The organism is Acidovorax sp. CCYZU-2555 (assembly GCF_018413525.1).
In the GTDB taxonomy this organism is placed as follows: domain Bacteria; phylum Pseudomonadota; class Gammaproteobacteria; order Burkholderiales; family Burkholderiaceae_C; genus Comamonas.
Genome location: NZ_JAHCDD010000022.1, coordinates 1 through 57,671, shown reverse-complemented (window position 1 = coordinate 57,671; position 57,671 = coordinate 1). Strand labels below are relative to the sequence as shown.

General features: G+C 65.9%; 44 protein-coding genes and 1 tRNA gene (1 of these 45 running past the window's edge). 14 read left to right on the top strand and 31 right to left on the bottom strand.

Annotated features, from left to right (window positions below):
* Nucleotides 1-581, bottom strand: partial view of a mandelate racemase/muconate lactonizing enzyme family protein gene (locus KHY18_RS10155; protein WP_213298870.1) — the 5' portion only. The gene continues 517 nt to the left of window position 1, outside the view; 581 of the gene's 1,098 nt are visible here — the first part of the coding sequence; it begins with the start codon at nucleotides 579-581; its stop codon lies beyond the left edge, outside the window.
* A gap of 91 nt (nucleotides 582-672) precedes the next feature.
* On the opposite strand from KHY18_RS10155, the gene KHY18_RS10150 reads away from it, so the two are divergent.
* On the top strand, nucleotides 673-1,575 hold the full coding sequence (locus KHY18_RS10150) for a LysR family transcriptional regulator (RefSeq protein WP_213298867.1): 903 nt from the start codon (nucleotides 673-675) through the stop codon (nucleotides 1,573-1,575).
* Here the strand turns inward: KHY18_RS10150 and phaR are convergent.
* From phaR to KHY18_RS10110, 8 genes are all read right to left on the bottom strand, one after another.
* Nucleotides 1,572-2,105: a polyhydroxyalkanoate synthesis repressor PhaR gene (gene phaR, locus KHY18_RS10145; RefSeq protein ID WP_349630269.1), complete on the bottom strand. Its 534-nt coding sequence runs from the start codon at nucleotides 2,103-2,105 to the stop codon at nucleotides 1,572-1,574. The two genes, KHY18_RS10150 and phaR, sit on opposite strands and share 4 nt — an antisense overlap.
* 146 nt (nucleotides 2,106-2,251) lie before the next feature.
* On the bottom strand, nucleotides 2,252-3,880 hold the full coding sequence (locus tag KHY18_RS10140) for a SpoVR family protein (RefSeq protein WP_213298862.1): 1,629 nt from the start codon (nucleotides 3,878-3,880) through the stop codon (nucleotides 2,252-2,254).
* A complete protein-coding gene (locus tag KHY18_RS10135) occupies nucleotides 3,877-5,148 on the bottom strand; it encodes a YeaH/YhbH family protein (protein ID WP_213298859.1) in 1,272 nt (423 codons plus the stop codon). Before KHY18_RS10135 ends, KHY18_RS10140 begins: the two co-directional genes overlap by 4 nt.
* 45 nt (nucleotides 5,149-5,193) lie before the next feature.
* Nucleotides 5,194-7,116 carry a PrkA family serine protein kinase gene (locus tag KHY18_RS10130; protein ID WP_213298856.1) on the bottom strand — a complete coding sequence of 641 codons (1,923 nt, stop codon included), beginning with the start codon at nucleotides 7,114-7,116 and terminating at the stop codon, nucleotides 5,194-5,196.
* A gap of 200 nt (nucleotides 7,117-7,316) precedes the next feature.
* Entirely contained in the window at nucleotides 7,317-8,597 is a 1,281-nt protein-coding gene (locus KHY18_RS10125; protein WP_213298853.1) for a TRAP transporter large permease, read from the bottom strand.
* Nucleotides 8,594-9,169 (bottom strand): TRAP transporter small permease, encoded by a 576-nt coding sequence (locus tag KHY18_RS10120; RefSeq protein ID WP_213298849.1) that lies wholly within the window; start codon nucleotides 9,167-9,169, stop codon nucleotides 8,594-8,596. Before KHY18_RS10120 ends, KHY18_RS10125 begins: the two co-directional genes overlap by 4 nt.
* Nucleotides 9,170-9,235: 66 nt before the next feature.
* A complete protein-coding gene (locus KHY18_RS10115; RefSeq protein WP_213298846.1) occupies nucleotides 9,236-9,679 on the bottom strand; it encodes a type II 3-dehydroquinate dehydratase in 444 nt (147 codons plus the stop codon).
* Between the two features lie 7 nt (nucleotides 9,680-9,686).
* Nucleotides 9,687-10,688 (bottom strand): TRAP transporter substrate-binding protein, encoded by a 1,002-nt coding sequence (locus tag KHY18_RS10110; protein ID WP_213298843.1) that lies wholly within the window; start codon nucleotides 10,686-10,688, stop codon nucleotides 9,687-9,689.
* A gap of 177 nt (nucleotides 10,689-10,865) precedes the next feature.
* On the opposite strand from KHY18_RS10110, the gene KHY18_RS10105 reads away from it, so the two are divergent.
* The gene (locus tag KHY18_RS10105) at nucleotides 10,866-11,648 is read left to right on the top strand and encodes an IclR family transcriptional regulator (RefSeq protein ID WP_213298840.1); all 783 of its coding nucleotides are present in this window, start codon (nucleotides 10,866-10,868) and stop codon (nucleotides 11,646-11,648) included.
* Between the two features lie 337 nt (nucleotides 11,649-11,985).
* On the opposite strand, the gene KHY18_RS10100 is transcribed toward KHY18_RS10105, so the two are convergent.
* A complete protein-coding gene (locus KHY18_RS10100; RefSeq protein WP_213298837.1) occupies nucleotides 11,986-13,494 on the bottom strand; it encodes an aminotransferase-like domain-containing protein in 1,509 nt (502 codons plus the stop codon).
* Nucleotides 13,495-13,699: 205 nt separating this feature from the next.
* Here KHY18_RS10100 and KHY18_RS10095 point away from each other — a divergent pair, with 205 nt between their 5' ends.
* Nucleotides 13,700-14,044, top strand: a complete 345-nt coding sequence (locus KHY18_RS10095) for a hypothetical protein (RefSeq protein WP_213298834.1) — start codon at nucleotides 13,700-13,702, stop codon at nucleotides 14,042-14,044.
* 3 nt (nucleotides 14,045-14,047) lie between these two features.
* Here the strand turns inward: KHY18_RS10095 and KHY18_RS10090 are convergent, their stop codons facing one another.
* Genes KHY18_RS10090 through KHY18_RS10070 form a run of 5 tightly spaced genes read right to left on the bottom strand, consistent with a single transcriptional unit; the run spans nucleotide 14,048 to nucleotide 21,712 of the window.
* On the bottom strand, nucleotides 14,048-15,436 hold the full coding sequence (locus KHY18_RS10090) for a sensor histidine kinase (RefSeq protein WP_213298831.1): 1,389 nt from the start codon (nucleotides 15,434-15,436) through the stop codon (nucleotides 14,048-14,050).
* Nucleotides 15,433-16,125 carry a response regulator transcription factor gene (locus KHY18_RS10085; RefSeq protein WP_213298828.1) on the bottom strand — a complete coding sequence of 231 codons (693 nt, stop codon included), beginning with the start codon at nucleotides 16,123-16,125 and terminating at the stop codon, nucleotides 15,433-15,435. The genes KHY18_RS10090 and KHY18_RS10085 overlap by 4 nt, the downstream gene beginning before the upstream one ends.
* A gap of 33 nt (nucleotides 16,126-16,158) precedes the next feature.
* Nucleotides 16,159-17,478, bottom strand: a complete 1,320-nt coding sequence (locus tag KHY18_RS10080) for a TolC family protein (RefSeq protein ID WP_213298825.1) — start codon at nucleotides 17,476-17,478, stop codon at nucleotides 16,159-16,161.
* Complete coding sequence (locus tag KHY18_RS10075) at nucleotides 17,465-20,569, bottom strand: efflux RND transporter permease subunit (protein ID WP_213298822.1); 3,105 nt, start codon at nucleotides 20,567-20,569, stop codon at nucleotides 17,465-17,467. Before KHY18_RS10075 ends, KHY18_RS10080 begins: the two co-directional genes overlap by 14 nt.
* A gap of 15 nt (nucleotides 20,570-20,584) precedes the next feature.
* Complete coding sequence (locus KHY18_RS10070; protein ID WP_213298819.1) at nucleotides 20,585-21,712, bottom strand: efflux RND transporter periplasmic adaptor subunit; 1,128 nt, start codon at nucleotides 21,710-21,712, stop codon at nucleotides 20,585-20,587.
* Nucleotides 21,713-21,941: 229 nt separating this feature from the next.
* Here KHY18_RS10070 and KHY18_RS10065 point away from each other — a divergent pair, with 229 nt between their 5' ends.
* Genes KHY18_RS10065 through KHY18_RS10055 form a run of 3 tightly spaced genes read left to right on the top strand, consistent with a single transcriptional unit; the run spans nucleotide 21,942 to nucleotide 25,938 of the window.
* A complete protein-coding gene (locus tag KHY18_RS10065) occupies nucleotides 21,942-22,454 on the top strand; it encodes a sigma-70 family RNA polymerase sigma factor (protein ID WP_213298816.1) in 513 nt (170 codons plus the stop codon).
* Nucleotides 22,451-23,431, top strand: coding sequence for a FecR domain-containing protein (locus KHY18_RS10060; protein WP_213298814.1), 981 nt, complete (start codon nucleotides 22,451-22,453; stop codon nucleotides 23,429-23,431). The genes KHY18_RS10065 and KHY18_RS10060 overlap by 4 nt, the downstream gene beginning before the upstream one ends.
* Nucleotides 23,432-23,484: 53 nt before the next feature.
* A complete protein-coding gene (locus KHY18_RS10055; protein ID WP_213298811.1) occupies nucleotides 23,485-25,938 on the top strand; it encodes a TonB-dependent siderophore receptor in 2,454 nt (817 codons plus the stop codon).
* A gap of 30 nt (nucleotides 25,939-25,968) precedes the next feature.
* Here KHY18_RS10055 and KHY18_RS10050 read toward each other — a convergent pair whose 3' ends face one another.
* The 4 genes from KHY18_RS10050 to KHY18_RS10035 form a co-directional block, all read right to left on the bottom strand.
* On the bottom strand, nucleotides 25,969-28,356 hold the full coding sequence (locus KHY18_RS10050; protein WP_213298808.1) for a TonB-dependent siderophore receptor: 2,388 nt from the start codon (nucleotides 28,354-28,356) through the stop codon (nucleotides 25,969-25,971).
* Nucleotides 28,357-28,466: 110 nt separating this feature from the next.
* A complete protein-coding gene (locus tag KHY18_RS10045; protein ID WP_249729027.1) occupies nucleotides 28,467-29,483 on the bottom strand; it encodes a FecR family protein in 1,017 nt (338 codons plus the stop codon).
* A gap of 108 nt (nucleotides 29,484-29,591) precedes the next feature.
* Nucleotides 29,592-30,137: an RNA polymerase sigma factor gene (locus KHY18_RS10040; protein WP_213298803.1), complete on the bottom strand. Its 546-nt coding sequence runs from the start codon at nucleotides 30,135-30,137 to the stop codon at nucleotides 29,592-29,594.
* 125 nt (nucleotides 30,138-30,262) lie between these two features.
* A complete protein-coding gene (locus tag KHY18_RS10035) occupies nucleotides 30,263-30,556 on the bottom strand; it encodes a YciI family protein (RefSeq protein WP_213298801.1) in 294 nt (97 codons plus the stop codon).
* Between the two features lie 157 nt (nucleotides 30,557-30,713).
* Between KHY18_RS10035 and KHY18_RS10030 the strand changes: the two genes are divergently transcribed.
* The 3 genes from KHY18_RS10030 to KHY18_RS10020 all read left to right on the top strand — a co-directional run bounded on the left by KHY18_RS10030 (nucleotide 30,714) and on the right by KHY18_RS10020 (nucleotide 34,792).
* Entirely contained in the window at nucleotides 30,714-31,226 is a 513-nt protein-coding gene (locus KHY18_RS10030) for a sigma-70 family RNA polymerase sigma factor (protein ID WP_213298799.1), read from the top strand.
* The gene (locus KHY18_RS10025) at nucleotides 31,223-32,170 is read left to right on the top strand and encodes a FecR domain-containing protein (protein ID WP_213298798.1); all 948 of its coding nucleotides are present in this window, start codon (nucleotides 31,223-31,225) and stop codon (nucleotides 32,168-32,170) included. Before KHY18_RS10030 ends, KHY18_RS10025 begins: the two co-directional genes overlap by 4 nt.
* A gap of 114 nt (nucleotides 32,171-32,284) precedes the next feature.
* Nucleotides 32,285-34,792, top strand: coding sequence for a TonB-dependent siderophore receptor (locus KHY18_RS10020; protein ID WP_213298796.1), 2,508 nt, complete (start codon nucleotides 32,285-32,287; stop codon nucleotides 34,790-34,792).
* A 15-nt stretch (nucleotides 34,793-34,807) separates the two neighbouring features.
* Here the strand turns inward: KHY18_RS10020 and KHY18_RS10015 are convergent, their stop codons facing one another.
* Nucleotides 34,808-35,995 (bottom strand): NnrS family protein, encoded by a 1,188-nt coding sequence (locus tag KHY18_RS10015; RefSeq protein WP_213298794.1) that lies wholly within the window; start codon nucleotides 35,993-35,995, stop codon nucleotides 34,808-34,810.
* 194 nt (nucleotides 35,996-36,189) lie between these two features.
* On the opposite strand from KHY18_RS10015, the gene KHY18_RS10010 reads away from it, so the two are divergent.
* The 3 genes from KHY18_RS10010 to KHY18_RS10000 all read left to right on the top strand — a co-directional run bounded on the left by KHY18_RS10010 (nucleotide 36,190) and on the right by KHY18_RS10000 (nucleotide 40,158).
* A complete protein-coding gene (locus KHY18_RS10010) occupies nucleotides 36,190-36,723 on the top strand; it encodes an RNA polymerase sigma factor (protein WP_213298791.1) in 534 nt (177 codons plus the stop codon).
* Nucleotides 36,724-36,725: 2 nt separating this feature from the next.
* A complete protein-coding gene (locus KHY18_RS10005; protein WP_213298788.1) occupies nucleotides 36,726-37,700 on the top strand; it encodes a FecR family protein in 975 nt (324 codons plus the stop codon).
* 103 nt (nucleotides 37,701-37,803) lie between these two features.
* Nucleotides 37,804-40,158, top strand: a complete 2,355-nt coding sequence (locus tag KHY18_RS10000; RefSeq protein WP_213298785.1) for a TonB-dependent siderophore receptor — start codon at nucleotides 37,804-37,806, stop codon at nucleotides 40,156-40,158.
* 344 nt (nucleotides 40,159-40,502) lie between these two features.
* On the opposite strand, the gene KHY18_RS09995 is transcribed toward KHY18_RS10000, so the two are convergent.
* The 6 genes from KHY18_RS09995 to KHY18_RS09970 all read right to left on the bottom strand — a co-directional run bounded on the left by KHY18_RS09995 (nucleotide 40,503) and on the right by KHY18_RS09970 (nucleotide 49,207).
* Nucleotides 40,503-42,677 carry a TonB-dependent receptor gene (locus KHY18_RS09995; protein WP_213298782.1) on the bottom strand — a complete coding sequence of 725 codons (2,175 nt, stop codon included), beginning with the start codon at nucleotides 42,675-42,677 and terminating at the stop codon, nucleotides 40,503-40,505.
* 123 nt (nucleotides 42,678-42,800) lie between these two features.
* Nucleotides 42,801-43,748, bottom strand: coding sequence for a siderophore ABC transporter substrate-binding protein (locus KHY18_RS09990; RefSeq protein ID WP_213298778.1), 948 nt, complete (start codon nucleotides 43,746-43,748; stop codon nucleotides 42,801-42,803).
* Nucleotides 43,749-43,789: 41 nt separating this feature from the next.
* Entirely contained in the window at nucleotides 43,790-44,734 is a 945-nt protein-coding gene (locus tag KHY18_RS09985; protein WP_213298776.1) for an iron chelate uptake ABC transporter family permease subunit, read from the bottom strand.
* Nucleotides 44,731-45,672, bottom strand: a complete 942-nt coding sequence (locus KHY18_RS09980) for an ABC transporter permease (protein ID WP_213298915.1) — start codon at nucleotides 45,670-45,672, stop codon at nucleotides 44,731-44,733. The genes KHY18_RS09985 and KHY18_RS09980 overlap by 4 nt, the downstream gene beginning before the upstream one ends.
* Nucleotides 45,673-45,698: 26 nt before the next feature.
* Complete coding sequence (locus KHY18_RS09975) at nucleotides 45,699-47,441, bottom strand: ABC transporter ATP-binding protein (RefSeq protein ID WP_213298773.1); 1,743 nt, start codon at nucleotides 47,439-47,441, stop codon at nucleotides 45,699-45,701.
* Nucleotides 47,435-49,207: an ABC transporter ATP-binding protein gene (locus tag KHY18_RS09970; RefSeq protein ID WP_213298768.1), complete on the bottom strand. Its 1,773-nt coding sequence runs from the start codon at nucleotides 49,205-49,207 to the stop codon at nucleotides 47,435-47,437. Before KHY18_RS09970 ends, KHY18_RS09975 begins: the two co-directional genes overlap by 7 nt.
* A 175-nt stretch (nucleotides 49,208-49,382) precedes the next feature.
* On the opposite strand from KHY18_RS09970, the gene KHY18_RS09965 reads away from it, so the two are divergent.
* Together KHY18_RS09965 and KHY18_RS09960 are read left to right on the top strand one after the other, a co-directional pair.
* A complete protein-coding gene (locus KHY18_RS09965) occupies nucleotides 49,383-50,009 on the top strand; it encodes a TetR/AcrR family transcriptional regulator (RefSeq protein ID WP_213298765.1) in 627 nt (208 codons plus the stop codon).
* 186 nt (nucleotides 50,010-50,195) lie between these two features.
* Nucleotides 50,196-50,798, top strand: a complete 603-nt coding sequence (locus KHY18_RS09960; protein ID WP_213298762.1) for a thioredoxin domain-containing protein — start codon at nucleotides 50,196-50,198, stop codon at nucleotides 50,796-50,798.
* Between the two features lie 136 nt (nucleotides 50,799-50,934).
* On the opposite strand, the gene msrB is transcribed toward KHY18_RS09960, so the two are convergent.
* The 5 genes from msrB to KHY18_RS09935 all read right to left on the bottom strand — a co-directional run.
* Nucleotides 50,935-51,429 carry a peptide-methionine (R)-S-oxide reductase MsrB gene (gene msrB / locus KHY18_RS09955; RefSeq protein ID WP_213298759.1) on the bottom strand — a complete coding sequence of 165 codons (495 nt, stop codon included), beginning with the start codon at nucleotides 51,427-51,429 and terminating at the stop codon, nucleotides 50,935-50,937.
* A gap of 165 nt (nucleotides 51,430-51,594) precedes the next feature.
* Nucleotides 51,595-51,671, bottom strand: a tRNA-Val gene (locus tag KHY18_RS09950).
* 72 nt (nucleotides 51,672-51,743) lie between these two features.
* Nucleotides 51,744-53,714, bottom strand: a complete 1,971-nt coding sequence (locus tag KHY18_RS09945) for a bifunctional diguanylate cyclase/phosphodiesterase (protein ID WP_213298756.1) — start codon at nucleotides 53,712-53,714, stop codon at nucleotides 51,744-51,746.
* Between the two features lie 55 nt (nucleotides 53,715-53,769).
* On the bottom strand, nucleotides 53,770-54,363 hold the full coding sequence (locus KHY18_RS09940) for a transglutaminase-like cysteine peptidase (protein ID WP_249729026.1): 594 nt from the start codon (nucleotides 54,361-54,363) through the stop codon (nucleotides 53,770-53,772).
* Between the two features lie 304 nt (nucleotides 54,364-54,667).
* On the bottom strand, nucleotides 54,668-57,671 hold a 3,004-nt coding region (locus KHY18_RS09935), incomplete at its 5' end, for a VCBS domain-containing protein (protein ID WP_213298754.1).

Below are 57,671 nucleotides of genomic sequence, written 5' to 3'. Positions count from 1 at the left end.
GTGTCGACCATCACCGGCACATCGGGGCCCACGGCCCGGCGCACCGCGGCCAGCGCGGGCGCGGTGCGCTCGTGCAGCTTGATCTCGGTATAGCCTTCGGCGAGCGCGCGCTGGGTCACCTGCGCGAGCAGGGCGCCGTCGGCGTAGTACTGCAGCAGCGAGGCATAGACGCGCACGCGGTCGCGGCGCTTGCCGCCCAACAGTTCATACAACGGCACCCCTGCCCTTTTGGCGCGCAGATCCCACAGCGCGATGTCCAGCCCGGCAAGCGCATGCACCACGGGGCCCGAGCGCCCCAGGTTGTGCAGCGTACGTTGCATCGACGGCAGCAGCGCCGGATCGTCGGCTTGCTTTCCGCAGGCCAGCGGCGCGATCAGGGTCTCGAAGATCGCCTGCAGCGCGCGCGGCTCGACGCAGTACGACTCGCCCCAGGCGACCGTGCCGTCGCTGGTCTCGACGCGCACCAGAGCGCTGTCGAGCTTGTCGCGCGGCCGGCCCGCGAACAGCGGCGGCTCGCTCCAATGATGGAAAGGCAGGCGCATGGGAATGCAGGTGATCGAGGCGATGGCGTTGGCGCTCATGGAGGGGACCGAAGATGACAGATCGCCCATTCTTGGCGCAGCGCAGCCTATGGTCAAATAGCTAAATACACTGTTTTCATACGAATTTCATATGCTGAGTCGACGAGAGCTTTTGCTGCTGCGCGCCATGTACCAACAGGGCACGGTGACCGCCGCCGCGCATTCCATCCACATGACGCAGCCCGCGGCCAGCGCGCTGCTCAAGGACATGGAGACGCGGCTGGGCTTTGCGCTGTTCAGCCGCGAGAACCGGCGCCTGCATCTGACCAGCCAGGGCCGCTCGCTGATTCCCGAAGTGCTCAATGCGCTGTCGGGCATGGAGTCCGTGGACCGCCTGGCCAGCGATATCCGCAAGGGAGCGTCGGACCGGCTCAGCGTGGGTGCGGTCGCCGTGGCCTCGTCGATGCTGCTGCCCCAGGCCCTGGTCGCGGTGCGCCGCGCCTACCCGGGCATCACGTTCACGGTGCGCGCGGGCTCGGGCCTCGAAATCATGGAAATGGCCGTGGACCACCGCATCGACCTGGGCATCGTGATCGGCTCGTCGGCGCCCAATGAACGGGTGCACAAGGAGCCGCTGGCCGCGGTGAGCCTGTTCGCCGTCTTGCACCCCGACCACCCGCAGGCCCGGGCCGAAACGCTGACGCTGGCCCAGGTCGCGGCGCTGGGCCTGATCGCGCTGTCGCCCGCGCTGCCTGCAGGGCTGGCGACGCAGCAGGCCTTCCAGGACAACGGCCTCGACTACCGCCCGCTGATGGAAGTCGCGCAGTCGTTCACGGCCTGCGAACTCGCGGGCGAACAACTGGGCGTGGCCGTGGTGGAATCTTTGGGCGCGCGCTATGCGCAGCGCATGGGCCTGGTCGCCAGGCATTTGCGCACCATGGACGATTCGGCGCTGTCGCTGGTGAGCCCCAAGGACCGACCGCTCGAAGGGCCGGGGCAATGCCTGCGCGAGGCATTGCGGGTGGCGGTGAGGGGGTTGGTGCCCGGCGCCTAGCGCTTCAACCCCATGGCCTCGAGCATCTGCTCGGTCTGCTTTTGCATCTGCTCCTGCATCTGCGTGAGCATGGTCTGCGACTGGCCCAGGTAGTTGCCGACCATGCCTTGCATCAGCCCGGGCTGCATGCGCACGAACTGGTTCCACATTTCGGGCGTCGCGCCCTGCTCCACCATGCGGGCCTGGAAGTCGCTGAACATCTGCACGTTCTTCTCGAGGCTCGCGCCCATGCTGCCTTGCATCGCATGGCCGTAGAAACGGATGATGTTGGCAAGCACGGCTTCGGTGAACATCGGCGCGCCGCCGGCTTCTTCCTCGAGAATGATCTGCAGCAGGATGCTGCGCGTGAGGTCGTCGCCGGTCTTGGCGTCGCGCACCACGAGCTGCTCGTTGGACATGACCAGCGCCTTGACTTCCGACAGCGTGATGTAGGTGGAGGTGTCCGTGTCGTAGAGCCTGCGATTCGGGTACTTCTTGATGACGCGCGGCCGGGGCTTGGCGGGGGCGTTCGGTGTCTGGTTCTCTTGCACGGCTGACTCCTCTGGGGCATGGCGCCCCGGCTTGCACTGCAGCAGCGATTTTAGACATACCCCACGCCAGGCTTGCGCAGAACTTACCCTGAGCATGCAAAAGCCCGCAGAGCCCGACGCGGCCCATGAACGCGCTCCCGCAAGGCTCAGCTGGACGGCGGCGGCACCGAATGCACCAGCACGGGCGACTCGCCGTCGCCGTTGACGCTTTCGAGCTGCACGCCAAAGCCCCACAGCCGCGCCGCGTGCTTGAGCACCTCCTGCACATCGTCGGTCAGCGGCCGGCCCTGGTGGCGCGTATGGCGCAGCGTGAGGCCGCGGTCGCCGCGCAGGTTCACGTTCCAGACCTGGATATTGGGCTCGCGCGCGCCCAGGTCGTACTGCTGCGACAGCGTCTGGCGCAGCGTGCGGTAGCCGTCGTCATTGTGGATGGCGCTGACGACCAGCTCGCGCTGGCTGGAATCGTCGTGGATGGAGAACAGCCGCATGTCGCGCATCAGCTGCGGGCTCAGGTACTGGCCCACAAAGCTTTCGTCCTTGAAGTTCTGCATCGCGTGGTGCAGCGCGGGCAGCCAGGGCGTGCCGGCCATGTCGGGGAACCAGCGCCGGTCTTCGTCGGTCGGCTCCTGGCAGATGCGGCGGATGTCGCGGTACATCGCAAAGCCCAGCGCATAGGGGTTGATGCCGTTGTAGGCGCGGTGGCCGGCCGGCGGCTGGTAGATGACGTTGGTGTGCGACGCCAGCCACTCGATCATCACGCCGTCGGTGAGCCAGCCTTCGTCGTACATGGTGTTGAGCAGCGTGTAGTGCCAGAACGTGGCCCAGCCTTCGTTCATCACCTGGGTCTGGCGCTGCGGGTAGAAGTACTGGGCGATCTTGCGCACGATGCGCACGATTTCACGCTGCCAGGGCTCCATCAGCGGCGCGTTCTTCTCGACGAAGTACAGCAGGTTCTCTTCGGGCTCCTTGGGAAAGCGCTCGTTTTCCTGGGCCGCATTGTCCTTGCCGGGGCGCGTGGGCAGCGTGCGCCACAGCACGTTGACCTGCTGCTGGGCATAGGCCTCGCGCTGCTCGCGCTCGGTGCGTTCGCGCGCCAGGCTCTTCTTGCTCGGGCGACGGTAGCGGTCCACACCCAGATTGGACAGCGCATGGCAGGAATCGAGCCACTGCTCCACGGTCTCCACGCCATGGCGCTCCTCGCACTGGGCGACGAAATCGCGCGCATAGACCAGGTAGTCGATGATGCCGCCCGCATCCGTCCACATGCCGAACAGGTAGTTGTTCTTGAAGAAGCTGTTGTGGCCGTAGGCCGCGTGGGCGATCACCAGCGCCTGCATGGCCGTGGTGTTTTCCTCCATCAAGTAGCTGATGCAGGGGTTGGAGTTGATCACGATCTCGTAGGCCAGGCCCATGTGGCCGCGGCGGTAGCGCCGCTCGGTGGCGAGGAAGTCCTTGCCGTAGCTCCAGTGGCGGTAGCCCACGGGCATGCCCGCGCTGGAGTACGCGTCCATCATCTGCTCGGCCGAGATCACTTCGAGCTGGTTCGGGTAGGTGTCGAGGCCGAAGCGCCCCGCGGTGTCGGCGATCGCCGCGTGGTAGCGCTCGATCAGCTCGAACGTCCAGTCGCTGGGATCGGGCAGCGGCTGCGCCGGGCGCTTGCCCGCGGGCAGCGGCGTGGTGGGCACGCCGCGCTGAAGGCGGTCGGCCGTGCCCGACGGGCGCCAGATTTGCGGGCCTGCGCGCGGCGCGAGCACCGGGTATTGAGAAAGGTTCATACAGCAACCCCCTCTTTCTTGAACAGATCGCGAAACACCGGGTAGATATCGCCGGGCACCGACACCTTGCGCAGCGCAAAGTGCGAGAACTGGCGCGCAATCTGACTGTACTCCTGCCACAGGCTCTGCTCTTCCTGCACCACTTGCACATAGGCGTAATAACGCACCAGCGGCAGGATCTTCTCGACCAGCAGATTGCGGCAGTTGCCCACGTCGTCGTTGAAGTTGTCGCCGTCGCTGGCCTGGGCCACGTAGATGTTCCAGTCGCCCGCGGGGTAGCGCGCACGGATGATCTGGTCGAGCAGCACCAGCGCGCTGCTCACTATCGTGCCGCCGGTTTCCTGCGAGTGAAAGAACTCGTCCTCGCTCACTTCCGCCGCCTGGGTGTGGTGGCGTATGAAGACGATTTCTATCTTCTCGTAGTGGCGCGTGAGAAACAGGTACAGCAGGATGAAGAAGCGCTTGGCCAGCTCCTTGCGCGCCTGGTCCATGGAGCCCGACACGTCCATCAGGCAGAACATCACGGCCTGGCTGCTGGGTACGGGCACGCGCGTGCGGCTGCGAAAGCGCAGGTCTATGGGATCGAGAAACGCGACCTTGCCTATGCGCGCCTGCAGCGCGGTGATGCGCTGCTGCAGTTCGGCCAGCACTTCGCTGGTGCCGTCGTCCTGCGCCAGCAGCGCTTCGAGCTGGGCCTGCAAGGTCTTGAGCTCGCGCTGTGGCGCCTTGGTCAGCGCGATGCGCCGGCCCAGTGCGCCGCCCATGGTGCGCAGCAACGCCAGGTTCTGCGGCGTGCCGTCGTGGCTGTAGCCCGCGCGGCGCAGGCGGAACTGCTGGGTGCTGGCGATATGGGTGCGCAGCAGCCGCGGCAGCGCCAGGTCTTCAAAGAACAGTTCCATGAACTCTTCCTTGGACAGCGTGAACGTGAAGTCGTCCTCACCCTCGCCGCTGTCGCTGGCCTGCGAGCCCGAGCCGCTGCCCGCGCCGCCCTGCGGCCTGGCGATGCGGTCGCCGCGCACATGGTCGCTGTTGCCCGGGTGCACGGTGTCGGAGATGCCGCCCTGGCCGTGGCGGAATAGGGGCTCGCGGATGTCCTTGCGCGGAATGGTGATGCTCTCGGCCTGCTCGATATGGCGGATGTCGCGCTTGCCCACGGCACGCTGCACCGCCTCGGCGATCTGCTGCTTGTAGCGGCGCACGAAGCGCTCGCGGTTGCCCACCGACTTGTTCTTGCCGGAGAGCCTGCGGTCAATGATATGCAATGCCATCTTAGCTCCCTCCATGGACGGACGCGCGCTGCGCGCGCGCCCCGCTCAGCTGCTTTTGCGCACGCGCAGGTACCACTCGCACAGCAGGCGCACCTGCTTGGGCGTGTATCCCTTGGCTTCCATGCGCATGACGAAATCTTCGTGCTTGCGCGCGTCCTCGGCGTTGGCCTTGGCGTTGAAGCTGATCACGGGCAGCAGCTCCTCGGTGTTGGAGAACATCTTCTTCTCTATCACCAGACGCAGCTTCTCATAGCTGGTCCACGCCGGGTTCTTGCCTTGGTTGTTGGCGCGCGCGCGCAACACGAAGTTGACGATCTCGTTGCGGAAGTCCTTGGGATTGGCCACGCCCGCGGGCTTCTCGATCTTCTCGAGCTCGGCATTGAGCGCGGCGCGATCGAAAGCCTCGCCGGTGTCGTTGTCGCGGTACTCGTTGTCCTGTATCCAGTAGTCGGCGTAGGTGACGTAGCGGTCGAAGATGTTCTGGCCGTACTCGCTGTAGCTTTCGAGGTAGGCCGTCTGGATCTCCTTGCCGATGAACTCGGCGTAGTGCGGCGACAGGTACTCCTTGATGAAGCCGGTGTACTTGGTCTCGAGCTCGGCGGAGAACTGCTCGCGCTCGATCTGCTGCTCCAGCACGTACATCAGGTGCACGGGATTGGCCGCGACTTCGGTGCTGTCGTAGTTGAACACCCGCGACAGGATCTTGAACGCAAAGCGCGTGGAGATGCCCGACATGCCTTCGTCGACGCCCGCGAAATCGCGGTACTCCTGGTAGCTCTTGGCGCGCGGGTCGGTGTCCTTGAGGCTTTCGCCGTCATAGACCTGCATCTTGCTGAAGATGCTCGAGTTCTCGGGCTCCACCAGGCGCGTGAGCACCGCGAACTGGGCCATCATCTTGAGCGTGCCGGGCGCGCAGACGGCGTTGGCCAGCGACGACTCGCGAATCAGCTTCTCATAGATCTTCACTTCCTCGGATACGCGCAGGCAGTACGGCACCTTGACGATGTAGATGCGATCGAGAAACGCCTCGTTGTTGCGGTTGTTGCGAAACGCCTTCCACTCGCTCTCGTTGCTGTGCGCCAGCACCATGCCGTCGAAGGGAATCGCGCCAAAGCCTTCCGTGCCCTTGTAGTTGCCTTCCTGCGTCGCGGTGAGCAGCGGGTGCAGCACCTTGATGGGCGCCTTGAACATTTCGACGAATTCGAGCAGGCCCTGGTTGGCCAGGCACAGGCCGCCCGAGTAGCTGTAGGCGTCGGTATCGTCCTGGGCGAAGTTCTCGAGCTTGCGGATATCGACCTTGCCCACCAGGCTGGAAATGTCCTGATTGTTCTCGTCGCCGGGCTCGGTCTTGGCGATGCCGACCTGCTTGAGAATGCTGGGGTAGCGCTTGACGACGCGGAACTGGCGGATATCGCCGCCCAGCTCCTCGAGCCGCTTGACGGCCCAGGGCGACAAAACATGCGACAGCGCGCGCCGCGGAATGCCGAACTGTTCTTCGAGCACCGGCCCGTCTTCTATGGGGTCGAACAGGCCCAGCGGCGACTCGTTCACCGGCGAACCCTTGAGCGCGTAGAACGGCACCTTCTGCATCAGGTACTTGAGGCGTTCCGCAATGGAGCTCTTGCCGCCGCCCACCGGGCCCAGCAGATAGAGAATCTGCTTGCGCTCTTCGAGCCCCTGGCCCGCATGGCGGAAGAAGCTCACCACCTGCTCTATCGAGTCTTCCATGCCGTAGAACTCGGCAAAGGCGGGATAGCGGCGGATCAGTTTGTTGGCGAACAGGCGCGACAGCCGCGGGTCGCTGCGCGTGTCGACCATGACGGGCTCGCCCATGGCCAGCAGCATGCGCTGGGCGGCACTTTCATACGCGGTCGGATCACGCAGGCAAAGCGCCAGGTATTCGTCGACCGACATCTCCTCTTCGCGCAGACGAACGTACCGCGCAGCCGAATTGCTGATGACATCCATACGACCTCCCGTGGCAACACCCAAAGGCGAAAAGTGCCGCTAAGTTGCAAGGCATTCGCTTGCCGTATGTTGCTGTTGTAGCACCTGGACGCCGGTTTGAATAGACCATTTATTGCATAACGCTGCAACCTGTGGGTTGGAGGACAAAGCCTTGCAATGAATGCGTGCCGCGCCGGGCCCCGGACCGGCGCGGCAGACGATCAGCGATAGAAGAATTTCGCCGGGCCCGTGACCAGCCACGGGAACAGCACCATCGCAAACATCATCGCGAACTGCGCGAGCATGAAAGGCACGACGCCGCGCGTGACATCGTCCATCGACATCTTGCCCACGCCCGCGACCACATTGAGCACCGTTCCCACGGGCGGCGTCACCAGGCCTATCGAGTTGTTGATGATGAACATCACGCCGAAGTAGACAGGGTCGATTCCGGCCGCGTTCACCACGGGCATCAGCACCGGCGTCAGGATCAGAATGGTCGGCGTCATGTCCATCGCCGTGCCCACCAGCATCACCAGCACCATGATCGCCATCATCAGCAGCACCTTGTTGTCCATGAACGGCTGCAGCAGCGCCACGACTTTCGAAGGCAGATCGGCGACGGTGATCAGCCAGGCGCTGACCATGGCCGCGGCGATCAGGAACATCACGATGGCGCTGGTCTTGGCCGCGGCAACGAAGATGCCGTAGAGCTTGGCCCAGGTGATCTCGCGGTAGATCACCGCCGAGACGAACAGCGCATAGACCGCGGCCACCACGGCGGCTTCGGTGGGCGTGAACACGCCCATGCGCAGACCCACCAGAATGATCACCGGCAGCAGCAGGGCCCAGAACGCCTTGCGCGCGGCGAGCAGGATTTCTGCGCTCGACTTGCGCGGCGGCGGCACGATCTTTTCCTTGCGCACCAGGTAGGCCCAGGTGACCCACAGCGCGCCGCCGATCAGCAGCCCGGGCACGATGGCCGCGAGAAACAGCTTGGAGATCGACACGTTGGCGGCGACACCGAAGATCACCAGGCCGATGCTGGGCGGAATCACGGGGCCGATCACGCCGGTCGCGGCGATCAGGCCGCCGGCGCGCGCCTTGTCGTGGCCGGCCTTGGTCATCATCGGCAGCAGCAGCGCGGTGAGTGCCGCGGCATCGGCCACGGCCGAACCCGACAGCGCCGACAGCAGGCAGCCGGCCATGATGGTCACGTAGCCCAGGCCGCCCTTCACATGGCCGACCAGCGCCAGCGCGAAGTCGACGATGCGCCGCGACAGGCCGCCGACGTTCATGATTTCGCCGGCCAGCATGAAGAACGGCACGGCCAGCAGCGGGAAGCTGTCGGCGCCGCCGATCAGGTTCTGCGCCAGAATCTGCGGATCGAACAGATCGAGATGCCACATCAGCGCCACGCCGCTGGCCAGCAGCGAGAACGCAATCGGAATGCCCATGGCCATGGCCAGCAGCAGTGCGCCCACAAATACGAAGATCGTCATTTTTCGCCTTTCCCGGGCGCGGGCGCATCGCCGCCCTGCGCCGCCAAAATCTGCTGCAACTGCACCGCTTCTTCCGATTCCTGCACCATCACCAGTTCCTCTTCGCTCATCTTTCCCGTGACCAGCCGCAGCAGATCGAGCAGCATCAGAAAGCCCGCGCAGACCGCGAACACCACGCAGGAGAGATAGACGATGGCCATGGACGCGCCTGTCGTGGGCGCCGTGACGTCCCAGTTGATGCGCGCCTGGGCGATGCTGCCCTGCAGCAGCAGCCACAGGATGTAGAGCATCAGCAGGTGGCCCAGCCCCAGGCAGATCTTCTTGCCCAGGGGCGGCAGGCGCTGCACCACCATGTCGACGCCCAGATGGCCGTGCTCGCGCAGCGCGACGATGGCGCCGAGAAACGTCATCCAGATGAAGAGCCAGCGCGACACTTCCTCGGAGACGGTGATGCCCGAATTGAACAGATAGCGCAACACCACGTTGCCGAACACCAGCACCACCATCACGGCGAGCATGGCGGCTATCACCCCTTCGAGACCGCGGCAGGCGCGATCGATCCAACGATTCATGTCATTCCCCTTGCGTGATGGGGCCGCGGCCCCGCAGCCCTTCTCGGGGCGGCGGGGGCCGCGGCGTCAGGCCTTGGCTTCGCGCAGGCTGTCGACCAGCGCGCGCAGGCCGGCGAAGTAGGAATGCGGGCCAAAGCCCTGCACCGTGGCCTTGACCGCGGGCGAGATGATCGAATGCACGCGCCAGGCTTCACGCGCGGCGATGTTCGACATGTGCACTTCGATCACCGGGAAAGGCATGGCCTTGATCGCATCGTGCAGCGGCACGCCATGCTGCGTGAGGCCGGCCGGGTTCACCAGCGCGCCCTGGGCGCTGTCGATGTTGGCGTGCAGGAAATCGATCAGCGCGCCTTCGTGGTTCGACTGCATGATGTCGAGCGTCACGCCCAGCTCCTGGGCGAGCTTTTCGAGGCGCTCGTTGATCTGCACCAGCGTGGTCGTGCCGTAGATATGCGGTTCACGCCGTCCGAACAGGTTCAGATTGGGACCGTTGAGAACAAGAATTTTCATGCGATGCTCACTTGCGGATGCGGGCCAGTTCGTCGTTGTAGAGCTTGACGATGGCGGGGTCGTAGGTCGCGGCGAAACGGTCGATCACGGGCTTGGCGATCTGCTGCATGCGCGCCTGTTCGGCGGCCGACAGCTCGTTGTATTGCAGGCCCTTGGCCTGCAGTTCGCCCACGGCCTTTTGCGCGGCCGCGCGGCTGACCTGGCGCTGGTAGCCGCGCGACTCGTTCGCGGCCTCGTTCATCATCTTCTGCTCGGCCGGCGTCAGCTGGTCCCAGAACTTCTTGCTGACCAGCACGATGTTGGCCGCGTAGACATGGTTGGTCGCGCTGACGAACTTCTGCACTTCGTAGAACTTGTTCGACAGGATCACGGCGAACGGGTTTTCCTGGCCGTCGACGGCCTTGGCTTCGAGCGCGCCATAGAGTTCGGCGAACGGCATGGGCACGGGGTTGGCCTTGAACGCCTTGAAGGTATCGAGGAACACCGGGTTGGGAATCACGCGCAGCTTGAGGCCGTCGAAGTCTTCGGGCTTGGTGATCGCGCGCTTGCTGTTGGTGACGTTGCGAAAGCCCAGGTCCCAGTAGCCGAGAGCGACCAGGCCTTTTTCGGGCAGCTTGGCGATCAGCGCCTGGCCCAGCGGACCGTCGAGCAGCGCATCGGCCTGGGCGTAGTTGGCGACCGAGAACGGGAAATCGACCAGGCCGAATTCCTTGATGATGCCGGCCAGCGACGTGGTGGCCGGCGCCGACATCTGCTGCACGCCGCCTTGCAGCGCCGATTGCTGCTGCATCTCGTTGCCCAGCTGCGAGGCCGGGAACTCCATGACCTTCATCTTGCCGCCGCTCTTGGTGGCGAGGATTTCACCAAAGCGCTTGACGCCGAAACTCACCGGATGGTCGGCATTGTTCAAGTGACCAAAGCGGATCACGCGCTCTTGCTGCGCGCTCGCAGGCAAGGCAAAAAGCAGGGACAGGCCGGCGGCCAGAGCGATACGGGCAGGAATGCGCATAAAACACCTCCAAGGAAAAATCAACGGACAGGACCGGGCAGGCCCAGCGATTGATACCGATGGTAATTAAAAAGTGGAAACTGATTCCACAGTAGAAACCCTTTATCATTTATCAAAAATTTCTCGTACAAATCAGCAGATGGCACCCGTCTGCCCCCCGCTTGAAAGTCGCACCGCATGAGCAATATCCTTGAACGCAGTTTCAAAGTCCTGGAACATCTGGCCGTTCATCCCGAAGGCAAAGCCATTTCCAGTCTGTCCACCGAACTGGACATGCCGCTGAGCGCCACGCACCGGCTGCTCGCCGAGCTCAGCCGCTGCGGCTATGTGCGCCAGGAGCACAGCCAGGGCAACTACATGCTGACCATCAAGCTGGTCTCGCTGGGCCTGGGTTTTCTGAGCGCCAGCGGCATCGTCGACATCGCCCAGCCGCTGCTCGACCGCCTGGCCGGCGAATCCGGCGAGCTGGTGCGCCTGGGTGTGGTCGACGGCGATGAGCTGACGTTCGTCGCCAAGGCCCAGGGCGCGCTGCGCGGCCTGCGCTATGACCCGGACATGGGGCTGTCGGTCAATCTGTCATGCAGCGCTGCCGGCCATGCCTGGCTCGCGACCATGAGCGACGAACAGGCGCTGGCCCTGGTGTCGCGCCAGGGCTTCGGCCAGCCGCAGGACTTCGGCCCGAATGCGCCGACCACGGTCAAGGCCTTGCTGGCCCACCTCGAAGCCACGCGCCTGCACGGCTTCAGCCGCATCGTCGAAGTCTTCGCCCCCGGCATGAGCGCCATGGCCGCGCCGATTCGCCGCGGCAACGGCCCGGTCATCGGCGTAGTGACCATCGCCGGCCCGCTGATGCGCCTGACCGAGGAGCGCATGGCGGCGCTGGGCCCGGCGCTGCTGCAGACCACGCAGGAGTTGGCGATGACCAGCAGCGGGTCGGCGCTGCTCAAGAATCGGGGGTGAGTGGAGCGGCCTGTGACTCTTTTTTGAGTACAGGCCGCTCACCCTTCGACGCGGCCGGCGAGGCAGGCTCTCAAGAAACAGCTTTCCTTCAACTAAATCAATGACTTAGAAGGTGGTCGGCTTGGGCAAACGGCGGCAAAACTGTGACCCGTTCGTGGTGAGCCTGTCGAACCATGAACGGCCTGTCCTCATGCCTCGAGCGCAGGCCGTTCACCCTTCGACAGGCTCAGGGCGAACGGAAAAAATCAGCGCACGATATTCCGAACCCGTTCATGGTGAGCGCCCCTGGCCGGGCGCGTCGAACCGTGAGCGTCCTGCCCTCAAGCAAGAATGACACTCACCCGCGCGCGCCCTGCCCCAGCTGCGCGCAGGCCATCGCCCCCAGCGTTCGGCACACCTGCTCCATCGCGGGCGTGACGGGATGCGTGCAGGCCAGACGCAGGCAGTGTTCGTAGCGGCCCGAGTTGGAGAACATGCTGCCCGGCGCAATGCGTATGCCCTGGGCCAGGGCCTCGGTGAACAGCGCGGCGCTCGAAAAACCTTCGGGCAGTTCCAGCCACAGGCACAGGCCGCCGGGCGGCAGGCTCAGGCGCGTGCCCAGCGGAAAGTAGCGCGCCACCAGCCGCGCCATGCCTTCGCGCTGGGTGCGCAGCTGCTGTTTGAGCTTGACCAGGCTGCGCTGGTGCGTGGGCGAGCCCAGCACTTCGGCGACCACCAGCTGGCCCAACGTCTGCGTGTTGCGGCTCTGGGCGAACTTGAGCATCTGCACGCGGCCATGCCAGCGCCCGCCGTTCATCCAGCCCTGGCGCAGGCCCGGAGCCAGGCTCTTGTTGAACGCCTGGCAATAGATCACATGGCCCGACGTGTTGTCCCAGGCCTTGAGCGGCTTGACCACCTGATCGGTTTCGACGAACAGGCCATACGAATCGTCTTCGATCAAGGCCGCGCCATGGGCCGCGCACAGCGCCACCATGCGCGCCTTGTGCGCGTCGGGCATGCGCGCGCCCAGCGGCATCTGCAACTCGGGCACGACCACCACGGCCTTCAGGCGCGGCTGGGTCTGGAACGCGAGTTCGAGCGCTTCGATCGACATGCCCGTGCGCGGGCTGCAGGGAATTTCCAGCGTCTGCAGCTGCAGCGACTCGACGACTTGCAGCAGGCCGTAGTAGGTGGGCGACTCGACGGCCACCATGTCGCCGGGCGCGCACACCGCGGCCAGGGCCAGCGCCACGGCTTCCGAATTGCCGGTGGTGGCCAGCACATCGACGGGCGCCACGCGAATGCCCGAGGCCAGCGCGCGCCGCGCCATGGCCTGCTGGAAATCGGGGTGGTTGCCCTGATTCGCCAGCAGTGAACGGCCCTGCACCAGCAGCGTGGGGTCGTCGCGCAGCAGCTTGGCGACGATGCGGTTGAGGTAGTGGTGATCGAACAGTCCCGGCGGCGGCGTGCAGCCGCCGATGTCGGTATGCACCTGCGCCTGGCGGCCCTGCTCCAGCAGCAACGAGATATGCGCGTTGATGCCTATGAAATGCGCCTGATCGATGCCTTCGACGGGCTGGCTCAGATCGGGTTCGCTGTTGGGCGCGAGCGCGCCGCCATGGGCGCTGCGCACGAAATAGCCCACGCGCTCGCGCGCCTCCAGATGGCCCGCGGCTTCGAGGTGGCGCAGCATCTGCAGGGCCGTCGACAGGCTCACGGTGTGGCGGCGCATCACTTCGCGCACCGAAGGCATGCGCTCGCCGACTTGCAGCGCGCCCATGGCCATTGCATGCGCGTAATCGGCCGCAATGCGCTGGTACAGCGGCAGCGAGGCGTCGGAAGTCGGTTCGGCGAGGGGCAGCAGCATGGGGCATGGAACAAGAGAGCTCAGGCATTGCATCATGCCTGTTCCGGCTGTTCTGGAACAGATACAGATTCAGTCTTGACCGACCAGAACAGACGAGCACAAGCTGCGCTGCTGCGGTCGACAAGGCCGGCTGCTGTGTCTGTTATGCAAACAGCGACGGACTTACGCTTGCAGCACCGAAACAGCACACCGAACGAGTCCTCGCATGCAACACTCCGCCCCCGCTCCTGCCCTTGCGCCACTGGCCTGCGGCCAGACCCTGACCCGCGCTTTTGCCGCGGGTGATGAACTGTTCTGTGCCAGCGGCACGCTGCAGCTGAACACGTCGGCGCTGGCCGGCATCGAGGCCATGGCCGGGCTGCAACTGCGGCTGCAGGCCGGCCAGAGCTGGCGCGCCCCCGCGCCGCTGCGGCTGCAAATCATGGCGCTGGGCGGCCCGGCCCAGCTGCGCTGCAGCCCGGCGCCCGCGCCCCTGGCCGAGCCGGCGAGCCCGGACTGGCGCGCGCGCGTGGCCGCCTTTTTCAGCACGCGGCGCACGCTGCGGACCTGAGTCCTAGGCGCGCTCCACGCCGGGCACGGCCGGCAGGCGCAGCTGCACTTCAAAACCCGGTGTGAGATTGGTGAAGTGCAAGCTGCCGTTGTGCAATTGCACGATCGCCTGCACGCTCGACAGTCCCAGGCCGTGGCCGGGCTGGCGCTCGTGGGCGCGGTAGAAGCGGTCGGTGATGTGCGGCAGCCGCTCCGCGGGCACGCCCGGGCCGTTGTCCTGCAGGCGCAGATCAATCATGTCGCCGTCCTGCCGGGCCGTGATGCGCAAGTGGCCGCCGTCCTGCTGGCACGCGTACTTGAGCGCGTTCTCGACCAGGTTGGCGAGCGCATTGGCCAGCAGATCGGCATCGGCCAGCGCGCACGGATGGCCCTCGACCACGACTTCGAGATGGGAGCCCGTTTCCTCGGCAACCGGCGCGTAGAGATCGGCAATGTCGGCCAGCAGGCCCTGCATGTCGACCACGCCGAACTCCTGGCGGCGCATGCCCGATTCGAGTTCGGCAATCTGCAGCAGCTTGTCGAACACCGTGCCCAGGGCCTGCACTTCCTGCTCCAGGTGTTCGAGCAGGCGCTGCTGTTCATTGCCGTCCAGATGGCGCGCGCTGCGCAGCTGCAGCAGCACTCTGGTGAGCGGCGTGCGCAGGTTGTGGGCAATGGTGTTGGAGACATGGCGCACGCCGTCCATCAGCAGCTCGATCTGGTCGAGCATCTTGTTGATGTCGCGGCCCAGGCGGGTGAACTCGTCTTCGTCGTCGGACAATGGAATGCGCTGGCCCAGATCGCCGTTCGCGACCTGCAGCATGGTGTGACGTATGCTGGCCGCGCGGTCATCGACCAGCCGCCCGAAACCTATGCTGCCCCAGATCGCCAGGATCACGACGATCACCGCCGCGGTCAGGCTGGCGTTCATGAAACGTTGCTCTATGTCCTGCAGCGCATCCATGTCGCTGCCGACCACCAGCAGATTGCCGCTGGGCAATTGCGACACCGCCACGCGCCCCGTCATTCTGCGGCCATAGCGTTCTAGCGGCAGCTCGCGCAGGCCGAAAGTGCTCATGCGGCGATCGCGCAGCACGCGCGCATTGCCTATGAGTACGTTTCCGTCGCGATCGGTGAGGATGGCGATTTCCGTCTGGCTGTCGACGCCGTCGCTGAGCAGGCGGCTGATTTCGTTGGACAGCGACTCTTCGCCGTAATGCAGCGCATGCTGCTCCAGGCGCTGCAAATCCATCTTGGCTTCACGGTCCATGCGCTGGCTGAACACGCTGACCATCTGCACATAGAAGATGGTCAGCACCACCACCAGCGTCAGCAGCAGCAGGCCGCCGTAGCTCAGCGCCAGACGAAAGGCAATGGAACTCCAGGGACGCCTGGCCGCGTTCATCAGGCTCATAGCCCGGGTGTCTGGGTCGAGAGGCAATAGCCCACGCCGCGCACGGTGTGGATCAGCGGCTGCTCGAAGCCTTTGTCGACCTTGTTGCGCAGCCGGCTGATGTGCACGTCGATCACATTGGTCTGCGGATCGAAGCGGTAATCCCAGACCGACTCCAGCAGCATGGTGCGCGTGACGGTGTGGTCGACATGGCGCGCCAGGAAAGCCAGCAGGCGAAACTCGCGCGGCTGCAGTTGCAGCGTGCGCCCGCCGCGTTCGGCATGGCGGCTCAGCAGATCGAGCCGCAGATCGCCTACTTCGAGCACGGGCACGGGCGCGGTCGATTGCACGCGGCGCAGCAGCGCTTCGATCCGCGCCTGGAGTTCGGAGAACGCGAACGGCTTGGTCAGGTAGTCGTCGCAGCCGGCCTTGAGGCAGCGCACGCGCTCGTCGGTCGCCGACAGCGCGCTGAGCACCAGCACGGGCGTGGTGTTGCCCATGCCGCGCAGCGCCTGCAGGATCTTGATGCCGTCGAAACCGTCGGGCAGCATGCGATCGAGCACGATCGCATCCCAGTGGCCCGTCACGGCCTGGGTCAGCCCCTGCACCCCGTCGGGGCAGACGCAGACTTCGGCTTGCAGTTCACGCATGCCTTCGGCCAGAAAGCGGGCGTTCTGGGTGTCGTCTTCGATGATGAGAAAGCGCGGCATGGGCTGGGGTGCGGTCAGGAGCAAATCCCCGAACTATAAACAGCCGGGCGCAACGCAGCCATTGCCCACGACCCCATCAGCCAGTGGCAACTGGCCGCGCGCGGCATTGAGCGCCCATTCGGCCTGCCATGCCTGCAGCGTCAGATCGAGGTATTCCTGCTGGTGCGTGGAGACCGAATCCATCGCGTCCAGCCATTCCAGAATGGAGCTTTGGCCCAGGCGGTAGGCGTCCTGCGCCATCTGGCGCAGCGGTGCGAGCTGCGTCAGACCGCGCGACTCGAAGCTCGTGAGCGACTTGCGCAGCAGATTGCGCTGGCGCAGCGCCTGCTGCAGCTGCTGGCGGGCCAGCTGCTGCGCGGCGTCTTCCTCAAGCAGCGCCTGCGCGTGCTCCAGCCGGGCGCGCTCGATCGGGCCCTGCTTGCGATCGAACAGCGGCAGCTCGATCGAGATGCCGACTTGGTTATAGCCATACGTCTCCTGGCGGCCGCGCACCCGCGTCACGCCCACGGTAGGCGTGGGCAGGGCTTCGCGCGCCTGCTGGCGCGTGAACTGCTCGGCCTGCACCACCTTGGCATGCGCGGCCTGCAGCGGCGCGAGCCGCTCCTGCGCCTGCAGCCACATGGCGTCGAATGTCGGCTCCTGCGCAGCGACCTTGGCGGGCAGCAGGCTGCCCACGGCCTCGGGCGTCCAGTTCGGCAGCGCCAGCAGTTCTGCCAGCGCGGCGCGCGCGGCCAGCGTCTGGGCTTCCTGCTGCTCGAGCTGCACCTGCATCTGGGCGCGCTGCAGTTCGACGCGCGCGCCGTCGTAGCGGCTGCGCCCGCCGAGCTGGATCTGGCCCTGCACCACCTTGGCGGCCTGCTCCAGCTGGGCCATGGCCTGCTGCTTGGCGTTGAGCTTTTCCTGGTCCAGCAGCAGCTGCGCGAAACGCTGGGCCGCCTGGCTCATGATCTCTTGCACCTGCGCCGCGCGCTCGGCTTCGGCGGTCGCGGCCGCGAGCTTGGCGGCTTCGGTGCGCATGCCGATCTGGCCGAAGATGGGCAGGGATTGCTCCACGCCCCATTCTTTCTCTTCAGGCTTGCGACCGTAGTGCGCCGTGGGATTGGCCCAGGTGCCCGCGGTCTGCACGTCGGCCTGCTCCATGCGCTGGCGCAAGGGCATGGCGCGCAGCGTCGGGTGCAGGCTGCGCACCAGCGCCAGGTACTCGACCAGGCCCAGCGACGCCGGCAGTTGGGAAGCGCTGACCGCGGCGGGCGCGGCAGCAACGGATGCGGAGGTCTGCGCCGGCGACGCGGCCAGGCAGGCGCCCGCGCTCACGAGGGCCACGGCGGCCGCTATAGATTTAATGGCTTTCATCCAACTCATCCGGTTTCTTCAAGGTCTTGGGGCCGAGCCAGGCATAAAGCACGGGCAACAGTACGAGCGCAACCACGGGCAGCACCAGCATGCCGCCGACGATCACCGAAGCAAAGGGACGCTGGGTTTCACTGCCCACGCCAGTCGACAAGGCCATGGGCAGCAGGCCCAGCAGCGCGAGCGTGGCGACCAGCAGCACGGAGCGCATGCGTTCGGCCGTGCCCTGTATGAGCGCCTCGCGCAACGGCATGCCTTCGCGGCGCAGCGTCTCGACCGCCGACACCACCAGCAAGCCGACCAGGGCGACCTGGCCCAGCAAGGCGATGAAGCCGATGGCGGCGCTGATCGACAGCTCGATGCCCGTGAGGTGCAGCGCGGCAATGCCGCCGACCATCGCGAACGGAGCGCACAGCAAAATCACCGCCGAGCTGCGCGCCTGGCCCAGCGCGCCGAACAACAGACCGAAGACGATCAGCAGCGACAGCGGCACGACCACCTGCAGGCGACGCGAGGCGCGCTGCTGGTTTTCCCACTCGCCGCCCCAGACGGCCTGGTAGCCCGCGGGCACCTGGACGTTGGCCTTGAACGCGGCCAGCGTGTCCTTGACCACCGAGCCGATGTCACGGCCTTCGACGTTGAACTTCAGTGCCATGTAGCGGCTGTTGTTCTCACGGAAGATGGACGCATTGCCGATCTTCACGCTGATCTTGCCGACCGAATGCAGCGGCACCGAACCGCCCTGGGCCGTGGGAATAGCGATATCGCGCATCGTGGCTTCGTCCATGCGGTTCACGTACGGCAGGCGCACGCGCACCGGCACCGGGTGCTCGCCTTCCCACAGCGTGGTCGCGAGTTCACCGGCCAGCGCCATTTCGAGCGTCTTCTGCGCGGTTTCCATCGCAATGCCCTGGCGGGCCAGCGCGTTGCGGTCGAACTCGACGTGCAGCTGCGGTGCGGGCGCATCGCGGTACAGGTCCAGATCCACCACGCCTTCGATGGGGCGCACCTGCTCCATGGTCTGCATCAGGATGGCGCGCAGCTGATCGATCTCGGGACCGAACACCTTGAGCACCACCTGGCCGCGCGCGCCCGAAGTCGATTCCTCGACGCTGTCGCGAATGGGCTGCGAGAAGTTGAACGCCACGCCGGGAATCACGCCCAGCTCGTTGCGCATCTGCTCGATCAGGTCGGGCTTGGTCAGGTCCTTGCGCCAATCTTTCAGCGGCTTGAGGCGGATCAGCGCCTTGGCCATGTTCAAGGTTTCGTTGTCGGTGCCCGACTCCGGACGGCCCTGCTCCGTGCTGACCGAAGTCACTTCGGGGAACTGGCGCAGGATATGGCGCACTTCGGCCAGCACTTCCTGGCCCTTCTCGAGCGAGATCGACGGCGGCATCTGCACCAGCACGTAGGCATCGCCTTCATCGAGCTGCGGCAGGAACTCGGTTCCCAGCTTGGTCGCCGACAGGCCCGCGACCACCAGGATCACGATGGCACCGCAGACCACCATGCGCTGACGCGCGATGCGGTCCAGCGTGCGGCCGATCCAGTGCTGGTAGCCATGGTCCATGCGCTCGAACACTTCAGGCTCGGGCTTCATCACATGCTTGGGCTTGAGCAGCAGCGCGCACAGCGCTGGCACCAGGCCCAGGGCGAACACCAGCGCGCCGAGCAGCGCAAAGCTGTAGGTCATGGCCAGCGGACGGAAGATCCGGCCTTCGATGCTCTGCAGCGAGAACACGGGAATCAACGCCGCGATCACGATGGCCATCGCGAACAGCGTGGGCTTGGCGACGGCAATCGTCGACTCGATGATCACCGCGCGCATCTCGCGCTGGTTCTCGGGCTTGCGCAGCCGCGCGTTGCGAATGATGTTCTCCGCCAGCACCACCGCCCCGTCGACCATGATGCCGAAGTCGATGGCCCCCATGGAAATCAGGTTGGCGGGCATGCCCAGCCAGTGCAGGCCGATGAAGGCCACGAGCAGCGACAGAGGAATCACCGTGGCGACGATCAGCGAGCCGCGCAGGCTGCGCAGCACCAGCCACAGCACGCCGACGATCAGGCTCGCGCCGAACAGCAGGTTGTGCTGCACCGTGGCCAGCGTATGGCCCACGAGGTCGGAACGGTCGTAGGTGACTTCCATCTGCATGCCTTCGGGCAGCAGGCCGCCGTTGAGCAGCTTCACTTTTTCATGCAGACCGTCGAGCACCAGCGAAGGGTTCTCGCCGCGCTTGAGCAGCACCACGCCCTGCACCACGTCGTTTTCGTCGTCCATGCCCACCGAGCCCTGGCGCGGCGTATGCGACTGGATCACGCTGGCGACATCGCCGATGGTGATGGGCGCGCCGCCGCGCAGCTGCACCACCACTTCCTTGATTTCCTGCGGCGAGCGCAGCAGACCGATGCCGCGGATGATGAACGACTGTTCACCACGGCGCAGCAGGCCGCCACCGACGTTGCGGTTCGACTTCTCTATGGCTTCGGTCACGTCGGCCAGCGACAGTCCCAGGCGATACAGCTTGTCCGGGTCCACTTCGATGTGGTACTCCTTGACGAAGCCGCCGATGCTCACCACATCGGCCACGCCCTGCACCTGCTTGAGCGTGCGCACGATATTCCATTCCTGCTCGGTGCGCAGTTGGTCCAGCGTGTGGCGGTCGCTCTTGAGGCGGTAGTAATAGATCTTGCCCAGCGGCGTGTAGTCGGGCGCCATTTCGGGCGTCACGCCCGCGGGCAGATCGGCCTGGGGCAGGCGCTGCGCGACTTCGGCGCGCGCGGTGAAGCTGTTCGCATGGTCGTCGAAGACCATGTTGACCATCGACAGGCCGAAATAGCTTTCCGAACGCAGCGACACCAGACCCGGCGTGCCGTTGAGCTGGCGCTCCAGCGGCTGGGTGATCTGGCGTTCGACTTCCTCGGGTGCCAGGCCTGGCGCCTGCGCAATGATGCCCACCTGGACGTTGGTCACGTCGGGATAGGCTTCAATGGCGGTGTGCAGGTACGAATAGACGCCGTAGATGGCGATAAAAATGGTGGCGCACAGCACCACCAGCCGCCGATGGACGGCGAAATTAATCAATGCGCGCAACATGCTCGGGTCCGGTCCTTAAAGCATCTGGCTCGCGGCGCCATCGAGCAGCAACGCACCGCGCACCACGATGCGCTCGCCGCTCTTGAGACCAGAGATCACGGGCACCCAGCCGCGTACCGGCGAGCCCAACTTCACGACGCGCGGCTCGAAGGTCTGCTCGGCGGTCTGCACGAACACCACACTGCGGTTTTCGCCCTGGATCAGCACCGCGCCGATGGGCACGCGCATTTCGGGCGAGCGCTCCATGGAAATGCCCACGCGCGCCTGCATGCCGGCGCGCAGGCCCTGGGGCAGATCCTTGTCGGTCAGCGCGAGCTGCACAGGCGCACGGCGCGATTCGGCATTCACCACGGCCCCCACCTGCAGCACGCGCGCGGCGACCGGCGCCGACTGCGTCGACAGTTCGACCTGGGCGACGACGCCCGCCTTGAGCTGCGGCAGATCGGCTTCGAACACCTCGGCCACCACGCCCAGCGATTGCGGGTTGCCGATGGCAAACAGCACGGCGCCGGCTTCGGCCTGCTGGCCCATGGTCGCCTGGTGCTGGGCAACGACGCCCGCATGCGGAGCGCGCAGCACGATGCGATCGCCACCGTCCGAGCCCAGCAGGGCCGCGGTGCCGCGCGCACGCGCCAGTTCCTGGGCGGTTTCCTTGCTGCGGGCCTGGGCCACGCGCAGTTCGGTCTCGGTGCCCACGCCGCGCGCGACCATGTCCTGCTGGCGCTGCAATTCAGCGCGGCTGGTTTCGGCGGCGAGTTGGGCCGCGCTGACTTCATGGCGCATGCGCAGCGCATCGGCGCTCACCAGGGTGGCGAGCGGCGCGCCGGCCTTGACGGCCTGGCCGGGCTGCACATGGATGGCGGTAATGCGCGCCGCGGCGGGCGAAGCCACGCTGTCGAGCTGACCCGAAGGATATTCAAGGCGCGCGGGCGACCACAGCCATTGATTGGATTGAGGCGCCTGCACGGGCGCGATCTCCAGCAGGCGCAAGGCTGCCGGAGCGACCTTGACGGATGCAACCTTGACGGCCGCGATCTGTTGACTGAACGCGGGCGCGGCGAACAGCGCGCTGACGAGCAGCGCGGCCACGCCGGGGCGCAACAGCTTGGCGGAAGACATCGCGGGGATGGAAGAGGGAACCATTTTTCGGCTTTCTCAAAACAGTGCAGGCATGTCGCACCAGGGTGATTTGAGCCGATGATAGGAAGCGGTCCTCGCGCGTGGGATGAACTCCACATGACGGTTTGGTAAGAATTGGCCTACAGAGAAGGCCAGGCCGCAACCGTTGGGCGCAGCCAACGCCCGCACAGCTTTTGCCACCAATTTCGGCGGCTCCATTAGAATGAGAATCTTTCTCATTTGTGCAATCTCTATGTCTGACGCCGGCGCGGCCCTGCGACTAAATGTCCAAACCCTGTACAGCGACCACCACGGCTGGTTGCGTGCCTGGCTGCGCCGCCGTCTGGGCTGCGGCGAGCGCGCTGCAGATCTGGCGCAGGACACTTTCCTGCGCGTACTCAGCAGCCGCCAGGCCGCGGATACGGCCGCCTGGCGCGAACCGCGCGCCTATCTCACGACCATTGCGCGCAATCTGGTGGCCGACCACTGGCGTCGCCAGGAACTCGAACGCGCCTATCTGGAGGCGCTGGCCGCCCAGCCCGAACCACTGGCGCCGTCGCCCGAAGCACAGTTGCTGATCGTCGAAACCCTGCTGCGCATAGACGCCTGCCTGGCCGCCCTGCCTGCGCTCACGCGCCGCATCTTCCTGAGCTCGCAACTCGACGGACTGGTCTACGCCGACATTGCCGAGCAGATGGGCGTGTCGCTGCCTACAGTCAAGCGCCATATGAGCCAGGCCTTTCTCGCCTGCCTGAGCGCGGCATGAGCAGCGCGCACTCGGCAGGCGCCGACACGCCCATAGACCCGATCATCCTGCGCGAGGCCGCCGAATGGCTGACCCATCTGCACGGCGGCGATGCCGGCCCCAAGGAATGGGAAGCCATCGAATGCTGGCGCGCGTCCAGCCCCGCGCATGGCCGGGCCTGGCAACGCGCCGAAGCCTTGATGGGCGACTTGCGCGACCTGCCCGGCGGGCCGCTGCGCGCCACGCTCGAAAAGCCCGCAGCGCGGCGGCGCCATCTGCTGCGCCTGATGTGGCTGCCGCTGCTGCCCACCGCGGGCTGGCTCGGCTGGCAACAGATGCGCGTCGACGGCGAGCGCTGGCGCAGCGCGACCGGCGAGCAGCTGCCGCTGACGCTGGCCGACGGCACGCGGCTGCTGCTCAATACATCCACGGAGATTGCCGTGGACTTCAACGCCCAGTCGCGCACGATTCATCTGCTGGGCGGCGAGATTCTCGTGACCAGCGCGCCCGACCCGTCGCCCGTGCCCCGGCCGCTGCGCGTGCTGACGCACGACGGCAGCGTGCGCCCCATAGGCACGCGCTTTTCGGTGCGCCGCGCGGGCCGCGATGACGACAGCCGTGTGGTGGTGTTCGAAGGCGCGGTCGAGGTCGACGCACTGGGCCGGCAGGAACGCGTCAATGCAGGCCAGCGTCTGGACTTCGGCGCCGGCGGCATGGGCCAGGCCCAGGCCCATGCGGGCCTGACCGATGAAGCCTGGACCCAGGGCATGGTCGTCGCACGCCGCATGCGCCTGGCCGATCTCGTTGCCGAGCTGGACCGCTACCACCCGGGCTTTCTGCGCTGCCACCCCGATGTCGCCAATCTGCGCATTTCGGGCACCTTCCCCGCGCTGGCGCGCGCGCGCAGCCTGCAGCTGCTGGCCGAGTCGCTGCCGGTACAAGTGCGCGAGCGCAGCGCGTACTGGGTGACCGTGGAGCCGATTCGCACCACCCCGTGATACCTTTTTGCGTTTCGTTCGTCGTGTTCATCAGTACATGACGAAAGGAAAAAATGTCTTCCAAGCCCTCGCTTCGTTTCCAGCCCTCCGCGCTGGCCATTGCCGTGCTGCTGGCCACCAGCGCCCTGCCCGGCGCGTTTGCCCAGACCAGCTCTTCGGCCGCGCCGGTGCAACGCGCCTATGCGATAGAACCCGGGCCGCTCGATGAGGCGCTGCTGCGCCTGTCCACGGCCGCGGGCATGGGCCTGTCGTTCGAGCCTTCGCTGGTCGACGGCCTGCGCAGCCCGGGTCTGCGCGGCAGCTACGGCAACGAGGAAGCGCTGCGCCGCGTGCTGCAGGGCAGCGGCCTCGAAGCGCAACAGCGCGGCGACGGCCTGTTTGTCTTGCGCAAGGCCGCGGGCGCGGGTGCGGCCGTGCCCGCAGGCACGGCCGTCACGATGGCCCCGGTGACGGTTTCGGCACGCGCCGAGCGCAGCGCCACCACCGAAGGTTCGGACTCGCTGGCGGTGCGCGCCGTGACCATCAACAAGGGCAGCCAGGCGCTCAAGGACATTCCCCAGTCGATCAGCGTGGTGACGCGCAAGCAGCTCGACGAGCAGGCCATCACCGATCTGCGCGTGGCGATCAACAATGTGACCGGCATGGTGGGCGCGCAAGGCGTGGGCCAGGGCATGGTGCTGTTCGCGCGCGGCTTCGAGATCAATGACTGGCAGTACGACGGCGTGGCCATTCCGCGCAACAACTACGCGCTGGGCAACTGGGGCACGGAAGGCATGGTGTTCTATGACCGCCTCGAAGTGCTGCGCGGCGCCTCTGGCCTGCTGCAGGGCACGGGCAGCCCGGGCGGCGCGGTCAACCTGGTGCGCAAGCGCGGCCAGACGGAGAAGACCGTTTCGGTCACGGCGCGCGCCGGCTCCTGGGACCGTTACGGCCTGCAGCTCGACGCCGGCGGTCCTCTGAACGACGAAGGCACACTGCGCGGGCGCCTGGTCGTCGACGAAGCACGCGGCCACTCGTTCATCGATCACGTCAACGACCGCACGCGCTCGCTGTATGCGGCGCTCGATTACGACATCAGCCCCGACACCACGGTGGGCGTGGGCCTGAGCCACTCGGACAGCAAGTCGCGCCCCATGATCTACGGCGTGCCGCTGCGCGCCGATGGCAGCGACGTGGGCCTGCCGCGCTCCACCTACACCGGCGCCGCGTGGAACCGCGGCAACATCGAGCAGACCATGCTCTACGCCGATCTGGACCACCGTTTCAACGCCGACTGGAAGCTCAAGGTCGCGGCCATTCATCTGAGCGAAAAGAACACCTCCAAGCACCAGCGCATGCACGGCGACGTGGCCGCCGACGGCAGCGGCATGACCTATGCCAACTGGATCACCGACTTCGACTCCAGCAAGGTCGGGCTAGACGCCTATGTGACCGGCCGCTTCGAGGCCCTGGGCCTGCGCCACGAAACCACCGTGGGCGCCAACTACTCGAAGTACACGTCCGACGACATGTTCGCGCGCACGTTCACCACGGGCGGCAATCTTTTCGCCATCGACCACAACCGCCCCGAGCCCACGGTGGCGAGCATGCTGGCCAGCGGCGGCCGGCAGTATCGCGCGGCCTACGACGTGCAGCAAAAAGGCATCTACGCCAGCCTGCGCAGCCGCATCACCGAACCGCTGACGGCCATCGTCGGCGCGCGCGCGAGCTGGTACGACTCGATCTATGACGACAAGCAGGCGGGCACGCGCTCGCTGACCACGGCCTCGCGCGAAATCACGCCTTATGCGGGCCTGGTGTATGCGCTCACACCGCAATGGTCGGCGTATGGCAGCTACACGGGCGTGTTCGTGCCGCAGTCGGAACGCACCGCAGCCGACAATGTGCTCGAGCCCATCATCGGGAAGAACTACGAACTGGGCGTCAAGGGCGAGCTGATGGAAGGCCGCGTCAACACTTCGCTGGCCGTATTCCGCTACGACCACAACAAGCGCGCCGTCAATGACCTCGAAGCCGGCTTTGCCTGCGACGGCTGGTACTGCTCGCGCAACTCGGGCAAGGTGCGCAGCCAGGGCTTCGAAGCCGAAGTCAGCGGTGAAGTGGCGCGCAATCTGCAGCTGATGGCGGGCTATACCTACAACACCACCGAGTTCCTCAGCGACCCTGAAGAGCAAGGCAAGGTGTTCAGCACCGTCACGCCCAAGCACATGCTGCGCGCCTGGGCCTCGTATCGCCTGCCCGGCGACTGGAACCAGCTGACGGTGGCCGGCGGCTTCAACACGCAAAGCCATACGCTGGGCTATGACCGCTCGTTCAAGCTCGCGGGCTTCACCGTGGGAAATCTGCGCCTGTCGTACCAGGCCACGCGCGAACTCAACGTGGCCGTGAACGTCAACAATGTGTTCGACAAGCGCTATGTGCTGCCGGGCTATGTCGGCTACACGGGCGCGAGCTACGGCGAGCCACGCAACGTGATGCTCACGGTGAAGTACACGCCCAAGCTGTGAGGCAGGGGCCGGCATGCCGGCCCCTTTGCGTCAGAAGCGGCCGTTCAGCGTCAGCGTGAAGTTGCGCGGCTTACCGTAGATGTTGGCGTAATTCTCAGGGCCGACGCGCTCCAGGTATTTTCGGTCGAACAGGTTGCCGACCAGCAGCGCCACATCCCATTGTGGGCTGATACGGTAGCCGGCCTTGGCCGAGACCGTGGCATAGCCGCCCTGGAATGGCGCGGTGGTGCTGAAGCCATAGCGGCTGGTGCCGTATAGGCCGGCGCCCACGGTCCAGCCCTGCAGCGCGCCGTCCCACAGGTCGGCGCCCGGGCGGTACTGGGTCCAGAGCTTGAGCAGGTGTTCGGGCGTCTTGACATTGGCCATCACCCCTTCAGCGGCGGGATTGGCTGCGCGCAGCACCTCGGTCTTGCTTTGTGTATAGCTCGCGGACACATCCCAGCCACGCGCTGGGCTGCCCGAGACTTCGGCTTCCCAGCCCTGGCTTTGCCACAGACCCGCGGCCGTGAGACAGGCGCCGGTGCCCGAGGCCCCGCAGTTGCTGCGCAGGACATCGACGATGGAGCGGTTCTCGTCGCGGATGCGAAACAGCGCAATAGATGCGTTCATGCGTCCGCCAAAGAACTCGCCCTTGGCGCCGAGTTCGGTCTGCCAGCCGGTGCGCGGCTTGAGCACCTGGCCGGTGTAATCGACATCGCTTTGCGGCATGAAGATCTCGGCATAGCTGCCGTACAACGAGACCTGCGGGTTCATGTCCCAGATCACGCCGCCAAACGGCGTGAACTCGTGGTCGGCCTTTGCATTGCTCACGCGCCAATCGGCGGGCAGCGTGATGCCACGGTTCTTGGTGTCGTAGTTGGACCAGCGGCCGCCGAGCACCACGGTCCAGTCGTCGGTCGGGCGGATATGGGCATTGGCATACACCCCCGAGCGCCTGGTCTGGTACTGCGTCAAGTTTCCCTCGGCCGGAATGAGGGCTCCGAAGTCATGGTTGTTCAGCAGGTCCCAGCCCGTGCCCGCACCCCAGCGCGCGCCCATGGTGTAGTTCTGGTACTGGCGGTCATAGCCAACGGTCAACTTGTGCGTGCGCCCGCCCAGCTGCACCGGGCCCGACAGACTGACGTCCAGCGATCGATCGACCGAATCGTAGCGGTCGTTGCCGGACTGGTAGCCGCCCAGGCCGTTGGCGGCAATGGGCGTGGTGCCGTAGGCAATGACGTAGGCCCGGTCCAGATGCACCTGCTTGTAGCCCGCCTTGAAGCGCCAGTCGTTGTCGAAACGGTGCTCCAGCGACAGGCCCACATCGACCTGTTCGGTGTGCATGTCCTGGTCATGGCCCACGAAGGCCGAGCGCGCCGGCAGGCTGCCATCGCTGTTGTACGGCAGCCCCCAGAACGGCGTGTTGTTGCGCCGGCTGTATGAAGCCGACAGGCCCAGCGTGGTGGCGGGCGTGAGGTCGTACTCCAGCACGCCATAGGCCAGCTTGGCCTCGTCGGTGGCCACATCGTAGAACTTGTCTTCGTTCTGATAGGCCAGCACGGCGCGGCCGCGCAGCGTGCCTTCGGCATTGAGCGGGCGCGAAACGTCCAGTTCGGTGTAGTAGCTGTTCCACGAACCAGCCTGCAGGCGCACCGAAGTGGCCGGTTCATGGCCCGGGCGCTTCTTGACGAAGTTGATCACGCCGCCTGGCTCGCCATTGCCGCGCAGCAGCCCGCCCACGCCGCGCAGCACTTCGATGCGGTCGTACATCGCGAGCGCGGGCAGCGAGTTCGCGTAGCGGCCTTCGTTGGCCGTGCCCTGCATGCCGTCGATCTGCGCGCTCATGAGGTAACCGCGGCTCCAGAACACGGGTTCGCCGGCGAGACCGGTGATGCTCACCCCGGCCATCTGCTCCAGCGCGGCGTCGACGGAGGTGATGTTCTGGTCGTCCATCTGCTGGCGCGTGAGCACGCTGATCGACTGGGGAATCTCGCGCAGCGACTGCACGCCCTTGAACAGCGTCGCGCCGCGCGCGGCGTACGAGCCCGTGCCGTCACTGGTCGCGCTGCGTTCCGCGGCCGCCGTGACCTTGACTTCGGCCAGGCTCGCGGCATTGCCCGCGGCAGGCTGTGGTTTGATCACGATCACCTTGCCCGTGCGCGTGGCCATCAGCCCGCTGCCTGCGAGCAACTGCGCCAGCGCCTGGTCCGGCGTCAACGCGCCCGATACGCCGGGCGCGGACTTGCCCGCGACCAGGTCCTGCTGGGCGATCAGTTGAATGCGCGTAAGCCGCGCCCAGTCGTTGAGCGCCTCGGCCAGCGGCTGGGCCTTGATCGAGAAGGCAATAGGCGCGGCGCCGTCTTGGGCGTGCACGGAAGTGCCCGCGAACGCCAGCGCGATGGCCAGGGCAAGCGGGGCGGAAAGGAATTGGCGGCTCATGAACGTCCTCTGAATAGTCAATGCGAATGATTTGCTATTGAGGTAGACGCACGGGCTTTCGAAATTACGGTAAGGCCCGCAAAATATTTTTGCGTGCGGCGTGCTGCGCCTCAGCGCGCCGACACCACTTCGGTCGTGCCATTGCCCTGCTTGAGCCGCACGGGCAGCGCGCTGGGCAGTGCCAACCGGAAAGTCTGCGCATCGGTCGGGTCGAAGGTGCCACTCAGGCGCAGCGCGGCCACGGCGGGATCGCGCACCGTGAGGCCCGTGCTGCCATAGCGCTCCAGTTCGGCCAGCGCCTGCGCCAGCGGTGTATCGACGAAACTGATGCGGCTGTCGCGCCACAGTGCAATGCCTTCGCCGGGCACGGCAGCCACCGGCGTCAACCGGCCTTGTGCATTCGCTGCGACCTGTTCCCCCGCCCGCAGGTAGACCGCACCGGGAAGGTCGCGCAGCGCCTCGCCTGGCGTGCCATCACGGCGCACCACCCGGACCTTGCCTTCTTCCACCGACACGCGCACGCCTTCGTTGCCTGGCAGGCCGGGCGTATGCCGCACCGCGAAGCGCGTGCCGACCACGGTCACGCCCACGGGGCCCGCGAGCACATGGAACGGTCGGGCCGCATCGCCCTGCACGCTGAACACCGCCTGCCCATCGAGCAACTGCACTTCGCGGCGCTGGCGGTAATACGTGACTGCAAGCCGCGTGGTCGAATCGAGGCGCAGGCGACTGCCATCGGGCAGGGAGACTTCGGTCTGCTGGCCGCGCGGGGCGCTGAACGCCTGGGCGAAAACGGGCTGCGCCTGGTGGTGATTCCACGCGAGCAGCCCCGAGCCGCAGGCGATGGCCAGCCCTGCTGCGATGCCCAACGCGGGCCGCAGAAAACGCCGGCGCGGCGCCGGCGCGGCCGCCGCCTTGTCGCGTTGCAGATTGCGGCGCAGCTGCGCCAGCGCATCGGCGGGCAGGTCGGCTATCGCCTGCGAATGCGCGGCCCACTGCGCATAGGCCTGGGCGTGGCGCGCGTCCGCGGCCAGCCAGGCCTGAAACGCCGTTTCGTCGCCCGCGCCCCAGCCATCGCCATGGCGACGGACATACCAGTCGAGCACGTCCTGGCGCAAGCCGGACATGTCTGCTGGAGAAGGAGGCGCAGGAATCATGAGGAAAAACTCACTGTGTTCTGATGTAGACGCACGGACCGGCCACAACCCGGTATCGGACATCGTTTATTGTGCGGCTTATGGGGAAACGCGCTTCTTGCCGGCGCTGCGCGGCGCAGCACCCTCGAGCTCGTCCTGGCAGCGCCAGCAGGCTTCCATGGCGATGCGCAACTGCATTTCCACCGTGCGCGTGGAAATTCCCATCTGCGCGGCAATCTCGGCATACGACAGGCCGTCGAACCTGTAGAGAATAAAGGCCTCGCGGCAGCGCGGGGGCAACTGGTCGATGGCGGCCACCACGGCCGCCAGGCCTTCACGCGAAGCCAGGATGGTGTCCGGCTCCAGCGAGCGCGGGCCGGGCAGGCCGTCAAAAGCGCCCTCTTTGTCATCTCCCAAAACGGTTTCGCTGATTTCGGCGCGAGTCTCCGCGCGGCGGTGCTGGTCGATGACGAGATTGCGCGCCGTGCGATACAGCAGCGCGCGCGGGTCCTGCACCGTCTGCCCCGACTGCTGCGCGGCCAGAACGCGGGCATAGCTCTCCTGCACCAGATCGGCCGCGGTATCGCGGTCGCGCACGGAGCGGGCAAGAAAGTTCAGCAGTTCCCGGTAATAGCGCTCAAACACGAATCGAACAAAGCCCGCCAACGAATGAACCCGTTTCGCCACGGCATATGCGTGGCGGCAAGGGAATCGGCGGATTATAGGATCGAAATGAGAATTGATCTCATGCGATCACGCCGTCGCGGGAATCACGCCGCCGGATTGAACAGGCGCACTTCGCTGATCTCGATCTTCTCCCACACGCGCTGCAAGATGTAAGGCTCTGCCTCGAGCCAGGCGTCGAAGGAAGCGCGGTCGGCAAAGGAAAAATGCGCGTTCGAGCCCACCATCTTGCCGCTGGCATCGAGCACGCCCCCGCCGCTGATGAAGCCGCCCTGGGCCGCCAGCACGCGTACGCGTTCGAGGTGGGCTTCGCGGCAGGCCAGGCGCCGATCCAGTGCGCCGTCATCTTTGAAGTCTTGTGCAACAAGGGCAAATTGCATGGGGTTCTTTCATGGAGAGGAAATACGGAGAACCGATCGTAGCCGCATCCGAACCCCTGAAGACGGCCACCGGCTTGGAACCCGGCACGCGCAAGTTTTGTTAACATGAGAACAGTTCTCATTAACAAACCGTCGCAGCGCGACAGACGGCTCTTTCATGTCGGCAGGCGACGCATCCCAGGACCTTCAGACCCTTTACGGCAACCACCACGGCTGGCTGCAGGGCTGGCTGCGCCGTCGGCTGGGCAATGCCTTCGACGCGGCCGATCTGGCCCAGGACACGTTCGTGCGCATTCTCGTGTCGGGGCGCATGCCCGATGCCGCGCAGTCGCGCGCGCATCTGACGCAGATCGCCAAGGGCCTGGTCATAGACCTGCACCGCCGCCGCGTGCTCGAGGCCGCCTATCTCGAAGCGCTGGCCGTGCTGCCCGAAAATCTCGCGCCTTCGCCCGAGGAACGGGCCCTGGCGCTCGAAGCCCTGCTGCTGCTCGATGCGGCGCTGGGCAGTCTGCCGGCCAAGGTGCGCGAGACGTTCATGCTGTCGCAGCTCGATGGGCTGACCTACTCGGAAATCGCCGCCCGTCTCGAACTCTCGGTGGGCGCGGTGCGCAAATACATGCTGCGCGCCGCCCTCGCCTGCCATGCGGCGCTGCACCCGGAGGCCGCATGAGCAACGCGGTGCTGCACCAGGCGCTCGAATGGCAGGTCACGTTCTGGTCGGGCGAAGTCACGCAGGAGGAGCGCGATGGCTTTGCGCAATGGCTAGGCGCGGCGCCCGAGCATGCCCAGGCCTGGGCGCAGGTGCAGCGCACGGATAGCCGATTGCAGACCCTGGCCCGGCCCGCCGCGGGACAGGCCTTGCGCGTGCGGCCATCGACGGCGCGCCGGCGCGCGCTGCTGGGCATCGCGGGTCTGCTGGCCGGCGGCGGCCTGGCCGCGTATGCCGTGCGCGAAACCGCGCCATGGCAACGCGTGCTCGCCGACCACCGCAGCGCACGCGGCGAGCGGCGCGAGATCGTTCTGCCCGACGGCACGCGAATCATGCTGGGCAGCGCCAGCGCCATCGATGTGCATTACAGCGCCGGCGAACGCCAGGTGCGCCTGCTGGACGGCGAAATCTTCATCACCACGGCGACGGATGCGAGCGCGCGGCCGTTCATCGTGCACACCGCGCAAGGCACGGTGCGCGCGCTGGGCACCAGCTTCAGCGTGCGCCAGACCGGCGACTGGATTCAGGTGGGCGTGGCGCAAGGTGCGGTGGAAATCAGCCCCGCAAACGGCGGCATGGCCGCAAGGCAGCGCGTCGACGCGGGCCAGCAGACGCGCTTCGGCCAGGCGTCCGTCGACGCCATCACGCCGCTGAATGCCAATGCGACGGCCTGGGCCCAGGGCGTGCTGGTCGCCGAGCGCATGCGGCTCGAAGACTTTCTCGCGGAGCTGGGCCGCTACCGCAGCGGCGTGCTGCGCTGCGATCCGGCAGTCCGCGATCTCATCGTCTCGGGCGTCTACCCGCTCGACGACACCGACCATGCGCTGCGCATCCTGGCGCAGGCCTTGCCGCTGCAGATAAGCACGGCCACGCGCTGGTGGGTCACGGTGCGGGCCAGGGGCTGAAACTTTTTTGCGTGGGCCGTAGCACTTTTTCGATCTCGTTCGGGAAACAGGTAAGGACCGCGTTTTCAACGCGCGTCGCACCGTTTCAACTATGAGAGGGAAAGTCGGATGACCATGGGAAATGACAAGCGCTCGGCTGCAGGCCGTTCACTGCGCATGAAACCGCTGCACCACGCCGCGCTGCTGGCCTGCCTCAGCATCGCCTTCGCACCCGCCTGGGCACAAGATGGCACCGCACCCACGCGCGCCGAAGCCAGCGTGCGCTACGACATTGCAGCCGGCACGCTGGATCAGGTGCTCAACCGTCTCGCGACCAGCGCCGGCATCTGGCTGTCGTTCGACGGCGCGCTCACGGCGGGCAAAACCAGCGCCGGGCTGGCTGGCAGCTATAGCCTGTCGGCCGCACTGAAAGCGGTTCTTGCCGGACATGGGCTTGAGACCGTTCCGGGCGCGGGCGGGGGGTATGTGGTGCGCAGGAGTGCGGCAGCCTTGACGTCGCGCGAGGCCGGTGGGCGCGAGGCGGCGATGGCGGCGGTGACGGTCACGGCGCAAAGCAGCCGCAGTGCAGTGAGCGAGGGCACTGCCAGCTATGCGGCGAAAGCCGCCTCGATGACCGGTATCGAACAGCCATTGAAAGATATTCCACAGTCGATCTCCGTGGTCACCCGACAGCGACTTGAAGACCAAAACCTCAGCAACTTCGACGACGTGGTGATCGCCACGCCGGGGATCAGCCGTGTTTTCTTGAACAGCGGACAAAGCAGCTACGTTGCCCGCGGCTTCAACTCCACCAAGATGCTGATGGACGGGATGCAGATCGTGGGCAGCTTCGACCAGATCCTAGGGCTGGCGCCAGATCCCGCCACCCTCGACCGCGTGGAAGTCCTGCGTGGCGCGGCAGGGCTACAACTGGGTGCGGGAACGCCCGGCCTGACAGTCAATATGGTGCGCAAGCGACCACTGGACGAAAAACAGGTGGAGTTCGTGGCCCGGGCTGGCTCCTGGGGTTACCGGCGCGGCGAACTCGATGCCACGGGGCCGCTGAACGAAAGCGCTAGTGTTCGCGGCCGTGCCGTGCTGGCCTATGAGGACAAAGACTTTTTCTACGACCGGGCTTCTTCGAAGGTGCCGTTGGTCTACGCCCTCATCGAAGCCGACCTGGCCCCTGCGACAACGCTGACCGCCGGCCTGCGCTACCAGGCGTATGAGCAGGATGGCCTCTACCTGTTCCGTGGGATTCCCGTTTCCAGCAACGGCCGCGACCTGGGCCTGCCGCGCAGCTATTCGTACGGTCCTTCCTGGTCGGAATATCAAAGCGAGACCAAGGAGCTGTTTGCTGAACTGCGCCACCGCTTCGACAACGACTGGGCCGCGAAATTCGCCTTCAACAAACAGCGGGCTTTCATCGATGAGATCGGCATTGCAACCGCATCCCGACTGGTCGATCCGGCCACCTACCAGCAGATAGGGTCCGGTGCCCCGACTGCGCTCAACACCTATTACGACCTGGACAGGCAGGCCCTGGATGCGAGCGTTCAAGGGCAGCTGAAATTTCTCGGATATCGCCAGGAACTGCGATTCGGCGCTTCGTTCATGGACGAAACCCGCAACGACAGCCTTGCTACCTACGGCTATACCGGTCAGACCTTCAATGCGTTGAATCCCTTCTTTGAAGGATTTTCCGAACCAGTCTTTTCCAGAACACCGTCGGGAGCCGTCAAGATACAGAGCCAGAGCCTCTACGGCAACTCCGTGATCCAGGTGACGGATGCCATCAAGTTGAATTTGGGTGGACGGCTCAGCTGGAACACGGCCACCAACTACAACGCCAGGGGAGCAGTTACCAGCGTCAGCAAGCAGAGCCAGGAGTTCACTCCCTTTGCGGGCCTTGTCTACGCCCTCAGTCCGGCCTGGTCCGCGTATGCAAGTTACGCCGACATCTTCCAGCCCCAGAGCACGTATGCCACGGCGAGTGGCAAGGCACTGGACCCGGCGATCGGCAGCAATTACGAACTGGGAATCAAAGGCGAAGCACTGGGCGGTCGGGCGACGGTCGCTGCCGCGATCTTTCGCATAGAGCAGACAGGGCGCGCGGCCATCGACACAAACTACCCTGCCGGAGGCTGCCCAGGGCAGCCCGCCAGCGGTCTGTGCTACGTCAACGGCGGAAAGGTGCGCAGCCAGGGCCTGGAGCTGGAGGTCGCCGGCGAGCTGGTCCGTGGTCTGCAGACTTCAGCGGCTTACACCTACACCGACGCCATTTATTTGCGTGACCGCGACGCCTACGGCCAACCCACCGCCAACGAAGGCCAGCAGTTCAGCGTGATTCCCCACCATACCGTGCGCCTGTTCGCGACCTACGACTCGCTGGTCGAGGGCTGGACGTTCGGAGCGGGAACCGAAATTCAAAGCAGAACAGCCGGCAACGACTACAACGGCATCGAACGCCGCCAGCCCGGGCGAGCACTTTGGGAAGGCTTTGCGCGCTACCGTATCGCCAAGGGCACGACGCTCGCGCTCAACGTCAAGAACCTGTTCGACAAGCGTTACTACAACGACGAGTTCGGCTACCGTTACGGCGCGCCGCGCAGCGTGATGGTGACGCTGCGCAGCAAGTTCTGACAGCCGCCTGCCCCCTCACCCCGGCTGCCCGTCAATGCGCGGCCGGGTCAGCACGGGCCAATACAGCACGGCATAGAGCCCAAACCCCAGCGCCCACAGCAGCGATGACCACACCATCGCCTGCAGCGTGAGCGCGGGCAGCGACAGCGGCAGCAGCACGCGCACCAGCGCCGCGGCCGCGATCAGCAGATAGCAGGCGGTTTCGCCGCGGCCCGCGCGCAGCGGCCGGCCCGTGTGGCCCAGCGCAGTGCGCGTGATCATGCCGATGATCAGGCCGCCGGCCGCGCCCACGGTCAGCGCGTGGATGCTCGCCGACAGCGGCACCCATTCAAGCGCCGCGAGCGCGCGCAGCAGCAAATGCACGGGAATCCACAGATAGGCCAGATGCAGCACCCACAGCAGCGGCTGGCGCAGCGTCTTCCAGGGCTGCCACAGCCACCAGCGCAGGCCATGCGCCGCGGCCGCGAGCAGCGCCAGCGCAATCGACAGCGGTCCGCCCGCGCCCGCCAGGTCGGCGACAAGCAGCGTCAGCACCAGGCCCAGACTCAGCTTCTCCAGCCAGCCACGGCGCGTGGCCCGTGCGCCCGGCGCGGCATTGTTGGTGAACATGGGCAGCACGCGGCCCGCGATCACCACCATGATGAACAGCAGCATGTTGAGCCCGAGTTGCAGCCCGCCCCAGGCGTTCGACGCAGTCCAGCCCAGCCGCTGCGCGTGCACCCAGGCGCAGCAGGCCGCGAACAGCAGCAACAGGCCGACAAAGAAATAGTTTCGCTTGTTGCGCGCCCGCCAGAACGGCAGGGCCAGGCCCAGCGCCGCGGCCAGCGCAAAAGCGACATTCGCCACGGCGGCCGCAATCTGCCAGCGCGTCAGCAGCAGCACGCGCGCCGCGAGCCACAGCAGCGCCAATGCGGCCAGCAAGGCGCCTGTCGGCGTGGCGTGGCCCGACCAGTTGCGCCCCGCGGTGAACAGGAAACCGACAATGACCGCCAGCGCGAAGCCGAACAGCATTTCATGCGCATGCCAGAACGGGCCGTCGACATAGGCAAACGGCAGATGCCCGCTGAACTGCAGCGCCCACAGCGGCACCGACAGCGCGGCAAACACGCTGGCCAGCAGATAGAACGGGCGAAAGCCCAGCGCCCAGAGCGCAAAGCCGCGCGCGGGCGGTGTCGGCTCGGAAGGAATGATCAGCGGTTTCATGGGCGGCATCTCCAGCAACGCATCGACAGGATTGTCGGGCGCGGCCTTGCCTCAGGGTCTGATCGGGATCAAGGCCGCGGCACATACCGTTGCGCGATGGCTGCAGCTTCGCGCGCGCTCTGCCCAAGGCTTCAGGGATTCGATGGATAATCGGCATTGAGAATCCATCTCATTCCGATAAACCTTCCGCTTCCGTGACACCAAACGCCTCCCCCGTATGGCTAGGCCTGGACCTTGGCTGGGCCTACCATGCATTGCTGCCCACCATCTGGCGCAGCACGCGCTGCGTGCACCGGGCGCAGGACGTGCTGCACGATGCCTTTTTGCGCTATGCGCTCAGCGGCCGGCATGAAGGCTTGAACAGCCCGCATGCCTATCTGCGGCGCGTGGTGCATTCCGTGCTGGCCGACCATGCGAACGAGGCCAGGCGCTGGTGCGCGCTGCCGCAGGATCCGCTGCAGTTGCAAAACGAAGGCGCCGACGTGATGCGGCTGACCGCGCCTTCGGCCGAGTTCCTGCTCGACCTGCAGCAGCGGCTCAACGCCGTGCAGACCACGATCAACAGCCTGCCGCCGCGCTGCCGCGAAGTGTTCTGGCTGTGCCGCATCGAAGGCCTGACCCAGCCCGAGATCGCGCGCCAGCTGGGCATCACGCTCAATGCCGTGGAGCGCCACCTGATCCGGGCGCTGGTCGATCTGCGTGCGCTGCGCGAGCAGATCGGCGGCTGAACATGGCCGCCAACGCGACCGTGCGCGAAGACGCCGCACGCTGGTTTCTGCGCATGCGCACCGCCCCTTTGCCGCAAGGCGAACGCCTGGCGTTCGACGCCTGGCTCAACGCCCACCCCGACCATGCGCGCGAGTACGCGGGCTTCGACACCTTGTGGCAGGACTTCGGCGCCACCGACCGCGCCCAGGCACTGGCCTCGGCGGCCACGGCACAACGCCGACGCCAGCGCCGCCATGTCACGCGCGGGCTGCTGGGCCTGGCGGGCTTGGGCTGCATGGCCTGGCTGCTGCGCGCGCATTGGCGCGCGGCCGATGCGGCCCGTTTCACGCTGGCGCGCGCGACGGCGATAGGCCAGTTCGATCCTGTGGCCTTGCCCGATGGTAGCGCTCTGCGACTGGGCGGATCGACTTCCATTGAAGTCGCCTTCGATAGTGCGCAACGCGCCGTGCGGCTGGCGCAAGGCCAGGCGCTGTTCAATGTGGCGCCCGATCCCGCGCGGCCTTTCATCGTCGATTGCGCGGGCGCGCGCATCACGGTGGTGGGCACGGTGTTCTCGGTCGATCGCCTGCCGGGCAGCGTGCGCGTGAGCGTGCAGGAAGGCGTGGTGCGGCTCGCGTCGCGCGACAACCTGCAGGCGCCGCTGGAGCTGCGCGCCGGCCAGGTGGGCGCATGGTACGACGCGGCCGCGCCCGGCAGCACGCCGCAGCGCCTCGCGGGCCTGCGCGCCGAAGACGCGTTTGCGATAGAGCGCGGCCTCGTCGTGTTCGAGCTGGCGACGCTGGAGGAAATCGCCGCCACGCTGTCGCGCTACCACCCGCTGGCGATACGCGCCCTGCCCGCCGCGGGCCAGGTCGCGCCGCGCATCACGGCCGCGGTGCAGCTGCGCCAGGTCGATGATTTCCTGCGCGCGCTGCCGCATCTGGGCGCGGTGCGCGTGCAGCGCGCCGGCAGCGAAATCGTGCTTTCGGCGCGCTGAGGAAATTTATTTCGCTTTCGAACTCAGGGATTGGGGGGGCATACGCGTCATACACCAAGGCTTGTCCGTGGGACGAGCAATGACCTCTCAGGAGCCACTTTTCATGTCGAAGTTTTCCCGCGCGGGCCGTCCCCTGCGCAAAGCCACCCTGTCCCTGTTGTGCGCATCCGCCTGGGCCGCTGCCTGGGCCGCGCCGCTGGCCATCGATCTGCCGGCCCAGCCGCTGGGCGATGCGCTCAAGTCGCTGGCGCGCAGCGCGGGCGTGACGATTGCCGCCGATGGCGCGCTGCTCGCGGGCAAGCAGGCGCCCGCGGTGCGCGGCCAGTTCGAACTCTCGGACGGTCTGCGCCAGTTGCTGCGCGGCAGCGGGCTTGAATTCGTGCAATCGATACCGGGCACTTATCTGATTCGCGCGGTACAGCTGGACACCGTGACGGTGAAAGCCCAGGCCCACCGTGACGGCACGACCGAAGGCACGGGCAGCTACACCCAGACCGGCCCGTCGCGCAGCGCGACCGGCCTGAACCTCACGCTGCGCGAGACGCCGCAATCGGTCAGCGTGATGACGCGCCAGCGCATGGATGATTTCAAGCTCGAGACGCTGACCGATGTCATGGAGCAGACGCCTGGCGTGACGATCGATCGCCAGGGCGACGGCAACAACATCATGGTGCGCGGCAACGCCGTCAACCTGCAGGTCGATGGCCTGCGCCAGCTGGCATCGGGCTGGTACGCCAACACCCAGACCTTCTACACCATGGACGACATGGTCGAAATCGACCGCATCGAAGTGCTCAAGGGCTCGTCGGGACTGGTCAGCGGCGACGGCAAGTATGGCGGCACGGTCAACATGATCCGCAAGCGCCCGACACAGGAGTTCAAGGCCAGCGTGGGCGCAGGCATAGGCAGCTGGGACAGCTACCGCGCCGATGTGGACCTGGGCGGCGCGCTCAATGACAGCGGCAGCATCCGCGGTCGCATCGTGGCCGCGGCAGCCGACGGAAAGGATTTTCGCGATCACGCCAAGCGCAGCAACCAGACACTCTATGGCACGGTCGATGTGGACCTGAGCCCGGACACACTGCTGAACCTGGGCTTCACCCACCGCCACCGCGAGTACTACGGTGCGAGCAGCACCGCGATGATCCAGGCCTATGCGGCCAACGGCCAGTACCTGGGACTGCAGCCGCGCTCCTACAACCTGGGCGCACCCTGGTCGGGCTACGATCAGGACACGAATGCGTTGAATGCCAGCCTCGAACATAGCTTCGGCAACGGCTGGAAAGCCAGCCTGCGCGCGAGTACCGAGAAGACGACGGTGCCGCTCGAAACCACGGGCATCCTGTTCATGGCGATGCCCCAGGCGGTGGACCTGGGCTATACGCGCGACAGCACCAACACCAATCGCGGCCTGGCCCTCGATCTGCACGGCCCGGTGCAGCTGTTCGGCCGCACCCATGAACTGATGTTCGGCTTCGACACCGCGCGTACCCGCTCGGACGCGTACTCGGGCGCAGATCGGTTCACCAACCTCGGCCTCGACTATGCGGCCGGCGGCGGCGGCATCGCGCGCCCCGAAGATCTGCTCGACTATCCGATGGACAACCACAGTACCTTCAGCTCGCGCCGCAACTCGGTCTATGCCGCGGGGAAGTTTAGTCTGGCCGATCCGGTCAAACTGATTGCGGGTGCGCGCCTCACCAACTACCGGCAATACGACGTCACGCCCTACGCCTGGTCGAACTACGACATCAAGAAAAGCGGCGTGCTCACGCCCTACGCGGGCCTGGTGGTCGACGTGCACCCGAACGTCTCGCTCTACGGCAGCTATGCGAGCGTCTTCAAACCGCAAAGCGCCATCGATGCGAGCGGCCGCGTGCTCGACCCGGAAGAAGGCCAGACGCGCGAGATCGGCGCCAAGGGCGAGTTCTTCGACAAGCGCCTCAACGCGAGCCTGTCCTACTTCTGGATGAAGACCGACAACGTGGCCGAGGAAACCGGCAACGAAATGCCCGACGGCACGGCCATCTATCGCTCGGCCTCGGGCGTCACCAAGCGCGGCTACGAGCTCGAACTGTCGGGCGAGATCGCGCGCGGCTGGCAGGCCCAGGGCAGCTATGTGCAAAACAGCAGCAACCTGAACAACTACACCTATCTGCCGAAGAACCAGTTCAAGCTGGGCAGCACCTACCAGCTCGCCGGCGCCTTGAGCGGCCTGACCGTGGGTGCGTCCACGCGCTGGCAAAGCAAGACCACGGCCGGCCCGCTGGTTCAACCCTCGTTCTGGGTCGTCGATCTGATGGCGCGCTATCGCTTCAACACCCACCTGAGCCTGAACCTCAACGTGCGCAATGCGTTCGACAAGAGCTACTTCGCAGGCATGCGCGATTTCGGCCGCGTGCAGTACACCTGGGGTGCACCGCGCAGCGTGAACGTCAGCATGCGCTACGACTTCTGAGGCAAGCGGCCCAGGGGCTGATGGGCCGGTTCTTCGGCACTTCGGCACTTCGGCACTTCGGCACTTCGGCACTTCGGCACTTCGGCACTTCGGCACTTCGGCAAGCTTTCAAGAAACAGCTTTTATTGTCAAATAAATCAATGACTTAGAAGGCGGTCGATTTTGGCAAACGGCGGTAAAACAGTGACCCGTTCGTGGTGAGCCTGTCGAACCATGAACGGCCCGTCCTCATGCCTTGAGCGCAGGCCGTTCACCCTTCGACAGGCTCAGGGCGAACGGGGATTTTGAAGCCCGCTGTTTCTTTTGAACGCCTTGCGAGACCTCGGCTCGTTTGCCCCGCCCCCTCAAAGATCCACGCTCACCGACAGCTGGAACGTGCGCGGCGCGCCCAGCGCCAGGCTCGACAGCAGCGGCATGCCCCAATAGGCCTTGTTGGTCACATTGGCGATGCCTGCGCGCAAGGTCACGGGACGGTTCGAGATCTTCGTTGCATAGCGCGCGCCCAGGTCATAGGTGGTGCGGCCGCCGACCCACAGGCCGTTGTCGGCGCTGATGTACTGCTTGGAGACCGCGGTCGCATTGCCCGTGAGCGTGAGGCCCGCGGCGCCGGGCACATCCCATTCGACGCCCAGCTTGCCCTGGAGCTTGGCCACGCCCGTGGCCATCTTGCCCTGGGCATTGGCGACCGTGGTGCGCGTGACCTTGGGGTCGACATAGGCCACGCCGCCCATCAGGCGCAGACTGCGCGTCGCAGCGCCAAAGAAGCTCCATTCCAGGCCGCGGTTGCGCTGCTCGCCGCCGAACGAGAAGACGTTGGTGACCGGGTCGGTATAGCTGCTGGGCTTTTCGATCTGGTAAAGGGCAAAGGTATGCGCGAAGTCGCCCATGTCGACCTTGACGCCCACTTCCTTCTGCTTGGTCTTGTAGGGCGGGAAGATATCGCCCGCATTCGCCGCGGTGAGGGGCGCGCTCTGCCCCTGGCTCAGGCCTTCGATGTAGTTGGCGTAAAGCGCCACGCGCTCGCTGGCCTTGACCAGCAGCGCGGCCGCGGGCGTGGTCTCGCCCTGGTCATAGCGTGTGCCCAGCAGTCCTGTCACGGTGCTGTAGGTGTCGCTCTTGACCTGCTGGCGACGCAGGCCCAGCGTGAGCTGCACGCGGTCCTGGGCGAACGACATGGTGTCGACCAGACCTATGCTGGTCAGCGCCAGCGCGGTGTGCGAGACCGGCGGCGCGATGAACGCGGGCGCCGCGCCCCAGACCGGGTTGTAGAGATTGGTGGTCCAGTCGGCGCCGGGCACCGTGCGGCGGCCATAGTCGCGCTGCTCATGTTCGTAGCGTGTGGCGTTCAAGGCCCACTGGTGCTTGATGCCCGCGGTCTGCAGCCGGCCCTTGAGGCCCACTTCGGCCGACTTCTTGTCGACATCGAAAGCCAGCTGGCCCATGGTCGTGCGGTAGTCGCCCGCGGCGTTGAGCACCTGGGCCGAGATCGCTCCGTTGTACTGGTAGTTGGTCTTCGCACTGCCGAACGCGCCGTAAGCGGTGATCTGGTCGGTGAGATCGATCTCGCCGCGCAGGATCGCGCCCTTGTCCTTGCTGTCGACATAGGCCCAGTCGGGGTTGATCAGCGTATTGCCGCTGGGCGGCCGGGGAATGGCGACGCCCGGCGCCAGGCTCACGCCGCGCGTCTGGCCGTTGATGTGGTCGTCGGCGCTGTAGAAATCGGCCGATAGGCGCGCGCGCGCCGAACGCCAGTCGAGGCCCAGCGCGCCCATCTGCAGCTTCTTGTCCTGGTTGTCGACCGGGCCCGCGCCATCGCGGTAGACGCCGTTGAAGCGCACACCGAATTCCTTTTGCTCGCCAAAGCGCCGGCCGATATCGACATGGCCGCCGAACTGCGAGTCAGACAGGTAGGTGGCGGTGAAGCGCGTGAGCGGCGTGTCGCCCGCGCGCTTGGGCACCAGGTTGATCGCCCCGCCCACCGAGCCGCCCGGCGGCATGCCGTTAAGCAGCGCCGACGGGCCCTTGAGCACTTCGACGCGCTCGAACATTTCGGGCGAGGTGCGGTAGTACGGCGCCATGCCGGCCAGACCGCCGAAAGTCATGTCGTTGGTGCTGGAAGCAAAGCCGCGTATCGAGTAGTTCTCGCTCCAGGCGCCCGAAACGCCGTTGCTGAACACCGAAGGATCGGTGGCGGCGATCACTTCCGTGATGTCCTTGGCCTGGCGGTCGGCCACGTATTTCTCGGTGTAGCTGATGGTGGAAAACGGCGTCTCCATGAAGTCCTTGTCGCCCAGCAGGCCCACGCGGCCGCCCGAAGACACCTGGCCGCCCGCATAGGGCGCGGTCGCTGCGCCCGGCTGGCCCGACACGGTCACCGTGGGCAGCGTGGCCGCGGGTTCGCTCGATTGGGACTGCGCCAGCGCGCTGATGGCGGTCAGCGCCAGCGCGGCGGCGGCGGTCTGGCGCAGGAGGAATGCGCGGGGTTGTTTGGAATGGGGCATGCGGCGGCTGCGGGACATCTTGTGCTCGCTTGATAAGGTTGGAGTGAAATGAGACGTACTACCGTTGACAGACAAAGCAATGGCCGCGTCTGCACCCGGGTGCGTCAGGGAGTCAGGCCCTGCTCAGGGCCGGAAATGGGGTCAGGGCTTGTAACCCTTGAGAACGTCATCGATCACGATGCTCACCGAAGTCGGGCTGGCCGCGGTCACATACCAGGCCTGGGCATCGACAAACACCACGCGGCCGTTCTTCCAGGCCTTGGTCTGGCGCAGCAGCGGGTTGCTCAGGCTCTGGGCGTTGAGCGCGGCGCGGCGTTCCATCACCGCCGTGCGATCGACTACATAGATGATGTCGGGATCGGCCTGCTGAATGAATTCGCTGGACACCGGCTGGCCGTGCAGACCGGTGTCGGCGGCCGGGCCCGCGGGCTTGACGCCCAGCGCGCTGAAGACAAAACCGTAGCGCGACTGCGGGCCGAACGAACTGAAGGCGCCGTTGTTGTGCAGCACGATAAGCGCTTTCTCGGGGCGGTCCTTGGTCGCCTGGCGCGCCTGCTGCACCTTCGCGTCGAGCTCCGCGGCCTTGGCGCGCGCGAGATCCTGCTTGCCGAACAACTGGCCCAGCGTCAGCAGATGGTCCTTGATGACTTCGATGTGGCGCGTGGCGCTGTTGCGGTAGTCGACGTCGAACTGTATGGTCGGCGCGATCTGCGACAGCTCCTTGTACTGGCCGGCCTGCAGCGAGGTGATCAATATCAGATCAGGGCGTGCTGCATGCACTCTTTCCACATTCGGCTGCACGATGGAGCCCAGGTCCTGCACGCGCGGCGCGTTCTGGTACTTGGCGAGGAAGTGCGGAATGAAGTCCTTGGGCATGCCGATCACGGCCACGCCCAGCTGGTCGAGAAAGTCGACTTCGTTCATGTCCAGCGCCGCGACGCGCTGCGGCGACTTGGCGACCACGGTCTTGCCCAACTGGTGTTGCACCGTCACGGGGGCAAAGGCAGCCGCCTTGGGCGTCTGCGCGCCGGCCGCGAACGCGGTCATGCCGGCCAGCAGCAAGGCGGCGCTGCGGAAAGTGAATCGCATGGGTTTTCTCCTGAAGATTGGAAATGCCTGGATGAAAAATGTCATTGCACGCCCCGGTTGCGCACGACCAGCGCGAGGAAGTACGCGCCGCACACCAGGTTGACGAGAATGCCCACCGTGGTGCGGTAATTGAAGACATGCTCGACCGCGAGCTGGGCCGCGATGAAGATGGCGACGGCGATCGCGCAGCCCATGGGCAGCGTCGCGCGGTGGCGAATGCTGCGCGCCAGCGCATAGGCCATGTTGGCGACGAAGATGCCCATGAACGCCGTGGGCCCGAGCAGGCTGGTCGAGACCGCGACCAGTGTCGAAACCAGCACCAGCTGCAGCCGCACGGCACGCCGGTAATCGACGCCCAGCGAAATCGCGCTCTCGCGCCCCAGCGCCAACACATCGAGCGTGGGCAGGGTCCTGTACCCCACGGCGCAGACCAGGGCCACGATGGCGCCCGCATACAGCAGCTGCCCGGGCTGGGCGCGGTTGAACGAGGCCTGGGTAAAGCCCAGCAGCATGGAGAACTCGCCCGGGCTGGTGCGAAACTGCACGAACTGCGTGAACGTGCCCATCACCAGCGTCAGCACCAGGCCCACGAGCAGCAGCGAATACACATTGCTGTGGCCGTCGTTGAACAGCCAGCGGTGCAGCACCCACGAATAGGCCAGCATCAGCGCCACCGACAGCGCGAAGTTGCCGCCCGCGCCCAGCAGCACCAGGCTTTGCGTTCCCAGCAGCAGCACCAGCAGCGACTGCGCCAGCAGATAGACCGCCTCGTAGCCCATGACGGCCGGCGTGAGAATGCGGTTGTTGGTGAGCGTCTGGAACGTGATGGCCGACCAGGCGATGCAGACGCCGCCGATCAGCATCGCGCCCAGGCGCACCAGCCGCTTCGGGATCACATAGTCGAAGTCCATGCCCGAAAACAGCAACAGGTACGTCAGCGCGAGCGCACCCAAAGCCGCGCCGGCCCAGAGGCTTGTGCGCGTCATCGCCGTCTCCAGACGATGAGCACCAGAAACAGCAGTCCGCCCACGCCGCCTGCGGTCAGTCCTATGGGCACTTCGTACGGATGGGCCACGAGGCGCCCCAGGATGTCGCAGGCCAGCAGCAGCGAGGCGCCGCCCAGCGCCACCACGGGCAGCGTGCGGCCCATGTGATCGCCATGGCGCAGCGCCACCAGATTGGGAATCACCAGCCCGACGAAAGGAATCGCGCCGGCCGTGATCACCGTGACCGACACCGTGACCGCGACCAGCAGCAGGCCCAGCAGCACCGTGGCGCGGTAGTTGAGCCCCAGGCTTGTGGCCATGCCTTCGCCCATGCCCAGCACGGTGAAGCGGTGGGCGTAGGCATAGGTCAGCGCGACGATGGGCAGCACCAGCCAGAGAATTTCGTAGTTGCCCTGCACGATGCGCGAGAAGTCGCCCAGCAGCCAGCCCTGCATGCTTTGCAGGATGTTGTGCTGGTAGGCGTAGAACTCGGCGATGGCGCTGAGCACGCCGCCGTACATCAGGCCTATGACCGGCACCAGCACCGTGCTGCGCGCGCGCACGCGGCGAATGATGGCGACGAACAGCAGGCTCGCGGCCAGGCAGAACGCCAGTGCGAACAGCATGCGCACCGTGGTGCCCGCGGCGGGCGCGGCCGTCAGCGCGACCAGGATGCCCAGCTTGGCGGCATCGAGCCCGCCCGTGGTGGCCGGCTCCACGAACTTGTTGCGCAGGATCTGCTGCAGCACCACGCCGCAGACCGCCAGGCCCACGCCCGTGAGCACCAGCGCCGCGAGGCGCGGCAGGCGGCTCGCGGTCAGCGTGAGCCAGGCATCGTCGGAAAGGGACAGGATGTCGACCCACGCGACCTGCCGCGCGCCGACCAGCAGCGAAGCGGCGCACAGCAGGGCAAACAGCGGCAACAGGCCGGAACGCATGAGCGGCATGGTGGCAATCCGTGAAGTCAGCCGCGCGCCGGCGCCAGGCGCCAGCCCTTGGCGGCGCGGCGCTGGGCGAGAAACTGCGCATAGCGCCCGCCCGCGGCCGCCAGCTGCGCGGGCGTTCCCTGCTCGCAGACCCGGCCGCCATCGAGCACCACGATATGGTCGGCCATGGCCACGGTCGACAGCTGGTGGGCGATCACGATCAGCGTGCACTGGCCGCGCAGCCGCGCCAGCGCCTGGGCGATCACCGCCTGGTTCTCGGCATCGAGCGCGGCCGTGGCTTCGTCGACCAGCAAAATGGGCGCACGCTTGATCAGCGCGCGCGCAATCGCCACGCGCTGGCGCTCGCCGCCCGACAGCCGCACCCCGCCCTCGCCCACCGGCGTGTCGATGCCCTGCGGCAGGCGCGCGATGATCTCGGCCACGCCCGCCTGGTGCGCGGCCTGCAGCACTTCGGCCTGGCTGGCGCCGGGCCGGCCCATGCGGATGTTGTCGGCAATGCTGCCCGCGAACAGATCGCTGTCCTGGAAGATCTGGCTGATCTGCGCGGCCAGCTGTTCGCCGGACATGTCGCGCACATCGACACCGCCCACCCGCACACTGCCCTGCTGCACATCGAAGAAGCGCGCGATCAGCCGCGCCAGCGTGGTCTTGCCCGAACCCGAGGCGCCGATCAGCGCCGTCATGCTCCACGGCGCTATGCGCAGGCTCACGTCCTGCAGCACTGCGGCCTCGCCCGCACAGTAGCGGAAGCCGACATCGCGCAGCTCCACCGACGCATCGCGCGCAGCCTGTGACTGTGCGGGCTCGGGCAGGGGCTCAGCCGCTAGGATTTCGCGCACCGCGCCCAGCTGGCCGCGCACGCCGCGCAGCACTTCGCCGTAGCCCGCCACGTCGAGCAACGGATCGATGAAACGGTTGACCAGCAGCAGCGCCACGACGGCCGCTATCGCCGTCGCCATGTCGGGCGCGGCCTGCAGCCACAGCATGGCTGCCACCAGCAGCGCAGCGAAGATCGCCTGTACCGTCCAGGCATTGAGCACGGCCGATGCCGTGGACAGATAGATCAGCCGCGCGCCCGCCTGGCGCTGCTGCGCCATGGCCTGCTCCAGCAGCCGCGTGCCGCCGCCTTCGCCGTTGAAGGCGCGCAGCACCGACTGCGCCTGGGCGAACTCGACCAGGCGCTGGCTGGTCTGCGCGAAATGCCGGTGATACGCCTGCTCGGCATGCCGCCCCAGCCGCGCCGCGGCCAGCGACATGGCCGCGAGCAAGGGCAGCGCGATCAGCGCGATCAGCCCCAGCGGCCAGTGCAGCACGAACAGCGCCACGACGATCACCAGCGGCACCACGGCGCCGCTGATCACGGGCGTGAGCACATGCGCGGGCAGTTGGGCCAGGGCCATCATTCCCTGCGTGAGCACATGGGACAGCCGCGCCGTTTTCGCCGGCGTGAACCAGCCCACGGGAAGGTGCGCGACATGGTCGCCCACGCGCTGGCGCGCACTGCCGAGAATGGCCACGCCCACGGCCACGCCGGCTTTTTCGACCTGGCGGCGCCAGGCCCAGCACACGACCATGCCGGCGATCAGCAGCACCAACCACGGCGCCGCGCCACGCGCGTCACCGGCCAGCAGGCGCGAAAGAATGGGTACCAGCGTGACGATGGTCAGCCCGCTGACCAGGCCATAGGACACGGCCAGCCCGCCATAACGGCGCAGCACGCGCGCGTCGTCGCCCAGCAGTTCGATGAACGTCTTCAGCATGCGGCACCCGCTTCTTCTTCCGATGGCGCATAGCCGCCCAGGGCCCATAGCCGCGCATAGCGGCCGCCCCATGCCAGCAGTTCGGCATGGCTGCCCTGCTCGGCGATGCGCCCGGCTTCGAACACGATGATGTGATCGGCATGGGCGATGGTGTCGAGCCGGTGCGCGATCACCAGCAGGCTGCGGCCCCGGGCCATGCGCGACAGCGCTTCCTGCATCGCCAGCTCGCTTTCGGCATCGGCCGCGGCCGTGGCTTCGTCGAGCACCAGCACGGGCGCATCGAGCAGCAGCGCGCGCGCAATGCTCACGCGCTGGCGTTCGCCGCCCGACAGCTGCGCGTCCTCGCCCACGACCGATTCATAGCCGCGCGGCAGCCTCAGAATGCGCTCATGGATATTGGCCGCGCGCGCCGCTTCCTCGATCTCGCGCTGGCTGGCCGAAGGCCGGCCCAGCGCGATGTTCTCGCGCACACTTGCATGTATCAGCCGCACTTCCTGCAGCACAAAACCCACGCGCTGGTACAGCGCGGCGCTGTCCATCTGGCGCAGATCGGCGCCGCCCAGCGTGATGCGCCCCTGCGTGGGATCGAAGAAGCGCAGCAGCAGCCGCGCCAACGTCGACTTGCCCGAGCCCGAGGCGCCGACCACCGCGGTCACCGTGCCGGGGCGCAACGTGAAACTGATGTCGCGGAGCACATTGTCCTGGCCGTCATAGGCATAACCGACCTGTTCGAAGCGCACCTCGGCGCCGGCCGGAATCTGGCATTGCGCGGGCGCGGGCCGGGCCAGCACCGGCGTCTGCAGCAACGCATGCACGCGCTGCGCGGCGCCGGTGGCGGCGTTCAGGTCATGCGTCAGGTAGTGCAGCAGCAGCAACGGCGCCGACATGCCAGGCGCGACCAGCACAAACGGCAGCAGGTCCACAGGTGCCATCCAGCCTTGCGCAACGAACAGCGTGCCGGCAACCAGCACCACGCCCAGCACCGCCACGGGCGCGATCATCGCGTTGGCATTGGCCATGGAGCCGACCAGCGGGCGCGTGAAATCGGTGAACACGCGCGCAAAGGAATCGACGGCCTCGCGGTAGGCGCCATGCGCCTTGCCGGCCGCGCCGAACGCCTTGAGCACGGGCATGCCGCCCGTGAACTCGACCACGGTATTGTTGATGCGGCCCATGGCCGTCGCAAGTTCTCCCATGTTGGCCGCGCTGCGCTTCACGGCACGGCCGAAGAACGCGAAGAACGCGGGAAACGGCAGCAGCGCGACGATGGCCAGACGCCAGTCCATGGCCAACAGATAGAGCGCGCAGGCCAGCACCGCGCCCGCGGCGCGCCCCGCCGTGGTGAAGAAATGCGCGGTCAGTTCGTGCAGCGTGCCTATGTCGTCCTGCATCGCCTGCTTGACTTCGCCCGAGGCCCGGCCCGTGAACCAGCCCAGCGGCACTTGAGACAGGCGCTGCGCGGCCGTGAGGCGCAACTGGTGGGTCAGCTGGTTGTCGGCCAGATGCGCGACCAGTTCGGCCGCCGAGATGGAAGCCATTCCCGCGAGCAAACAGGCAATGCTGATAGCGACGATGGACCAGAGCGTGTCGGGCAGCGCGCCGCCCGCGCCCAGCGCCAGGCCGGCAATATGCGCCATGGCGGCCAGCGGCACCAGCGTGAGCACCGCGCCCAGCGCCGACAGCAGCGCCGCGACAATGAGCCGGCCGCGAATCGGCAGCAGCACCCGGGCAATCGGTCCGGGTTCCTTGGACTTGCGCGTACTCATGGGAACGCCGGCGCCGCGTTCGACACGGACATGCAAGGGTCGGAGAACCCCGTTACCGCGCAGAATGGCGGCCAATGAAGAAGCGACGAAGACACGGTACGTAATTGAGAATCGGAATTAGTTGCATCATACTAAACTAATTAAGATGCTGTAGTCCTGCCCCACTGAAATGAACATGGAAACAACATCCCTCCCCCCCGCGCGCGGCCGCGGCCGCCCGCCCTCCATCACCCATGCGCGCATCGCCGATGCGGGCATCGCGCTGGGACTGCGCAACATCACTTTTGTCGGCGTGGCCTGCGCGCTGGGCGTGAGCCACATGGCGCTGTACAAGCATGTGGCCAGCCTGGAAGCGCTCAAGCAGCTGGTAGCCGACGAAATCATCCGCCGCTGGAAGATTCCCCAGGCCCTGGGCAACGAGCCTGAGGCGCTGGGGGCATACCTGACGGTGTTCAGTGCCTCGATACAGGAATTCGTCAAGGCGCATCCGGGCGTGACGCCCTACATGCTGCGCCGCATGGCGGCATCCGAAGCGGTCATCGAGAAGATCCAATCGCACCAGCGCCACATCGCGCAGGCCTACGGCATTGCGCAGGAGCGCGCGCAGTGGCTGCTGGCAACGGTGGCATTCCATTGCTTTGCGGCCGCCGACACGGTGTATTCGGTGGCGGCGCAGGAGCCCGTGGTCGATGCGGACCGGGCCCTCGAAGAAGCCGAGATGGAAGTGGAATTCACGCGCGGCATGCAGGCGTTGATCGCCGGCGCGCTGCTGCTCTCAGAGAGCGATCAGCCCGGCGCCTGACGGAGTTGAAACCCGCAAGAAACCACGGGTTGCCCCCGATGGCTGCAAGCGCAAGAGCGTCCTAGCATCCGCCACTGCGCACGCGCCAAGCCACCGGCGAGGCCACCAGCTCTTAATCCCATCAAGCTTTGAATACCGGCCATTTTCGAAACAACGGAGGCTGGAACTCCGGGCTGTTTCCAATACATGAAGACCAGAATTCTTCTTTTCATCGCCCTGTGCATGGGCCTTGCAGGCACGGCATGCGCGGCTTCGCTGATGCAGCCCGACGGCATTCCCGATCGCTTCATCGGTGCCAGCAATGCGCCGTCCACGCTGATTGTCTACAGCTCGCCCACCTGCCCGCCCTGCATTCGCTTCGAGGAGCAGGTGCTGCCGCTGATCAAATCGCGCTACGTCGACAGCGGCCGACTCAGGGTTTCGGTGCGCCCGACCATGAACAATGCCGTCGATGGCGCAATCCTGCTGATCGCCGATGCCGGCGGCCTGATGCGCAGGGATGCGACGCTCGCGCGCTTTCGGGAGAAACGCAGCGAGATCATGGCCGCCAAGGACAGGGAAAAATTGCTGCGCGAAGTGGCCGCGCAATCGGGCGTGGACCGCGCGGCCTACGACCGCGCCATGAAGAATTCGGACCACCAGCGGGCGCTGCAGCGCCTGACCGATCAGGCTTACAACGATTTCGACATCAAGGGAACGCCCAGCTTTTTCCTGGATGGCGTGAAGATCAAGTACGACGGCACCATCAACAGCTTTGCACGCGTTCTCGATCAGGCGCCGCGCCGCTGACTGTTGCTGAGTCGGGCCGCAGTTCAACTTGAACACACTGACCACAACGGGACTGCGCATGGCCCGCGCACCCCGGCTGCGCAGATCGCAACAGGCCGTGAAAGCGGCGGCACCGGTTCAGATGGTTGTCGGCGGCTCAGGCCGGCTTGGGCATGAAGGCCAGCGACACACCATTCATGCAATAGCGCAGTCCCGTAGGGCGCGGTCCGTCGTCGAAGACATGGCCCAGATGCCCGCCACAGCGCCTGCAGTGCACCTCGGTGCGCACTGCGCCGAAGCTCCTGTCACTGCGTGTGGCAACGGCATTGTCCAAGGGCTTCCAGAAGCTGGGCCAGCCCGTTCCGCTATCAAACTTGGTGGTCGATGCGAACAGCGGCAAGGCACAGCCGGCGCAGGCAAAGATGCCCGCGCGATGCTCCTTATCGAGCGGGCTGCTGCCCGGTCGCTCCGTGTCTTCCTGGCGCAGCACCGCATACTGCTGCGGGCTGAGCCGCGCGCGCCACTGCGCATCGGTGTAGCTGACTTCGAAGACTTGCGCGGCGCCCGCGGCCGTGGCGCGGCGCTGGAACAGACCGGCCGAAAGAGCAGCGGCGGCGGCCGTGCCAAGCAAAAGGTGGCGTCGGGTGGTCATGGGTGGCCTTTGTGGATGGGACCTTCCCAGCTTATAGAGACGACCTCCCGAAGTCCTCACGCAAACATAAAAGATTCGTGATAACTCCAGCCCCCAGACAACGAAAACACAAAAGAAAAAGCCTTCTAGACCGTTGATCTAGAAGGCTTTTTACCAATGGTTATTTGGTAGGCGCGATTGGACTCGAACCAACGACCCCCACCATGTCAAGGTGGTGCTCTAACCAGCTGAGCTACGCGCCTGTCGTTGAAGCCGCAAGTATAGCAGCATAAATTGGGGCTCCGAGGAAACTCCGCACTTTTTTGGCTTTGCGCTCAAATTGCGGGCATCAGCACATCGTGCGCGTGCAGCATGCGCAAGGTCTCGCCGTTCACGGAGTCGGTCACCACCACCTGAATGCCCAGCGTGGCCGCGGTCTGCAGCATGGCCTGCAGCAGATGCAGCGCGCCCGGGCTTTGCCAGGATTGCTCGGCGAAATCGCCACCCAGCTTCACATAGCGCAGCGCGAGCGTGTGCAGATGCGGCAGCGCCATGGGTTGCTGGTCGAGGCGGCGCAGGCCCACGCCCGCACCGGCCAGCGCCATCGCATTGCAGAACTCGGCGACTTCCTGCGGATAGGCGACCAGGCCATGCGCGTCGAGTTCCAGGCACAGTCGCTGCAGGCGCGGCGCGGTCTGCAGCACTTCGCGCAGACGCGCCAGGAAATCGGGCTGGGCCAGCGAAGGCAAAGAGATGCGCACCACCAGTTCGGCATCCGCCTGCTGTTCCAGCCAGGACAGGCCCAGCGCCACGGCGCGCAGATCGAAGTCGGCCGACAGCCCCAGGCGCACGGCCACCGGCAAAAAGAGCGAGCCCATCATGGTCTCGCCCGATGCCGCATTCAGCGTCAGCGAGGCTTCATTGCGCATCAGCGTGCGTTCCGTACCGTTCAGAGCCAACGGCTGCACGGCCAGCGACAACATGCCCTGGGCTTCGAGTGCCGTGATCAGCATCTGCCGCCACAGCGTTTCGCCCGCCATGTTCGAGACCACTTCCTCATCGCCATAGGCCACGTATTCGACTTCTGCCTGGCCCGAACTTTCGGCGCGCATCAGCCCGTAGTCGAGGCGCGACAGCACGCCGGTGACCGAACTCGACGGCGAGTAATCGGTCAGCGCAAAACTCCAGCGGCACCACTGCCCGCCCGCGAGCCGTACGCGCATCGACAGCAGCACCTGGCGGATCTGCTGCACCAGCGACATCGCCTGCGGCCCGGCCAGCGCGGGCATCAGCACCACGAAGTCAGACCCATTGAGCCGCGCCAATTGCGGCCCGGCTTCGGCATGGTCCTTGAGCACCTGGCCCACATGTTCGACCACCGAAGCCAGCCAGGCATCGGCGCTGGCGCGCGACATCTGGGCATTGAGCGCCACCAGATCCCATTGGCGAAACAGCATCACATAGCCGTGCGCCACCCGGCCGGCGTCACCGCTGAGCGCGCGGCGCAGTTCATTGACGAAATACTTGCGATTGGGCAATTGCGTGCCGGGGTCGCAGTTGACTTCGAGCTCCAGCGATTCGATGCGCGCGATCTGCTCCATCGATGTGGCCTGCACGCGCTCGCGCGTATCGGCAATCGCGCGCACCACGGGCATAAGCTCGGCAGCGAACGACCGGTCAGGGCGGGGGGCGGCGGGCTGCGCACCGCTGCCGCCATCGATCGCGCGCACCTGGCTCGCGATCTCGCGCTGCAGCACCTTGCGAAACCACTGCAGCAACAGCACCACGAACAGCGCCCAGGCCAGGCCGGCGCCCACCACCAGCGTGGCCGTGCGCACACTGCTGCCCCACAGCGCCTCGCGCGCATAGCTGTCATCGACTTCGAGCGTGAGCTGGCCCACCTGAGTCCAGCCGTCGCTGATGGCGCGCTCGGCCGTGGCCTGGTGCAGCGGCAAGGCCGCGGCAAACCATTGAGGAACGCGCTCGCGCGCCGGTTTGCTCTCTTCACGCGCCTGGCCTCCTCGTGTGCGTTCGAACAGGGTCTGCCCTTGCGGCGACTTCAGGCGTATCAGCTTGAACTGCCCGCTGTCGAACAAGGCCATCATCAGCAGCTCGCGCGTGACGGGGTCCTGATTGGCGGGTTGCGACAGCGACAAGGCCAGCGACGATGCCGCGTTCTCGCCTTCGGACTGCAGCTGCCCGTCGAGATATTCGCGCGCGGCTTCGATGCTGAAGGCCAGCGTGCCGATCAGAATGGCCGCGATCGCCACGGTCACGCTGATCAAAAGTTGTTTCAACAAAGACATCTTGCGGCCCTCTCTGTGCCTGGCCATGCATCGGCCTGTGCGTGCACCATGTGATTCATGGCAAAAATCCTTCCTGCCGCATGCGCGCCAGCAGATCGCTCCAGCGCGTGATGCGTTCCACCGGCGACGGCTGCGCTCCGGCCACGTACACGCCCTGGGCATTGAAGCTGAACACAGGCGTCAGATCACGGCGCTGGCTCGACGGCAGGATGGGGTCCAGCATGCTGTCCAGTACCAGCGGCTCGGCCGTCGGCGTCGTGTAATGGCCCAACACCATGTGCGCCACGCTCTGCGTGCTGCCCACTCCGCCCATGCGCGCGCGGACATAGATCAGGCGCAGATTCTCTTCGGCCACGCCCAGACGCAGCAGCGAGAAATACTTGCCGATCACATAGTCCTCGCAGTCGCCAGCGCCACGGCCCAGCGTTTCCACGGGCGTCGCCCAGTAGTCGGGCTGCGACCAGAGCACGCTGTCTTCCGTTTGCACCACGGCCCGGTTCCAGAACTGGTTGACCGCGGGCAACTGCTGCTGCAGCGGCTTGCCGGCCTGCTGCTGCAGCATGTCCAGCCACTGGCGCAGCGCCTGCGCGCCTTTGGCGCCATAACGCGACTGCATGCTGGTCTGCAGCCGCGCGGCGTCGAAGTCCAACGCGATAGCATCCGAAGCGGACCGCAAGGCGCACAGCCCCACGGCCGCCGCGCCATAGCCAAGCAACGCCCTGCGCGATAGACGCAAAGGGCGCGGCGGCGAAGGGCAAGGCAAACGGCTCAATGGAAAGGCACTGTCAGAAGCCTGCGCCCGCCGTTCTCCGGCCCGGACGCCTGCGGAAATGCTGAAACAGCAGCGTGGATAGCGCACTACTGTAACCAATCCCATTGACATTGGGGCGCAACGCTTTCGCCTGCGCGGCGCCACGGGGCGGTTGTCATCCAGCCCTGCGTGGCGCTTTGCATCAGCTGCCGCTGTGGTCGATCTTCAGCTTGCCCTGCTCGATCAGCTCCTTGATCATGGTGTTCTGATCATGGCTGGTGCCCGTCAGGTTCACGCCCTCGACCAGGATCTGCTGATTGAAGCCATTGCCTGCCGCATCCAGCGTACCCGCGGTCGAGACATTGATCACCGTATCGATGGTCTTGCCATCGGCTTCGGTGCGGGTCTCGAGGTGCAGGAACTTGCTCAGATCGCTGGAGGCCTCTTCGCCTTGCAGCAGATCGGCCAGATCGAGCTTGTCGTTGCCCGAGGTGCCGAAGTTCTTCACCACATCGGTGACCGGACGCCCGACCGTACCGGCATCGCCCTGGTGCCAGACGAACAGGTCGTCTTCAGCCGTACCCAGCAGCGTGTCGTTGCCGGTCGTGCTGTGGACTTCATGCTCGCTGGTCTCCATGCTGAACATGGCCATGCGCGCGGACGACATGCTCGTCGCGCCCGGACCGGTCGCATTGATGGTGATGTCGAGATTCGCCGTCGCGGTATCGCCATCGGCCTGGGTCAGCTTGTATGCGAAGTGCTCGACCTGGCCCGCACCTTCGGCGCTGGCCTTCGGAGTGTAGGTATAGGAACCATCGCTCTTGAGCACCAAGGTGCCGTAGCTGCCGCTGACCGTGGTGCCACCGGCAGCGGCATTGACCCAGGACGTACCGTTGAACACCGACAGCGTCGAGGTTTCGCCCTGCGTGCCCAGCATGTCATTGGACGTGACCGAGCCGCTGATTGCCGAGCTGCTCCACTTGATTTCGGCCGAGGCCGCAATATTGGCCTGGAAGTTATCGAAGCTCACGGTGGCATTGTTGGCGTCCCCCGCATCCGTATAGCCTTCACGCACCGTCATGACGATACGGTAAGCGGTGTTCGCTTCCAGCGCCCCAGTGGTGATGATGCCCTTTGCGGTGATGTCCCCACCCTGTTCGGCCGCAGACCAACTGGTGCCGCCATTCGTGCTCTTGAAGAGCTGCCAGGTGGCGCTATCGGCGTTGCCACCGGTCAGGCCATTGACATTCTTCACCTCGAACTGCAGCGTCGTTCCCGCGGTGGTCACGCTGTAGGTCGGTGTCACCAGCTTCGCATCGCCACCGCTCTGTCCATTGCGGTCGGTCAGTACGAGAACCTGGTCGTCGCTGCGGTTGGCATCGACACGGCCGTTGCCCGAGACGGTGCTGACCAGCCACTTGCCTTGATCAGTGCTCAGCGCGCTGTTGTTCGTGAAAGCCGCATTGGTCTTGGTCGCATACGTGCTGGTGCTGTTGCTGAACCTCCATGGGTTGCTCTCGTTATTGCCGGTAAACGTGGCCAAGGTCGCAGTGCTCGCCGGAGTGACGTTTTCCGAAGTCAATGTCGCCGTATTGACGTCATTGGTCGCGAGCGGTCCCTTGTAGCTATAGGTCGCATCCGCGGTACTGCTCTCGCCATCCTTGGCGGTGGCAGTCACCTTGATCTCGCCCACGCTGACGTTCTCGGGCACGGTCATGCTCAAGCCGGTGATGGTGACCGCCTTGGTCGTGCCATTCACACTCACCGAGTAGCTGCCATTGCTTTCCAGCGGCAATTCCCACTGGGTATCACTGCCCGCGACAGGCTTGCCCGCGGACAGCGTCACACCTTTGGGTACGTCCACGATGACCTTGGAGATATTTTCCGAATGATCGACATCGCGCGGATCCGCGGTGATGGTCAGCGGATAGGTGGAGGCCGTCGTATACGTCACCTTGTGGATCAGATAATCATCGCCGTTGCGCGGAGCATCGAACACGATTTTTCCTATCGTCGTACCGACCGGGGCCGTGAGCGAGAACTGCTCATCGACGGTGTCGGTCACACCTTGCACCGTGGCCGTCTTGATCACTTTGCCGGCTTCGTCATACATCACATAGCGCGCCTGCTCGCCGCTCGCCAGCCAGGCGAACTGCACCGTGATCTTGGTGACCGGCACATTGAAGGCAATGGTCAGCGATTCGGATTTGGTGCCGTTGCCCGCCAGTTCTTCCGAAGCGGCGGCCGTGTTGGTGGTGATCGCACCCGCGACACCGAAGCCATCGTGGTTGGTACCAGTGATGACGCTGACGGAGGCATTGCCGCCGTCGGCATTCTTCGCCGTGATGGTATGACCGGCATTCGCGGCGCCCACGGTGGTGGCGGTGATCGATGTCGTCACCGGCGTCGATCCGCTGCCCACCTGGACATTCACCACCGGCGTATCGGCCACCGGCGTCACGGTGATGGTGCCCGTCGCCGTGCTGGCGGATACCTGGCCCAGATTGTCCTTGGCGTTGTAGTTGAACGTGGTCGTTCCGCTCCAGTCGGCCGTGGGCTTGAAGTAGATCGTCGCGCCATTGCTGGTCGCATTGATCACATCCGACGTGGTCAGCGCCTGCGTGCCTGCCGAATCCTTGTAGAACGTTCCGTTGGCCGCCAGGCTGGTGAGCTGGAAGCTCGCCACGGTGCCGTCTTCATCGGTACCGCGCAGCACGATGGCCACGGTATTGTCTTCAGGGGCCGTACCCGTCACGGCTTGCACTACCGGGGCTTCGTTCGTGCCATTGATGGTGATCTTGATGGTGGTCGTGGCCGAGTTGTCCTTGCTGGTGACGGTATAGGTCTCCACCACCGATTCACCGGCCTTGAGGTACTGGACCTTGCTGTTGTCCACCGAGTAGCTATAGGAGCCGTCGGTGTTGAACACCAGCGTGCCCAGCTGCGCCGCACCCGTGGTGCTGGTGAACGCTGCACCCGCCTTGAAGCTGCTTTCGCCGGCATCGACATCGCTGATCGTGACCGTGCCTGAAGTCGACAGCTTGCCGCCGACCACATTGACGTCTTCCGTCACGGCAGCAACGCCCGTGCCCAGGGTGGGAACGTCATTGGTGCCATTGATGGTGATGACCACGTTCGACTTGGTGCCGTCGGCCGTCACCACTTCACGCGTTTCGGTCAGGGTCTGACCGGCACCCAAGGCCTGG

Excerpts from the sequence above, each read along its gene's own strand:
- KHY18_RS10150 (WP_213298867.1), top strand. The coding sequence starts at position 673 with ATGCTGAGTCGACGAGAGCTTTTGCTGCTGCGCGCCATGTACCAACAG.
- KHY18_RS10140 (WP_213298862.1), bottom strand. The coding sequence starts at position 3,880 with ATGAACCTTTCTCAATACCCGGTGCTCGCGCCGCGCGCAGGCCCGCAA.
- KHY18_RS10135 (WP_213298859.1), bottom strand. The coding sequence starts at position 5,148 with ATGGCATTGCATATCATTGACCGCAGGCTCTCCGGCAAGAACAAGTCG.
- KHY18_RS10130 (WP_213298856.1), bottom strand. The coding sequence starts at position 7,116 with ATGGATGTCATCAGCAATTCGGCTGCGCGGTACGTTCGTCTGCGCGAA.
- KHY18_RS10125 (WP_213298853.1), bottom strand. The coding sequence starts at position 8,597 with ATGACGATCTTCGTATTTGTGGGCGCACTGCTGCTGGCCATGGCCATG.
- KHY18_RS10120 (WP_213298849.1), bottom strand. The coding sequence starts at position 9,169 with ATGAATCGTTGGATCGATCGCGCCTGCCGCGGTCTCGAAGGGGTGATA.
- KHY18_RS10115 (WP_213298846.1), bottom strand. The coding sequence starts at position 9,679 with ATGAAAATTCTTGTTCTCAACGGTCCCAATCTGAACCTGTTCGGACGG.
- KHY18_RS10110 (WP_213298843.1), bottom strand. The coding sequence starts at position 10,688 with ATGCGCATTCCTGCCCGTATCGCTCTGGCCGCCGGCCTGTCCCTGCTT.
- KHY18_RS10105 (WP_213298840.1), top strand. The coding sequence starts at position 10,866 with ATGAGCAATATCCTTGAACGCAGTTTCAAAGTCCTGGAACATCTGGCC.
- KHY18_RS10100 (WP_213298837.1), bottom strand. The coding sequence starts at position 13,494 with ATGCTGCTGCCCCTCGCCGAACCGACTTCCGACGCCTCGCTGCCGCTG.
- KHY18_RS10095 (WP_213298834.1), top strand. The coding sequence starts at position 13,700 with ATGCAACACTCCGCCCCCGCTCCTGCCCTTGCGCCACTGGCCTGCGGC.
- KHY18_RS10090 (WP_213298831.1), bottom strand. The coding sequence starts at position 15,436 with ATGAGCCTGATGAACGCGGCCAGGCGTCCCTGGAGTTCCATTGCCTTT.
- KHY18_RS10085 (WP_213298828.1), bottom strand. The coding sequence starts at position 16,125 with ATGCCGCGCTTTCTCATCATCGAAGACGACACCCAGAACGCCCGCTTT.
- KHY18_RS10080 (WP_213298825.1), bottom strand. The coding sequence starts at position 17,478 with ATGAAAGCCATTAAATCTATAGCGGCCGCCGTGGCCCTCGTGAGCGCG.
- KHY18_RS10075 (WP_213298822.1), bottom strand. The coding sequence starts at position 20,569 with ATGTTGCGCGCATTGATTAATTTCGCCGTCCATCGGCGGCTGGTGGTG.
- KHY18_RS10070 (WP_213298819.1), bottom strand. The coding sequence starts at position 21,712 with ATGGTTCCCTCTTCCATCCCCGCGATGTCTTCCGCCAAGCTGTTGCGC.
- KHY18_RS10065 (WP_213298816.1), top strand. The coding sequence starts at position 21,942 with ATGTCTGACGCCGGCGCGGCCCTGCGACTAAATGTCCAAACCCTGTAC.
- KHY18_RS10060 (WP_213298814.1), top strand. The coding sequence starts at position 22,451 with ATGAGCAGCGCGCACTCGGCAGGCGCCGACACGCCCATAGACCCGATC.
- KHY18_RS10055 (WP_213298811.1), top strand. The coding sequence starts at position 23,485 with ATGTCTTCCAAGCCCTCGCTTCGTTTCCAGCCCTCCGCGCTGGCCATT.
- KHY18_RS10050 (WP_213298808.1), bottom strand. The coding sequence starts at position 28,356 with ATGAGCCGCCAATTCCTTTCCGCCCCGCTTGCCCTGGCCATCGCGCTG.
- KHY18_RS10045 (WP_249729027.1), bottom strand. The coding sequence starts at position 29,483 with ATGTCCGGCTTGCGCCAGGACGTGCTCGACTGGTATGTCCGTCGCCAT.
- KHY18_RS10035 (WP_213298801.1), bottom strand. The coding sequence starts at position 30,556 with ATGCAATTTGCCCTTGTTGCACAAGACTTCAAAGATGACGGCGCACTG.
- KHY18_RS10030 (WP_213298799.1), top strand. The coding sequence starts at position 30,714 with ATGTCGGCAGGCGACGCATCCCAGGACCTTCAGACCCTTTACGGCAAC.
- KHY18_RS10025 (WP_213298798.1), top strand. The coding sequence starts at position 31,223 with ATGAGCAACGCGGTGCTGCACCAGGCGCTCGAATGGCAGGTCACGTTC.
- KHY18_RS10020 (WP_213298796.1), top strand. The coding sequence starts at position 32,285 with ATGGGAAATGACAAGCGCTCGGCTGCAGGCCGTTCACTGCGCATGAAA.
- KHY18_RS10015 (WP_213298794.1), bottom strand. The coding sequence starts at position 35,995 with ATGAAACCGCTGATCATTCCTTCCGAGCCGACACCGCCCGCGCGCGGC.
- KHY18_RS10005 (WP_213298788.1), top strand. The coding sequence starts at position 36,726 with ATGGCCGCCAACGCGACCGTGCGCGAAGACGCCGCACGCTGGTTTCTG.
- KHY18_RS10000 (WP_213298785.1), top strand. The coding sequence starts at position 37,804 with ATGTCGAAGTTTTCCCGCGCGGGCCGTCCCCTGCGCAAAGCCACCCTG.
- KHY18_RS09995 (WP_213298782.1), bottom strand. The coding sequence starts at position 42,677 with ATGTCCCGCAGCCGCCGCATGCCCCATTCCAAACAACCCCGCGCATTC.
- KHY18_RS09990 (WP_213298778.1), bottom strand. The coding sequence starts at position 43,748 with ATGCGATTCACTTTCCGCAGCGCCGCCTTGCTGCTGGCCGGCATGACC.
- KHY18_RS09985 (WP_213298776.1), bottom strand. The coding sequence starts at position 44,734 with ATGACGCGCACAAGCCTCTGGGCCGGCGCGGCTTTGGGTGCGCTCGCG.
- KHY18_RS09980 (WP_213298915.1), bottom strand. The coding sequence starts at position 45,672 with ATGCGTTCCGGCCTGTTGCCGCTGTTTGCCCTGCTGTGCGCCGCTTCG.
- KHY18_RS09975 (WP_213298773.1), bottom strand. The coding sequence starts at position 47,441 with ATGCTGAAGACGTTCATCGAACTGCTGGGCGACGACGCGCGCGTGCTG.
- KHY18_RS09970 (WP_213298768.1), bottom strand. The coding sequence starts at position 49,207 with ATGAGTACGCGCAAGTCCAAGGAACCCGGACCGATTGCCCGGGTGCTG.
- KHY18_RS09965 (WP_213298765.1), top strand. The coding sequence starts at position 49,383 with ATGGAAACAACATCCCTCCCCCCCGCGCGCGGCCGCGGCCGCCCGCCC.
- KHY18_RS09960 (WP_213298762.1), top strand. The coding sequence starts at position 50,196 with ATGAAGACCAGAATTCTTCTTTTCATCGCCCTGTGCATGGGCCTTGCA.
- msrB (WP_213298759.1), bottom strand. The coding sequence starts at position 51,429 with ATGACCACCCGACGCCACCTTTTGCTTGGCACGGCCGCCGCCGCTGCT.
- KHY18_RS09945 (WP_213298756.1), bottom strand. The coding sequence starts at position 53,714 with ATGTCTTTGTTGAAACAACTTTTGATCAGCGTGACCGTGGCGATCGCG.